This is a genomic window from Flavobacteriales bacterium (assembly GCA_021739695.1).
In the GTDB taxonomy this organism is placed as follows: domain Bacteria; phylum Bacteroidota; class Bacteroidia; order UBA10329; family UBA10329; genus UBA10329.
In genome coordinates, this window is the sequence record JAIPBM010000018.1 from 1 (window position 1) to 57,671 (window position 57,671).

Sequence of the window (57,671 nt, forward strand, 5' to 3'; positions counted from 1 at the left end):
GTGCGTATCCAAGGCCTCTTTTGCCCCTTTGATCACTTCCGGATGAGACGATAATCCCAGGTAATTATTAGCGCACATCACCACAACATCTTCGCCAGTGCTAACATGAACTTCAGCACCCTGAGGTGTTGTAATTACACGTTCTCTTTTGAAAAGGCCCGCTTCTTGAATTGAACTCAGTTCTTCGGCCAAAAACTGTTGATATTCTCCGTACATGTCGTTTGTTTTGGGATGCCAAAAGTAATGGATCGATGATACTCAAAACGAGGCTTGGGGAACAAGCCCGTCCTTCGATTGTTATATTTGCGGATCTAGAATTATTAACCTTCAAAAAACAAAATAGAATGGCTTTTGAATTACCGAGTCTTCCATATGCTTACGATGCTTTGGAACCGCATATTGATGCACGAACAATGGAAATCCATCACTCAAAGCATCACGCAGGCTACACGAATAATTTAAATAACGCAATTGCTGGTACTGAATTGGAAGGAAAATCCATTGAGGAAATCATGGTTGCTGGTTTCGATAATGCTGCCGTCAGAAACAATGGTGGTGGATTTTACAATCACAGTCTTTTTTGGCAAGTGATGTCGCCAAACGGTGGTGGACAACCTTCTGGTGCTTTGGCCGATGCCATCAATGCCGCTTACGGTTCATTTGATGGATTTAAAGATGCTTTTAGCAAAGCTGCTGCAACTCGTTTTGGTTCAGGTTGGGCTTGGCTTTGCGTAAAAGATGGTGGTGCTGTTGAAGTTTGCAGCAGCGCAAATCAAGATAATCCACTAATGCCAGGCATTGGCTGCACTGGAACCCCTATTCTTGGCCTCGATGTTTGGGAACATGCTTATTACTTGAACTACCAAAACAGAAGACCAGATTACATTGCCGCATTTTTCAATGTGATCAATTGGGATGAAGTTTCTAAACGATATGCGGCTGGAAAGTAATTTCCAGTAGTAATGAAGGAAGAAAAAAGGCCCCGATATCGGGGCCTTTTTTATGTTTATGAAGTAGTATAACTGCTTCTACCAACAACGCGAGAATAGCACTTTTTACTTGGAGCCTTTGGCCAATTGCTGTTCCATAAGCGCAATTCCTTCCTTGAAACTATGCGGATTGTATCCAAGTTCTCGTCTTGCCTTATCGAGGATGAAACCTGTAATTGGCGGACGTTTGGCCGGTTGATTCAAGGTTTTGGAAGAAACCGGTTGGATCAAGCTCTTGTCCAATCCATAATAATCGGCCACTTCGCGAACAAGTTCGATAATGGAAAATTGATCCTTGCCTGAGATATTATATATGCCAGTTGCGCTCTTATCAACAGCTAAAATACAGCCGTCAGCAAGATCTTCTGCAAGTGTTGGCGACCTGAATTGATCATCCACAACATTTATCGGATTCCCTTTTTCAAGTGCTCCTTTAGCCCAAAGCACAATATTTGAGCGGCTCATATTATCCACAATTCCGTAAACGAGAACGGTTCGTAAAATAGCCCATTTCAGTTTACTGTTCTGAACAATAAGTTCTCCTTTCCACTTGGCGGCACCGTAGTAACTAAGCGGATCAGCAACGCCTTCTTCATTATAAGGACCTTCTTTTCCGTTGAAAATGAAATCGGTTGATATGTGTACCAAATGGCAATTGTTCCGTTCAGCTGCATCAACTATATATTGCACCGCGTCAACATTTGCACGGTCGCAAGCGGCATGATCCAATTCGCAATCATCAACTTGGGTCATTGCCGCGGTGTGAATGATATGATCTGGCTTCACCAGATCAATCACCGAATCCACGCTTTCCCGATTTTCAATATCCAAAGGATAATAGGTATAACCCGTTTGGTCGAGCAATCGGTTGGCGCCTCTGGCCGTAGCAATGAGTTCAACATCATAACGGTCCTTGAGTTTATAGACAAGTTTCTGTCCCAACAATCCGTTAGAACCTGTTACGAGAATCTTTTTCACTCTTTTGAAATTTCCGTTTTCATCGCAAAAATCTGTTCCGAAGTACCCAAGACAAACAGTTTAGAATCTGCTTGCACGAGCGTGTCGGGCGCTGGATTGAACACGTATTCGCCCACTGAAGTCTTAAATCCTACGATGTTTACTCCCCAATTTTTGCGCACATTGAGGTCGTGAATCGTCAAGCCAATACACGACTTGGGCAAAATACTGCACTGAATTTCTTCGATGTGTGTATTAGCAGAAGATTGACCAATAAGAAGGTCAACAAATTCTACCACGTCTGGTTTCACAACCAGTTGCGCCATGTGCGCGCCTCCAACCCTATCAGGCATTATTACATTATCTACTCCTGCATGGCGCAATTTGGTGTCCGAATTATCTTCCGAAGCACGGCTAATGATCTTCAGTCCTGCATTATTAACTCGTGCTGTTAGCACAACAAATAGGTTGTCCGCATCATTCGGCAATGCCGAAATGAGCGCTCGTGCATCTTTTATCCCAGCGCGAATCAACACCTCATCGTGCGTTGCATCTCCTTCAACATAGAGGATTTTGTCGCTTTCCATCAATTCGGAAATGATGGCTTTGTCTTTTTCGACCACCACGCACTTCACACCATTTTCTGTTAGCGTCTGATAGGCTTGTTTGCCATTTCTGCCATACCCGCAAAGGATGGTGTGATTCTTTAATTTGTTTATGGTTCGATCCACGCGGAAGTGTAATAGAAGTCGTCTGAATTCACCATCGACCACGTATTTTGTAACCTCGGTGATGGTGTAGGCGAATGTACCAAAACTGCCCAGTATCAGAAACACGGTGAAAATCCGACCGTGGAATGACAGCGGCCTCACTTCATTGAAACCAACCGTTGTAACGGTAATAACCGTCATATAAATAGCATCCCAAACGTCATAGTTTTCAATAAACATATAGCCAGAGATGCCGATAAGCAGCAGCAGGCTAATGACAACGAACGGAAAATAGATCGAGCGGACGCGTTTGTTCACGGGTCTAAAGAAACGGAAAGCTTAGAGATCCCAAACGCTTCTGCGTTTTGGTTGCACAGTCGGTTTAAAATAATGTTTGTGCTCGAGAACAAACGAACTGATGAGGTACACGATAATTGGCGATCCGAAGGTGAAGAAAGACAGGTAAATGAAATACATCCGAATGCTCGTGGCTTTTATCCCGAGCTTTTCGCCCAGCCACGAACAGACCCCGAAAATTTGGAATTCGAACAGCGATACATACTTATCCTTTTCCTCTGAACTCATGAACCAGTTTTCAAAATATTGACCCCAATACTGCAAAATAAGCATTTTTTGTGGTCGCAGAAGTTGGATTTAAGTTCAATAAGCGCCTGAGACTCAGCAGCACTCTTCACTTCCAATCCTTGATCTGCAAACACGTTTACCTTGACGTTCTTCTCAGCAGGTAGTTGCTGCAGAATGGCCAATGCCTTGTCTTGCAACTCAGGTTTTGCTTCGCGATGAGCTGAGACAAATAGAAAAGGTGCAACCGCATTGATCAGAATATTCTGAGCCATCACGGTTCCAATCCGCTTTGATTTTGCAGCTGATTCCTTCCCGAAATTGTATCGGGTTTCCCAATAATTGGATGGGGAAACACAAATAGTTCTCGGATCAATCTGCTCATTATGATTTGAAAACCAGCGAAAGAACGCTCCCGTCTTTTGAAATAGTGCAGCCAACTGCGCTATTCTAACCGTTGGAAAATTGGCTGGCCGCAACCGAAGAAACTTCCACAGCTTATTATTCAATGGTTGCAATCCATATTTGTGTTGAAGAAAATCATATTCCTGTCGGAGGTGTTGCTGATAATCATCTTTAGGATGATTGAGAAACCCGGCATTTCCGAACAAGATGGCTTCGAGCTGAAAAAGGTCATCCTGATGTTTGGACAACACTTTCCATGATGTATTTCTTGCTAGCTGTTCAAACGGATCAGCGTTAACTTTCATTCCGAATGACCGGAATAAAACAACCATGAATGCCTGCTCCAGATCACCGTTGAATTCTTCAACCAGCGAATCCATCCACTCAGATTTACGTTGCAGACGACCTATTAGTAAGGAATCGAACCACGCCATGCGTACCAATTCCGAGACCTCCATAAACTGTTTTCCACAAGGTAGTGCATCTACCGAAGCGCTCAATTTCTCATAGCGTCTAAGCACCTGATCAGAAATGAGTTCCTTCAATTCTAAGGTTGGAAATGCGCCAAGCGATTCATTCAGGTCATCTTCAAAAACTACATGTAATATGATGTTTGAATAACTGGAATCGTGCTGATGATCATGTCGCAACCAATCTGAACTTCGAACATGAATTTCCACGTTTCCCGCCCATTCGGTGCCATCAACCTTGATACGCACATTCCGAAAATCAGGCCCAGCATCCTTATTCAATTCGCCTACACGAATGATCTGTAGATTTTGTCCATCCGAAGTTTTCAGACCTTGCTGATGGAACAGGCGATGTTGCCAAATGTGATGTAACAGTTCTTCCTTCGGATAAGGCATGAACTAAATATGGGAGATATTTTTAAAATATCCGATTACAATCCTGCTTCGTCTAGAATTTCTTCCATCTGCTGTTGCATGATCAGCGCTTCAGCACGCGCAGCTTCAGCAAAATCCTCTCCCTGACTAGCATATATTATTCCCCTAGAAGAGTTGACCAAAAGCCCACATTTATCATTCATTCCGTACTTGGCCACTTCCGTCAGGCTTCCTCCTTGTGCGCCAACACCAGGCACTAAAAGAAAATGATCGGGCACGATATTCCGCACCTTTTTCATTAGACTCGCTTTTGTTGCACCAATCACAAACATGGTATTGTCTATTGTTCCCCAATCTTTGGCCTGCAACAAAACCTCTTCGAACAATTGTCCGTTTTCTGTCTTCAAAAACTGAAAATCAGCAGCGCCTTCGTTGGATGTAAGCGCCAAAAGCACCACCCAACGCTCCTTGTATTGGAAATATGGAAGCACGCTATCTGAACCCATGTAAGGCGAAAGCGTGATGGCATCAAAATTCATCTGATCAAAAAATCCGCGAGCATACATGCGCGTTGTGTTTCCAATATCGCCTCGTTTCGCATCTGCCAATTTCAACACTTCATCAGGAATGTGCTGCACGGTTTTCTCTAATGAAAGCCAACCTTCAAAACCACGGGCTTCGTAGAAAGCTGTATTCGGTTTGTAGGCCACGCACAAGTCGTGCGTTGCATCAATGATCCGTTTGTTAAACTCATACATCGGATCCTGATAACCCAGCAGATGCGGGGGGATTTTTGCAAGGTCCGTGTCGAGTCCAATGCACAGGAAACTGCGCTTCTTTTGGATGTTTCTGAAAAGTTGAAGATGGTTCATGGCATGCCAAATCTAATGAACTGCTGAATCTGACCACTGTTAATAATAGGTAAACATTCACAGGTTTTTCAACCGACTGCCCTTAGGATTATTCGTAGTTTTGTTTCCCGTTCATCAACTACAGAACCAACGTAAAAGATGCCGGGAACTAAGTACATTTTTGTGACTGGAGGCGTAACCTCCTCACTAGGAAAAGGAATCATTTCGGCCTCGCTGGCCACGCTGCTTCAAGCACGCGGATTCCGAGTCACCATTCAAAAACTCGACCCATACATCAATGTCGACCCTGGCACACTCAATCCTTACGAACATGGCGAGTGCTATGTAACGGACGATGGAGCTGAGACCGACCTTGACCTTGGCCATTACGAGCGATTTCTGAACGTTCCAACAAGTCAGGACAATAACGTTACCACTGGAAGGATCTATCAAACGGTTATAAATAAAGAGCGCGAAGGCGCCTACTTGGGCAAGACTGTTCAGGTGATACCGCACATTACAGACGAGATAAAAAACCGCATTAAGCGCTTAGGCGAAACCGGCAATTACGACATCGTTATTACTGAGATAGGTGGAACGGTTGGCGACATTGAATCGCTACCTTATATAGAAGCTGTTCGTCAGTTCAATTGGGAAATAGGCGCTGGAAACCATTTGGTGATCCATTTGACCTTGTTGCCATATTTGGCCACATCGGGAGAATTGAAGACCAAACCAACGCAGCATTCGGTTAAAATGCTGCTCGAAAGCGGTCTTCAACCTGATATTCTTGTTTGTCGTGCAGACAGAAAAATTCCTGGTGATCAGAAAAGAAAGATCGCCTTGTTCTGCAACGTGACCTTGAACGCAGTAATTGAATCGTTAGATGCTGAGACAATCTACGATGTGCCGATTCTGATGTTGAAGGAAAAGCTGGATTCGGTGGTCATCAGCAAACTGAAATTGACTTCTAAGAACGAACCTGACCTTACTAACTGGAAACATTTTCTGGGTATTCTGAAGAACCCAACTTCGGAAGTAACGATCGGTCTGGTTGGTAAATATGTGGAGCTGAAGGATGCCTATAAATCCATTGCAGAAGCGTTGATCCATGCAGGAGTGGAAAACGAATGCAAAGTGGATGTGAAATGGATTCACAGTGAAGATCTGGTGGAAGATACGGTGGGTTCCAAGCTAAAAGGTCTGAAAGGAATTTTGGTTGCTCCGGGTTTTGGCGACCGAGGAATTGAAGGTAAAATCCTAGCCGTTAAGTATGCACGCGAGAATAATATTCCGTTCCTCGGAATTTGTTTGGGAATGCAATGTGCGGTGATTGAATTCGGCAGAAATGTGCTTGGATTGAAAGATGCCAACAGCACGGAAATGAATCCGAAGACCGGAAATCCTGTCATCGATATTATGGAAGAACAGAAAAAGGTGACTAAAAAAGGTGGCACGATGCGTTTAGGCGCATATCCATGCAAACTCACCAAAGGATCAAAAGCCTATTCTGTTTACGGCTCAGCCAACATCAGCGAACGACATCGACATCGTTTTGAATTCAATAACCGCTACCTGAAAGATTACGAAAAAGCAGGTATGATAGCCTCTGGAATCAATCCAGATTCGAACTTGGTGGAAATTGTTGAATTGACTGAACATCCGTGGTTTATCGGTGTTCAGTTTCATCCAGAATATAAGAGTACGGTGGCTGCACCTCACCCACTTTTTGCCAAGTTTATAGGTGCTGCTTTAAAGTCTTGAATCTTACTTTCTGAAGGGTTAGGCTTTATAGCCTCAAACTCTAACTTTGCGCCCCAAATTAAAAAGTCGGAATGGACAAGAATTCAGCCATTGGGCTAACGCTCATCCTCGTTATTTTCCTCGGGTTCAACTATATGAACATGCCCACGGAGGAGGAACGTGCAGAAGCGTTACGCATCCAAGACTCTATTGCTGCCGTTGAAATTCAGCAAACACAGCAACAGAACGAAGCCGCAATTCAAGAAGCGGTACGCGATACAACCACTGTTAGCGAACAGATAACACCAGAAACGCTGAGCAGAGATTCTGCTGCAATGGTCGAGTATAAGTCCCAATTTGGGGAATTCGGTGATGCTTCGATGGGCGAAGATGGAACCGTAATTATTGAGAACGAACTATTGGCCATTACGGTCAATAAACGAGGTGGTCATCCACTTTCTGTTCAACTAAAGAAATATCAAACATCAGACTCGCTGCCACTGTTACTTTTTGATGGGCAGCAGAACCGATTCTCGCTCGATTTCTTTGCGAAAAACAACCGCGTTTCTACACAAGAATTATACTTCGAACCATCTGTCGATGGTTTCTCCATTTCGGGTGAGGATAAGAAAAGCCTGACCATGCGTCTTAACGCTGGTCCAGAACAATACATCGAATACGTTTACACCATCACTGGCAACTCGTACATGGTTGATTTCGACATCAACCTTGTAGCAATGGACAAGGTGATTGAGCGTAATGTAACTGCCCTCGATCTACATTGGAAATCAGACCTTCCTCATCAGGAAAAAAGTCTGTCCAACGAGCGTCAGAACACCACTATCTATTATCGTCATAGCGATGAAGAGGTCGATTACCTTTCGGAGCGTTCTGACGAGAAAGAAAAATTCGCTACCGGTTTGCAATGGGTTGCTTTCAAACAGCAATTCTTTAGCACAGTTCTCATTGCGAAAGATGGTTGGGAAGCACCTACGGAAATTGAAACCATTCACGATGAAGCTTCCACTTCGGTTGTAAAAACCTGCGAGGCAAAATTCAGCATTCCGTTCGGACATCGTGAAATGGAACAAGTGGCATTGCAGTTCTATTTCGGACCAAATCAATACAATGCGCTAAAGGATTTCGACCTAGGTCTTGAGGAAATGATTCCTCTTGGATGGGGAATTTTTGCATGGGTCAATCGTCTTGCGGTAATCCCGGTCTTCAACCTGCTAAAAGACACAGGATTAGGTTACGGAATCATCATTTTGATTCTCACGCTAGTAATCAAACTGGTGTTGATGCCTTTTACCTATAAGGCCTATTTGAGCACCGCCAAAATGCGGGTGCTTAAACCTGAAATTGATGAAATAAACAAGAAGTTCGAAGGAAAAGACGACCCGATGGCCAAGCAACAGGCCACCATGGCGCTTTACAGCAAAGCAGGCGTAAACCCGTTGGGTGGATGTCTTCCAATGCTGTTCCAAATGCCAATTCTGATCGCTTTGTTCCGCTTTTTCCCAGCTTCTATCGAGCTTCGCCAGCAAAGCTTCCTTTGGGCCGATGACCTTAGTAGCTACGACAGCATTTACAACCTTCCATTTGAGATTCCATTCTATGGAGATCACGTGAGTCTGTTCACGCTTTTGATGACCATTTCCACCATCATCTACACAAAGTCTAACATGAGCATGCAGGCGGGAAATCCGCAGATGGAGCAAATGAAATGGATGATGTATCTGATGCCAGTTATGATGCTTGGTTGGTTCAATAATTACGCATCCGGGCTTAGCTACTACTATTTCTTGGCCAACATGATCACCTTTGGACAGAACTTCGCATTCAAAAAATTCGTGGACGATGACGCCTTGCATGCGAAACTCCAAGAGAACAAGAAGAATCCTAAAAAACAGTCTGGTTTCCAGAAACGATTGGAGGATATGGCCAAGCAACGAGGCTATCAACCACCAAAGAAAAAATGATCTGGTAGGGTTTTTGGCCTTACTGGCAGCAAAACATCCGACATGAAAAAGTTACTCTTCATTATTGGCTTCTGCTCCATTGGAGCGGTGGTTTTGAACAGCTGTAAAAGCAATAAACTCACCACAACTGCTGGTGCGCAAACCGCACCAAAAGAATCGATCATGCAAACTGAGCCTCAACTTTTGGCATCCATCGAACGTACCGCGTGCTACGGCCGATGCCCTATGTACAAGGCTACTTTTTTGGACAATGGCGAAGTGATCTACGTTGGAAAACGATTTGTGGATAAAGAAGGCACGTACAAAACGCTTATCTCGCAAGAAGAAGTGCTGGAGATCAAAAAGAAGATAACTGAACTCGACTATTTTGGTTTGGACAGCCTTTATCCTACGCCCATTTCTGATTTTCCTTCGTGCATAACAGAAGCCAGTTTGAATGGTAAGCGGAAAAAAGTGATTGACCGAAGGAGTCCTCCAGAAAACCTAATGGCCTTTGAAAGATTCCTGGACGGAATGTTGGAAGGAAAGGAACTCGAGAAAATTTCTGACGAAACGAATTACGAAGAACGATAAGTCAATCGCTTACTGACCGAGCACGTTATAATTGCTCAGATCGATCTTCATGATATCAAACTTTCCGTTGGCGCTTCCTTTGGTGCTGTAGTAAGCAGTCTTACCATCGGCAGTAAGCGTAAATCCAACTTCATCTCCAGGCGTGTTGATCGGGTAACCTAGATTAATCGGTTCGCTCCACGTTCCGTCTTCTTGTTTTACCGACTTGAAAATATCGTAGCCGCCCATGTTCTTGTGGCCTTTGCTGCTGAAGAAAAGGGTTTTGCCATCAGAATGGATGAACGCCCCTTTTTCGTCTTCGATGGTATTTACCGCTGCAAGATTTACCGCAGGCTCCCATTTGCCGGTAGAGATTTCCTTGCTCATCCAAATGTCTCCGTTTCCTTTTCCCTTTGGGCGCTCAGATGCAAAATAGATCATCGTTCCATCTCCAGTAAGTGATGCGTTGCTGTCGAAATAGCCGCTGTTTACATTTTTACCTAACGAATAAGCTTTGCTCCATCGATTCAAGCTCATTAAACGTGCAGCATCCGAAGAACCGTCTGCAATCGCATCGCTGGCATTCTTGTTCATTCTTGTCTTTGACACAAAAATGTCTCCTGCATTCTGATTCTTAAAGGTCAATAGTTGTCGGCCATCAGGCGAAATGCTCAAACACGCATCGTGTCCGTCTGTGTTGATAGCACCGGGAATAGGCACCGCTGGCGCCCATGCATTCAAACTATCGCTCCAATAAGAAATGTAAACGTCCTCGTACCAATCGTTGTCACCTTCGTAACGCTTACCTCCAAAGGTGTCTGGTCTTCGGGATGTGAATACCATGACTCTTCCATCAGCCGTAACAGATGGGCGGTATTCATGATTATCTGCTGTATTGATTCCTTCGCCAGCTGAAGTGATCTTCACATCAACAGGATTGGCCATCATGTCGATTGTTGCTTGACATTTTGCCTTCAGTTCATTCGCCTTTTCAACATCTGGCTTGGCCAGTTTATCGTTGGCCAAATACGCATCCAAGTATTTGATCGCTTCTTCCTGTTCTGCCAACATGCGGTGGGCGCTTGCCGTCAAATAATCGAGGTCTTTATCTATTGCAGGGTCAGCTTCGCGCGCCTTTTGCAAGTATGCCAACGCATCCTGTCCTTGATTCAAGGCAATGTAGCACTCTGCCATGCGCCAATTGAGCATGGCATCGGTTCCGTGTTCTGTGTATTCAGCCCTATAAATTCTGAGTGCGCCATTATAATCCTCCTCGGTCATGCTGGCCTTTGCCTGCATCATCTTTATCTTATCTGGACCACTGAGAATTTGTGCTTTTGCGGTAAAATCTGCTGAAAGCATACATGTGGCTACAGCGACAAGGGTGAAGAATGATCTCATTTGGAGTGCGTTTGCGTCTAAATTACTAATTCGAATGGGTCAAATTAAGTGTTGATCTTTTCGGTTTCAACAAACTATGATGGCTTACTTAGCCAGCTAAGAAAAAGTTTCAGCGCCTGACGCTTTTTATCATCAAGTTTATAACTGATCACCTCTTTCACATACCGTACCAACTCGGCCTGGTTGTTTCCTGCCATGGTTTCAATGGCTTTTGTTCGATTCTGAAGGCCAAGATCAAGTGCTTCCTGAAACGCTGAAATGAAATTTTCATCGAGCGGTCTGTTGCTTACCCAACAGGCAAAAACAAACGGAAGTTCCGTGAAGTTTTTCCACTCTTCGGCAAGGTCTTTCACCACTGGAAATTTATTGTGCAAGGGAAATGCCCTATCACCGATAACCACTCCAGCAGCTCGGCCTGTGATCTTTTCAATGAAATCAGCATCAGCCGCTTTCCATTTTGGCGAGATGTTCCAGTGCTTTTCGGCCAACAACTGCACCAACTGTACGGAAGTTCGAGACTGATAGTCGAGCAGTACTTCTTCTATTTCATCCAGCGGAACTTCACTGAATAGGCAAACGGTTTCTACCGCGCCATCGGCACCAATACAACAATCGGTAATGATGTGCGATTGGGCCAATTTTGGGATGATGGCCACCGGAACAAGACCAAGGTCCACTTCTCCGTTCAAGAGCTTTTTGGCACAATCGGCAGGTGTATCCAACTGCAGGTCGATGCTATCAATGACCGGATGATTTCTCAATCCAAAAATGAATGGATATGAGTTCGTGTAGGATACTGCCGATACCTTTATTCTGTCTGCCACAAGCTCCGAAGTTGAGCCCCAAAAATCGCTAATTTCGCGCCTTAACCGACAACACATGGAACTCAATGTTCTTTCGGCCGTTTCGCCAATTGATGGGCGTTACCGTAGACACACCGAAATCCTTTCTGAATACTTCTCTGAAGCTGCGCTTATCCGCTATCGCGTGCGGGTTGAAATGGAATATTTCATTCAACTATGCGAGTTGCCATTGCCGCAACTCAAAGGCTTTGACCATTCGCTTTTCCCAACGCTGAGAAAGATCTATTCAGAGATCTCTGATGCCGATACCCAGCGCGTAAAGGAGATTGAAAAGACGACCAATCACGATGTGAAAGCGGTGGAATATCTGATCAAAGAGAAGATGGAACAGCTTGGAATTGGCGGACAGATGGAGTTCGTTCATTTCGGATTGACCAGCCAAGACATCAACAACACGGCTACTCCGTTGATGATGAAGGAGGCCACCGAGCAGGTTTACCTTCCGTTGCTGGATGAATTGATGGCGAAGCTGAATTCGTTGGCAAACGATTGGAAGGATATTCCGCTGTTGGCCAGAACGCACGGACAACCTGCTTCTCCAACCCGCATGGGAAAGGAGATCTATGTTTTTGTGGAGCGATTGGAGGCGCAGAAAAAACAATTGTTGGCTGTTCCGTTCTCGGCCAAATTCGGTGGGGCAACCGGGAATTTCAATGCGCATCAGGTAGCTTATCCAAGCATTGACTGGGTGGCTTTCGGAAACAAGTTTGTGAACGAAACGCTCGGATTGAACCGATCGCAGACGACCACGCAGATTGAACATTATGACAACATTGCCGCTTGGTGCGATGCGCTGAGAAGGATCAATACGATCATTCTTGACCTTGACCGCGACATGTGGACCTACATTTCGAACGATCTTTTTAAGCAACGCATCAAAGAAGGCGAAGTAGGTTCTTCGGCCATGCCGCATAAAGTGAACCCGATCGATTTCGAGAATTCGGAAGGAAACATTGGCTTGGCCAATGCACTTTTCGGACATCTGGCAGAGAAGCTTCCCGTATCGAGATTGCAACGCGACCTGACAGACAGTACGGTTTTACGAAACATTGGCGTGCCGCTGGGTTATACGCTGATCGCCTTCCGTTCTACGCTTCGCGGATTGGATAAGCTGCTGATCAACGAGGTGAACATCCATCAAGAATTGGAAGACCATTGGGTGGTGGTGGCAGAGGCCATTCAGACCATTCTCCGGAGAGAAGCCTATCCGAAGCCTTATGAAGCCTTGAAAGCATTCAGCCGAACGAACGCCAAATTGGACGAAAAGGCCATGCTCGCATTCATTGACAGTTTGGCCATTTCGGAAGAAGTGAAGGCGGAAATGCGCGCCATCACGCCTTTCAATTATACGGGAGTTTAGTACTCGCTGCGTTTACGCTTGCGTAACCACACTTTTTTACCTACCACAGGCTCTTCGCCAGAGTTGAGTTCGTTGTACTTATAGAGGTTTTTCAGCTTGATTCCGTATTCCTGAGATATCCACCTCATGGTTTCGCCTTCTGCTACAAAATGGTAGCTGTGTTTCGGATTCTTACTTCGCTTGGGCTGCAGATAGATCAACTCGCCCGGTTCTAAATCCGAACCGCTTGGCTTATCGTTGTATTTCAATATCTGCCACTTGCGCACTTCCAGCATGCGCTCCAAATTCTCATAGGTGTCGCCTTCCTCCACAATGACGTAGCGGATGTCATTGCGCAGATACATCTGTTTCTGATAGACCGAAACCACCGCTTCATTGGCTCCGCTGCTATTGGGTCGTTGGCGATCGGTGCCTGACTTCTCACCTTTATCTCCTTTGGTTCCACCCTTGGGAGGCGTGGTCATCTTATCGTACTTGTGCAGCTCGTTCTCCTCAATTATTTTGATGAGCAGTGCCGGATATTTGGGATTGGTGGCATAACCGGCAGCTTTCAGCCCGTGTGCCCAACCCTTGAAATCGGTCCTTTTGAGTTTGAACAGCTCAGCATAACGGTCTCGGCTACTCAGAAACTCCGAATGATCGCGATAGCTGTCGAACACCGTTTCGTAAACACGGAAACATTCGCCCTTGGCGTCATCATCCATGTGGTATTTCTTGCCTTCCCACATGCCATGGCACTTGATGCCGAAATGATTGCGGGCCTCGCGTGCAAGCGTGCTATTGCCATCGCCACTTTCTAGAATACCCTGCGCCAAGGTGATGCTGGCCGGAACACCGCTGATCAGCATTTCCTTTACCGCAACCGGAGCGTACAATTCGATGTATTCGCTGCGCGTGAGTTTGTCTGTAGGTGGTTTAATGGTACTACTCTGCGCAGCAGCTACCAGCTGCAACATGATGAACATAAAGGAGAGTATACTGCGCATTTGGCCAAAGTTAGATGCCGCCATGTGCCTAACGTCTGATCTGTGCCTATGTTTTGCACACGGCTGTGTTGATCAGACCAAGCTTCTGTGCCTCATTCCCTCCCACCCTTGCAAACCGCCTGTGTGAATGGCCAGAACCCTTGTTCCATGCGCAAAATGTCCTTTTTTGGCCAGATCATAGATCCCGAACATCATCTTGCCTGTGTAGATGGGGTCGAGCGGAATGCCTGTTCGCTCGGTAAATCCGTGGATGAAATCCAGCAGCTCAGGCTTCACCTTGGCGTAGCCACCGAAATGGTAGTCGATGATGAGTTCAAGGTTCAAGATTCCATGTTCAAGGTTTGATTCTAGAATCAATCTTTCTACATCGTCCGAAAGGAAATCGCCTCCTTTCAAGGCGGGGAAACCCAGTAGGGGCGTACGGCCGTACGCCCTTACGGGCAAACTCAGTGCAAGCCCTGCCAGCGTTGTTGCCGTTCCAGCCGCGCAACAGACAATATCGAAGGGTTCCTCTACTTCTGGCAGAATCTCGGCACAGCCGCGCACGCCCAAACCGTTTGCTCCCCCTTCGGGGATGAGAAAAAAACGGCCGAAACGTTCTTGTAGGGGCGTATGGATAATCGCCTGGTCAACATCATCTTCGGGTGTATGTCCATGCGCCCCTTCGGATGTCATTTTCCGATAATCATCACGTGAAACGAAATGCAACTGCATGCCGTGCTCGCGGGCAAACTTCAGGGTCGGATTGGTGGGGTCGTTTTCCCCACGGATAATACCGATGCTTTCCAAACCTGCCTTTTTGCATGCGAAGGCCGTGGCGGCAATATGATTGCTGTAGGCTCCTCCAAAGGTGAGCATGGTGTGATGATTCTGCTGAACAGCTTCAGACAGATTGTACTTCAGCTTGCGCCACTTGTTGCCACTGATGTGCTGGTGGATCAGATCATCGCGTTTTATCAGCAACCGGATTCCCGATTCTTTCAGAATCAAATCATTCACCTCCTGAACAGGCGAACCAGTTGGTCGGTAGCTTTTGGCATAATCGATGGCGTCCATTATGGCAAAGGAAGAATAGAAAGAAGAAAAACGGGGAAATGATAAAGGAAAAACGTCAGTTTTTGATGAAACGTGCCGAAGACAATTCACTTTCGCTTTGTAAACGAAAAAGATAAACACCTGGCGGAATTTCACTTACATCCAACACGTTCTTTCCCGAAGCCGACTTTCCTGAAAGGATGGTTCTGCCCTGAACATCCAAAATGGAGAAAGAGCCACTTTTAGTTGATTGGAAATGAAGCAGATCGGATGTTGGGTTTGGCGAAACTTTGAGTGATTGACTGACCGCATCATCAACGCCCAAATAATAATATTCGAGCAGACCTGGCATTTGCGTTTGAATACAATTGAGCATTCTGGCCTTTTGGCCTTCGGTGAAAATGTTTGCGCAACCAGGATTGGTATATGACATGTAATTCATGTGCATGTTACCATAAGGTCCATTGTCGCATGTAATGGCAGTATCGGAGCATGCAACCACAAAGGTGTCTTTCCCTATCGGTGTGTCAGCCACCAGATCAGCATCATAGCATGAATCATGAGCCGTTGGGTGCAACAAGCAGGTAAAATGACCTAATTCATGAGTAATCGTTCTCCAACCATCATTTGCAGAAAATTGCCCTGTCCGAAGAACCAACCCTGATTCTTCTTCAGGCAGACTGCCTGGCAGTGTTGCAGCACCCAGCGTTATACCACCACCCTGACTGTTGACATCAATCTGCCTTACAATCCAAATGTTGAGGTAATGCTGTGTATCCCATGCCGATTTGCCACCGGTTGAATCGTACTTCATGTGCCCGAACTCATACATTGAAGAATCTGAGTACGTATGCGTTATTCCAGTTGTAGCTTGTCCATTAGGATCAACCTGGGCCAACCGAAGCTCGATCTCTGTATCGGCCGCATCAGTTAAAAAATAATCTGGCGTCAGGCTAGTGTCGGCATTCTGTCTTCGAAGATCTTTATTCACTAGGTCAAGATTAGCTTGAACCACAGAATCTGTCAGGTTGTCATTTGGATTGTTCCAAAGCACGTGAACCACCGTTTGTAAATAGGTAACGCTGCGCTGATGATCAAAATTTGCATCGGCCAGTTCCCGTTCTATTTCCTCAATCAATTCGGGAGAACGGGTATCTATTTGTTGGGTAACGCAAACCTGAGATCTGGCTCCTAATGTGAGACCTAAAGCGATAAAAAGGAAGAGAAACTGTTTCATGGAGTGAATGTATTCAGCCCGACCGCAGGAATCAAACAAAGTTCGGCCTATAAATTACAGTTCAGAGAATACTTTGACCACAACCCTTCACCCCTATTCTTGTTTACTTTGCAAACGTGAACGAGATGGACGATTATTTCGGGCGGCCGAAGCTTGACCCAGAGGATTTCTACTATTCCAAAGAGGGCTACATCGTCTTCACGGAAAAGTATCTGCTAAAGCGTGGGTATTGCTGCAAGAACAGCTGCAAGCATTGTCCGTATGGGTTTGACAAGAAAACAGGACGGATAAAACCCCAGCCCTAACCCTCCCCAAAAGGGAGAGGAATTCGGATGGCCTAGATTTGATTCTTAACTAAATGATAGATGGATTTTAAGAGCGCAGTTTCGGAAGGAATTCCAAGTCAACTTCCAGCTAAGAACGAACGTGACCCTCAACTAAGTCACGCGCCAAAGCGGAAAGACACTCTCAGTGCAGAAGAGAAAAAACTGGCCTTGCGAAATGCCTTGCGCTACTTCCCGCAGGAATGGCATGCTGAATTGGCAAAGGAATTTTCTGAGGAGCTGAACGCTTACGGCCGCATTTACATGTACCGTTTTATGCCAGCGTATGAAATGTATGCACGGCCGATCTCTGCATATCCAGCCCGATGTCAGCAAGCTGCGGCTATCATGCTCATGATCCAGAATAACTTAGATCCGGCTGTGGCACAGCATCCGCAGGAACTCATCACTTATGGAGGAAATGGAGCTGTTTTCCAGAACTGGGCGCAGTATCGTTTGACCATGAAATACCTCTCGGAAATGACCGAAGAGCAAACCTTGGCCATGTATAGCGGCCATCCCATGGGATTATTCCCAAGCCACAAGGATGCACCGCGTGTTGTGGTAACCAACGGCATGATGATTCCGAACTACAGCAAGCCTGACGATTGGGAGAAATTCAACGCCTTGGGCGTTACCCAATACGGACAAATGACCGCGGGTTCGTATATGTACATCGGTCCGCAGGGAATTGTGCATGGAACTACTATAACCGTGCTGAATGCGGTGAGGAAACTGACCTCCCCCAACCCCTCCAAAGGAGGGGAGTGGCAGTCCGATTTAACTTTATCTAAAACATCATATCAAGGCACCCCGAATTCCCCTTCCCTTCGGGGAGGGGTCAGGGGTGGGGTTGGCCTTCCTTTATTCGTAACCTCCGGCCTTGGTGGCATGAGCGGAGCGCAGCCAAAGGCTGGAAACATTGCTGGCGTGGTTACCATTTGTGCCGAGATCAATCCAGCAGCGGCCGAAAAACGCCACTCACAAGGTTGGGTAGATGAGCTCATTCATGATGTGGATCTGTGCATTGAAACAGCATTGGTATTTCAATCAGACAAAAAAGCCAGAAGCATTGCTTTCGTTGGCAACGTGGTTGACCTATGGGAACGCTTGGCAGAACGGAACATCAAGGTTGATCTGGGTTCGGACCAAACCTCCTTGCACAACCCTTGGGCCGGTGGTTATTATCCAGTTGGATTGAGTTATAAGGAAAGCAATGCACTGATGGCGAATGAGCCAGACGCGTTCAAGAAGCGTGTGCAGGAAACACTACGCAGACAGGTTTCAGCCATCAATAAATTGGCAGAAAACGGAATGTATTTCTTCGATTATGGAAATGCTTTTCTGTTGGAGGCAGGAAGAGCTGGGGCGGATATATTTACCCCTCCCCAACCCTCCCCAAAGGGGAGGGAGTTGCGCTCCGAGCCAAGTTCAGATAAACGTGCCAGCTCCCCTCCTTTGGAGGGGTCGGGGGAGGCTTCGAATTCCCCTTCCCTTCGGGGAGGGGTCAGGGGTGGGGCTGTTGGGGAGGCCGCTTTCCGCTACTCAAGTTACGTTCAAGACATCATGGGACCAATGTGCTTCGATTACGGTTTCGGCCCCTTCCGTTGGGTGTGTGCTTCTGGCAAAGAAGAAGACCTGCAAGCCACAGATGCGATTGCAGCACAGGTCATTGAAGAAATGCTTTTAAATGCTCCTGAAGAAATTCGAGGACAACTACAGGATAATCTTCTTTGGGTTCGCGAAGCGCAGCAGAACAAGTTAGTGGTCGGGTCGCAGGCGCGCATCCTTTATGCTGATGCGGAAGGACGAACTAAGATTGCGGCTGCCTTCAACAAGGCCATCAAAGATGGGAAGATCGGACCTGTGGTTCTCGGCCGCGACCATCATGATGTTTCTGGAACAGATTCGCCATATCGCGAGACTTCAAACATTTATGATGGCTCGCAATTCACTGCCGACATGGCTGTGCAGAATTTTGTGGGCGATGCCTTTCGCGGAGCAACATGGATCAGTCTTCACAACGGTGGTGGTGTTGGTTGGGGAGAAGTGATAAACGGTGGTTTCGGAATGCTGCTGGATGGCTCAGAAGATGCCGACCGCAGGCTGAAAATGATGCTTCATTGGGACGTGAACAATGGAATCTCAAGACGAAGCTGGGCAAGGAATGAAGGCGCTGTTTTCGCCATTAAACGCGCCATGGAAGCGGAACCAAACCTGAAGGTGACTTTGCCTAACTTCGTGGACGATGCGCTGCTGGATAATCTCGATATGTAGTAAAATTGGTGCGTCATTCCGAGGGAAGTATGACCGAAGGAATCTCATGCGTTTCGCTGGAGATTGCTTCGCTCCGCTCGCAATGACTGCTCTGCTTCTGTGTATTCAAACGGATGGCTTTGGCCAGGTTGCGGAAGAAGAAACCCCGTTCAATCAGCAACTAGAGCATCGCGTGGGACTTGGCTTTGCCATCACGGGTTTCAGTTCCAACTTCACCTATTTCGTTTCGCCTCATTACTCGTTCCGCTACCATCGGCATTGGTTCGGGTTCACTCCTTTTTACGGAAGATTGGATGCCAACGCCAAGCAACAGGACGTGGGAATTGGCATCGACTATAGGCTTTATCCTTTCAAAAACCTGAACTCGACCTTGCTGTATTTCCCGATCGGTGTCCACTACAATCATAAGTGGACAGGCAAGAGCGAAAAGACAGCCATGTTCTACAAAGCTGGATTCGGGGTAGAAGCCTTGCTTGGCAAACGCTTTGCCCTATCGTTGGATGCAAATTTTGCAGTCGGTCAAACGCTTAGTTCCAAAATCCGAACAGCCGAGCGTGGCAGCGTTGGCTCGGCAAACAATCTGAACTATTATTTTCTGCCTGTTATCCGTATATCCTACCGTCTGTGAGCAACAACATCTCCAAAAAGAAGCACTTCATTCCCATCATTCCTTCGCTCAGAAAGTATCTGAAAAAGGAAGGGCGAGAAATGAAACTCGGATTGGTGTATGATGATCTTTTGGAGCATCAATTGGCCACTCCGCTGCTCGACAAGAAGGGTCAGGATACGCTTTGGGAAACCGTTTTCTACGAACCCGCAAGAACCAAGAAACTCTACCAATCGCTTACCTATATATATGTAATGCTGAAAAATGAGGGCGATTTCAGCTCTCAGGAACATTTGGATGTGGAGCGTATAGATTACTGCTCATTCGGAAATTCGAACCCGTTCCGCATCCGTATCATCAACAAATTCAACGACAATTACGATTACTTCTACATCAAAACAGCCGATGCATCGCGGGTTTATGGCTTGGAGTTGGAGCATCTTCTCTCGCCAAATCGTATCAGCTATTATGTAGATGGCAACACCTTAATTGAGGAACACATTGCCGGAATTCCGGGCGACATGTTCATCAACACCATGATGCTGACCAAACAGACCAATAAGGTGCGATTGGCCAAAGAATTTGTAAAGTTCAATGAGCGTTGTTTTGTGCGCCTATTAGGTGATATGCGCAGCTACAATTATGTGCTCGACATTACGCCCGATTTTGATGACGTGCAGTATCGCATCCGCGCCATCGATTTTGATCAGCAGTGCTACGAAGGCCGCAAGAACCTTTACCTGCCGCAGTTCTTCAAAGAGAATTTTCCGTTAGTGGAATTGGGCATGCAGCTCATCAACGAAAAAACCGTTAAGCAATATCAGGCCGAAGAACGCTCGTTGATCGCGAGAAGGCTAATTGCATCGCGTTACCGCGTGAAAGACCTGATCGATTGCATGGAAGAGGACAACATATCCACCGAGGAGAAAGTGCAACAGCTACGCGAAGATCTGGCCAAGCATCACGCTCATGAAGCCTTCCTTTCGTGCGCCAATATGGGAAGCATCCTAAAACTGCACCTCAAGCAATCTCTAGGAAAGCATATTCGGAAGGTGAGGAATCTTTAGATCAGCTAAAAAGTTTCGCTAGCCAACTTTTATTACTGGAATTAGGAACAGCAACTGCTAGCTCCAACTCGTTTGTCTTTTTTATAACGTACGGTTGAAAACACCACTCTTTCGAAACTGGTTCATTGGTCAATCTTCTAAACACTCCGGTTTTCGCAGGAAGTGTCGCGTCATACTGCCAGTCTTCACTTTCCTTTAAAAACTCCTCAAGTACCCTTACCGACCACAACTGAGTATCATCTAACAACAGGATTCCACCAACTTTAAGTTTGGAAGCATAATAGTGAAAATCGATCATTGGAGTTGGAAAACCATGTCCTCCATCGATAAGGAGAAGATCAAACTCACCCGAGCAAGCTTGATCGAACACTGCCATGTCTGAAGTCTTGAGCACAAATTCCATTTTATCCAAAGACAACCCATTTTCTGTACAATACACGCTCAAACGTTGTTTTTCCGACTCTTCTGGGTTAATGCAAACATGGGCCGTACCTTTCATTGCGAACAAAGCAGTACTGATCCCCATGCCTGTTTCCAAGGTTCTCATGCTAGGCGTGAGAATCTTATCCAAATAAAGAAATGTTTGATTTGGAAGGCCAGAGGCAGTTATTTCTCCTTCCGTCCATTCATGGACCTTAGGCGGGCATTCTAACAATTGTTCAACTGTGGTTATCATTTGGCGATTAATCCTTTGTATAAAAATCGATTTGAAAAAACCAAAAATAATCAACCTCTCAAAACAGCACCGACCTCTTGCTCAAATCGTTGTTGAAGGCGGCCCATGGTTTTGTCGATGGTCTTGTCATTCAGCGTTGCCTTTTCATCTTGAAGGATGAAGCTGAGTGCGTAGGAACGCTTGCCCTCTGGAACACCTTTCCCTTCGTACACATCAAACAGGTCCACTTCTTTGAGAAGACTTCTTTCTGTCTGATAGGCAAGTTGCTCCAACTGCGCATACTTCACGGTCTTGTCTACAAAAAGCGCAAGGTCTCTCCTCACGGAAGGATACTTCGGCAGTTCTGTTACTTCAAACTCATTTAGGGCAGAAAGTTTCAGCACACGGTTCCAATCGAAATCAGCAAAGAATACTTCTTGATCAATGTCGAAAGCTTCGAGAATATTGGAATTGACACTTCCGAAGTTGGCGAGCAATTGCCCATCCTTTGTGCGGAATTCCATACCGTAGTTGAACGTACGGGCGTCAGACAGATCCTGCAACAGCGATTTAATTCCCATTCGATTCAGAATGGACCGGACAGCCCCATGAATGTGATGGAAATTGCCATTTCCTACTGGTGAGTTCCAGCGCTCTTTCTGCCATCTTCCAGTGATAAAAAGACCAAGTGCGGCATGTTCTTCATACGGCCATTTCTCTTTGCCCGAAAGACCATAGACATTCCCGAACTCATAGAATTTGCAGTTCGGGTTCTGATGGCGAATGTTGCGCGAAAGACTTTCCAATCCACCAAACAGCAAGGTCTGGCGCATGGCGTTGAGGTCCGTGCTCAAGGGGTTCAAAATATCAACTTTCGACTTTCCTGCTTCCGCAAAATGGGTGTCCATATAGGAAGCCTTGGTGAGCGAGTTATTCATGATCTCGTTAAAGCCCTGAGCCGTTAACGCATCGGAAACAAGATTTCGCAATTGCTCCGGGCTTTTCTTATCCGAAGCAATGAGTGGCACGCGCAATTGGCCGCTTCCAACGATGCGGTCGTAGCCGTAAACACGTAGTATTTCTTCAATGACATCCGCTTCTCGCGTCACATCATTCTTGAACGAAGGCACGGAAAGCTTCAACCCGTCTTCCGTTTTCTTCTCCACATAAATTCCCAGATCATCCAAGATGGAAAGCACCGTTTCTTTCGGGATTTCCTGACCGATCAATCGGTTGATGTTGTCAAACTTCACCTCCACTTTCTGGTGCGGAATCGGAATCGGATAGATATCGGTGATGACGGATAGCTTTCCACCTGCCACTTCTTGAATGAGCAAAGCAGCGCGCTTGGCTGCCAACACAACGGTTTCAGGATCAATGCCTCTTTCAAAACGGAAAGATGCGTCTGTGCTCAATCCATGTCGTTTGGCCGTTTTCCGGATGGAAACTGGATTGAAATAGGCACTTTCCAAGAACACGTTCTTCGTGTTCTCTGTCACACCTGAATTCAAACCACCGAAAACTCCGGCAATGCACATGCCATCACTGGCGTTGCAGATCATCAGATCACCATCATTCAGCTTTCGCTCCACTTCATCCAGCGTGGTGAATTCCTCAGCCGATTTTGCTGTTCGCACAATCACCTTCTGGTCTTTGATCTTGTCTGCATCAAAGGCGTGCAGCGGCTGGCCAAGTTCATGCAATACGAAATTGGTGACATCCACTACATTATTAATAGGTCGTGAACCGATGGCTTTCAATCTATTCTGTAACCAAGCAGGCGATGGTTTTACTTCAATTCCTTGGATATAAAGTCCTACGTAACGCGGACATGCTTCCAGATCTTGAACATCAATCGTTATCGGATTTTCCTTCAGATCGGCAGAATAGCCCATCACATCCGGCCACTCCAGTTTCAAGTTTTCATGTCCTCCTTTTATCTCGCGGATAACTGCCCGTAGGTCGCGTGCTACGCCAATGTGGCTCATGGCATCAGCACGATTCGGAGTGAGGCCGATTTCCAAAACGAAATCATTCTCCACATCAAAATATTCCGAAGCTGGCGTTCCAACCTTCACATCTGCAGGCAGAACCATGATGCCATCATGACCTTGACCCAAACCAATTTCATCTTCGGCACAGATCATTCCTTCAGAAACCTGCCCTCTGATCTTCGATTTCTTAATCTCGAAGGGTTCACCTTCCGAAGGGTAAAGTTTGGCGCCAACAATTGCAACCACCACTTTCTGCCCCACTTCCACGTTCGGGGCTCCACAAACGATGTCCAACAGTTCACCCGAACCGATATTCACCTTCGTACAGTTCAAACGGTCGGCATCCGGATGCTTTTCCTTGCTCACCACCTCGCCTAGTACCAATCCTTCCAAACCTCCATTGATGGACGTAAAAGGAATGACCTTTTCCACTTCCAGACCACTGCCAGTAAGCAGTGCTGCAGCTTCGTTCACATCAAGATCAACAGGCAAGTATTGGCGAAGCCAATTGTAAGAAATGTTCATTCTAATAAGTTTGGGTCGCGAATTTAAGCTTTGTGCCGTTCTAAAAGAGAAAGACTAGGCATCGCTCAGCAGACATGTATCTTATTTGGTTGGCAAACTGATGTGGCCAGAGCTGCTATCTCGTTCTGCTCCTGTTACACTTTTCAAGACATTGATTTCGCCATGGTATTTCAAAACGCCCAGAAATGCGAAGATCAGTGCTTCTTTAAAGTCAATTATTTCAGATTCAGGAATTACAACATTTGTATTTGAAAGTGCGCTGATCCGTTCCATCAGGAACGTGTTTTTTGCACCTCCGCCCGTCACCAAAACACTTCCACCAGCAGCATGTGCATTTATAACCGAACTGATCTGCTGAGCAGCGTGTTCCACAACGGTTCTCAACTTAGTCTCTATCGATTTTTCAGAACGCTGAATGATCGGTAAAAACGCTTGTTCCAACCACTCGCGCGATAAGGAAGGTCGGTTCATCTGAGAATAAACTGGGAGTTGATTCAGATCAGCCAACAGTTGTTCATCCTCATTCCCAGATCTCGCAAGTTCTCCAGCCAGGTCGTATGGTTTTCCTAATACATTGGCTAATGGATTCAAAGCAATGTTCACTGGGCAAATATCAAAAGCGCGCCTAGTGTCGCCCATCCTGTAACTGATATTTGAAAATCCACCCAAATTCAAACACATGTCAAATTCAGAAAATAAGAGCTCATCTCCCATCGGAACCAATGGAGCGCCTTGCCCACCCAACGAAACATCCAATGTTCGGAAATCCGAAATCGTTGTGTTTCCTGTACAATTGGCAATTTCATCTCCACTTCCAATCTGCAATGTGTACCTATTTGCAGGGTCATGGAAAACCGTGTGCCCATGCGAGCAAATAAGATCTGGATCAGCCAAATGGAACTTCGTCAAAAAGGCACAAACGTGTTGGCCGATGTACTTTCCGAAAACAATATTCAGTTCTGCGAGGTCGACAGGAGCAAGAGTGTGTGCGTTCCCGAGCTTAGCGCGCCATTCAGAATCATACTCGATACATTCGGTTGCGCTGATCTTGAAACTCCAATTTCCATCGAAATTGAACTCAACGAAACACAGATCAAGCCCATCGAGTGATGTGCCCGACATGATACCAACGGCCAATGTTCTGTGCGGAGTCAAAGTGTGGTGTAACGTTAATGAATTTTAGGATGAATAAAGTACATTTGCCGCTCACCAAAGCACCATTTTAAGATGAAAATCGAGCTGAACGAGGAACACCTGATGATACAGAAAGCGGCACGCGACTTTGCCCAAACTGAGTTATTACCCGGTGTGATAGAACGCGACAGTAAAATGGAGTTCCCTTACGAACAGGTTAAAAAAATGGGCGAACTGGGTTTTCTCGGTTTGATGGTTGACCCGAAGTATGGCGGAAGTGGAATGGATACCATTTCGTACGTCCTTGCCATGGAAGAGATTTCTAAAGTGGACAATTCGGCTTCTGTTTGCATGTCGGTAAACAACTCGTTGGTGTGCTGGGGATTGGAGAAATATGGAACCGAGGAACAAAAACAGAAATACCTGGTGCCATTGGCTACTGGAGAAGTAATAGGTGCATTCGCACTTTCGGAACCAGAAGCGGGTTCAGATGCTACTTCTCAGCAGACTACGGCTATCGACATGGGTGATCATTACCTGCTGAACGGAACCAAAAACTGGATCACCAATGGTGGAAACGCTTCAACGTATTTGGTAATTGCACAGACAGATGTTGAGAAAGGCCACCGCGGCATCAATGTCTTGATTGTTGAGAAAGGCATGGAAGGTTTCACCGTTGGAGCAAAAGAAGATAAACTCGGAATCCGTTCTTCAGACACGCATTCCTTGATGTTCCAAGATGTGAAAGTTCCGAAAGAGAACAGAATAGGTGAGGATGGATTTGGGTTCAAATTCGCGATGATGACGCTTTCTGGAGGAAGAATTGGTATTGCAGCACAAGCACTTGGAATTGCAAGTGGCGCGTATGAGTTGGCGTTGGCCTATTCTAAAGAGCGTAAAGCTTTCGGAAAAACAATCAATCAACATCAGATCATCCAATTCAAATTGGCCGACATGGCCACAGAGATTGAGGCTGCTCGTTTGTTGATCTACAAATCTGCTTGGCACAAAGACCAAGGAATGAACTATGATGTTTCAAGTTCAATGGCCAAGTTATTTGCCTCGAAAGTTGCGATGGACACCACGGTTGAAGCCGTTCAGATTCATGGCGGATACGGTTATGTAAAGGAATATCACGTAGAACGTTTGATGCGTGATGCGAAGATCACTCAGATCTACGAAGGCACTTCTGAAGTTCAGAAGATCGTTATCTCCAGAGCTGTTACGAAGGATTAAGAAAGAAGCAGTTCAGCAGCTTTCTCCAATTTGTTTCCACGCGAACCTTTGATAAGTACCGTTTCATTTTCGAATGGATGGGTGCTCAACCAAACATTCAATTCTGAGACGTTCGTAAAGAAATTGAATGGAAAATCATCCTTGAACTGAAGAAATTCAGCTCCAACCAAACAAACCGTTTTCAGCTTTAGCGACAACAATCTAGAGCAGATGAATCGATGCTCTTCAGAACTTGTTGGCCCTAACTCAAGCATCTCTCCCAATATCACGGAATGGTTCGTACCATCAGAGCCAAGCAGATTGCTAATAGCCACATCCATGCTGCTCGGATTGGCATTATAGGCATCAAGAATGAACGTGTTCGAATCCCTTTTTCTGATTTCAGAACGGTTATTTGTAGGCTGATATCCAGAAATTCCTCGAGCTATTTCATCGTCCGAGAGGCCGAAAACGATTCCAGTTGCAACAGCTGCCATGATGTTTGGCAGATTATATGTGCCAGTAAGATTTGTCTTTACAACGGGCGCATCATCCAACCTTGCTGAATCTGCTTTACGTGTCCACTGTACGGAAACAAAATTTCCTTCACGCACGATTCTTGCTTGAACATCATCTGTTGGCAAAGTACCATAATAGAATGCTTTGCTTCCTTCGGCATTATCCATCAATGGCTTGTCGCAACTATGCACTAGAAGTTTTCCACCGTACTTTCGAATGTGATCAAACAACTCTGTTTTCGTTTTAAGCACACCTTCCAGTCCACCCATTGTCTCCAAATGTGCTTTGCCAATGTTTGTTATCAGCGCATAATTAGGGTCAGCAATATCACACAGCTCCTTAATATCTCCCTGCTTGCTAGCTCCCATTTCAATAATGGCAATCTCATGGTCTGCATTCAACTGGAACAAGGTCAGCGGAACGCCTATCTGATTATTGAAGTTGCCTGTTGTTGCCAGCACGCTGAACTTCTGACTAAGCACGGCATTCATCAGTTCCTTTGTGGTCGTTTTTCCATTGGAACCAGTAATTCCAATTATCGGAATATCAAATTGATGCCTATGATAACTTGCCAGATCTTGTAGTGTCTTCAAGCCATCTACAACTTTAATAAGGCCTTTTGTTTCTGCTAAGGAAGCATCGTCTGCTATGGAATATGCCGCTCCTTTTTCAAGCGCTTCCAACGCAAATGAGTTTCCGTCAAACGTTTCGCCTTTAAGTGAAACGTAAATGCAATCTTTTGTGATCTTCCGGCTATCCGTGCAAATTACAGGATGCATTTGAAAAAGCATGTAGAGTTCAGAGATTTCCATTGGCGAAAAATAAAAAACCCCAAGCCAAAAAGGCTTGGGGTTTCAAATCAGTTATAAGATTTATTAATCCATCGTTTGTGTTCCCACGCGGGTCATCGCACATCGGAAACCAATATCATCTGTAGATTGCTCAGCATCCAAGAATCTTCTTGTGCCAGGAACTAGGAAGTAAGCACGGTCTTTCCAAGAACCTCCCTTGTAAACGTGAGCTTCATCGTTGATCAAAGATGTAGCGCCCCATTCGTACATTCTCTTCTTGGCCTTATCTCCTCCAGTATTATATTCATCATTGCTGTAGAAAATGGATGAAGAATAATCTCCATCCAAGAAGTTGATGTTGTCGGCTTTCTTGTAATTCCTACGCTGAGTATTTTCTTCCTCCGTTACATCTCTCCAGATAATTTTACCCAAGCTGTCTTTCTCGGCAATTTCACCTTCTTCTTCTCTTAGCTGAGTTTTGAAAACGTTACCTCTGAATGCTCGGAAATCATCATCATCCTCCATGCTCAATGGACGATAAACGTCTTTCACCCACTCATTCACGTTACCAGCCATGCAATAAAGACCGTAATCGTTTGGCCAGTACGAAGAAACATCTGTTGGAATATCGGCACGGTCATTCAAATAACCTGCAGCACCCATGTTATCTCCTTTACCTCGCTTAAAGTTGGCCATCATTTCACCTTTGAATTGATCATCGGCATTCCTCATGTAAGCACCATTCCAAGGGTACAGTCTTCTTTCAGTAACACGCTCAAAAACCGTGTTTCCAATCAATCCCAGTGCCGCGAATTCCCACTCCGCTTCTGTTGGGAGTCGGTAGCGTGGCAACAGAATTCCATCCTCAATTCTCACTTTACGCGTATCCTTATTCGGGTCAAGGTCAATCAGATCTGAACGAACCAATCCTTCATACTGTCCTGCCAAATAAGCATCAGTATTGAAGTTATCTTCATCAACCTGATTTGGATTTGTTCTAAGTATACCTTCTCTTACAAGAATCATTTCGTTAACCCTATCAGTTCTCCAAGCACAGTAATCCGTTGCTTGCAACCAGTTAACGCCAACTACTGGATAATAATTGTAGGCCGGATGGCGCAGGTACAATTCCACATACGGTTCGTTAAAGCCCAATTTACTTCTCCACACCAAGGTATCTGGAAGCGCTTTTCTGTAAACCTCTGGGTAACTCGCGTAAAAAACGCGTGTTATCCAGTACAGATATTCGCGATAATCAACATTGGTTACTTCGGTCTCATCCATGTAAAATGATGACACGGTAGCTCTTCTAGGAATGTTATCCCAGTCATGACGAACGTCTTGCTCAACACGACCCATGGTAAATGTACCACCTTCAACAAAAACCAATCCTGGGCCTGTTTCCTGACCTTCCCACGGAGTTACTTCAAAACCACCATTTTTAGGGTCATTATTATTCCAACCTGTTGTATTTGACCTATCCTTTTGGCAGGAAACCAAACCAAACGTGGCAACCAAGAACAGACTGAATATTTTTATGATATTGATGCTTGTGGACTTCATGACTATGTTGTTTCTAAACATGCGTTGAACGGAAAAACGACTCAATTGTTACGATATTGTATCAGAACGATGGACAATCGATGGCTCTGAACTTTTTCTTAGGCTTTCTACATCCGAATTGGAGACCCAACGAGAACTCGTGAGAACCAGCAGTATTATTGGTCAGAGAAGAGATGGTAACGTCATAACTATATCCGAATTTGAATGCTCCTTGCTGAAAGCCAATAAGGACGATGAATGCATCCGGATTATTGAAACTCTGACGGAACCATAGACCACCTACGATAAATCCTTTTGACAAGTAAAAACCGTAATTCAACTGCTGAAAATCTTGTTGGTGTTGGTAAAGGATATTTGGAGAAAGGTTCCATTTCTTATCCTGCTCTCTTCTGTTCCCGAAGTAAATGTTAACTCCAGCATGTCCGGTGAATTTCACTGGTAGCTTACTGAAACCAGCAAAACCTTCATCAGGTTGAGTCATATGATGCGCTGCGAATCCAACGTAAAACTTTTCAGTGTAACCGATGATTCCAGCAGAGAAATCAGCGAAGATTCTACTAGTATTAGGTTTAACTTCATTAGTTGGATAAACGAACCCATATCTAGGATCAATCATATCTCCAAAGGTCAGTTTATTCCAGTCAATACTTCTTTGTACAACAGTCGCTTGCGCGCCAATTCTCAAAGAGAATTTTCTGGTAACATTCATTCGGTAAGCATAAATAAGGCTTCCCTCGAAACTATTCAACGTTCCTTCTCCAGCCCTGTCTGCCATAAAATATCCGCCCAAGCCTCCATGAAGAGCATTAACATCCATATCAAAGGACGCAGCATAGGTAACGAACGTACCAGAAATGGCTGGCCACTGATTTCGATAGTTCATCACAACCCTCGGACACCTCTTCGAACCAGCAAACGCAGGGTTCAAATAGAGTGGATTAGCATAGAATTGAGTGAACTGCGGATCCTGAGCAAATGCTTCATTGGCCGTCCAAGTCCCCACAAATACCAACACAAAGGCAACGAAAAACCGCTTCAGCATTCTGGCTTTTTGAAATTTAAAGGACAATAATACGAATTAATTTAGTTTGGAATCTTGGCAACAAAGTAGAATAAAATGATTGTTTTTGTACAATATTTCGGAACACTAGTCGTTATGCGGCTGTTTCCTGATTCGAACGGGTCAAATTTAAGTTGAAACGAAACACAACCGACAGATATTATACCGTAAAATTAATTGTACTACAATTGCCTTTGAAAAATCGTTTTTCGACCAATGAATAGCTTCTTAAAATTTTCCCTCAGCATTTTTTTTGTCATTCTCGTTGTCAGTGACGTAAATGCGCAGCAAAATTCATCCCTAATAACCAAGGTCCAGCGCCTAAATGGTCTTGACCCCGTCAATTGGAAAGCTCCAATCAAGGAAGTGACCTTTGATGGTTCCGAAAAGACCCATCTCTTTTTTGAAGGTGCAGTCTATTTGAACGAAAGTTCGCTTCCGTCTTACATCAGAAATATTCGCACATCATCAGGAAATTCACTTCAGGCAAGTTTTGCAGACATACAATTTGAGCCTCTTACCTTAAGTGAAAGAGAAGCAATTCAAGGAATTGCTATTGAATCTTCAGTACGCATCGAAGTTGATAATTACACGGAACGGAAACAGAATTACACACGAGTTTCGTTCGTTCCGATCAGAAAAAACCCAACATCAGGTCAACTGGAAAAAGTAGTTGGCTTCAGATTGCAAACACAATCAATTCCAATCTCTGAAACCAAAGCCGCTGCTGCTACCGGATTTGCTACCAGTTCTGTACTTGCATCTGGCAATTGGTATAAAGTTGCCGTTACGCAAGACGGAATGTTTCGACTAACGTACAGCGACCTCCAGAATTTAGGATTAGACGTGGCATCGATAGACCCTAGACGAATCAATATATATGGTAATGGTGGCGGAATGCTGCCAGAAGCAAATAATGCTTTTAGACATGACGACCTTGAGCAGAATGCGATTGAAGTAGTCGGAGAAGCGGATGGAAGTTTTGACCAAGGCGATTACATCATATTCTACGCAAAAGGGCCTAATAGCTGGATCCAAGACAGTTCGAGTTGTGGCTTATTTCGCCATCAATTGAACCTATATAGTGATAAAGCCTACTATTTCCTCACGATTGATCGCGGAATGGGAAGAAGGGTTGCGACCGAGAACGATCCTGCATCGTCATCTACGCATACAGTTACATCATTTGTTGACTATCAATTTCATGAATCGGACCAGGTAAACTTGGTGAAGTCAGGACGACAGTGGTTTGGAGAAGAATTCGATATTCAAACTTCCTATGGTTTCGACTTTGGTTTTTCAAACGTCAGATCATCTGAGCCAGCATACGTTGCTGTCAATTTCTTAGGCAAATATTCGTCCGCGACTTCCTATTCTGTCAAGGTGAATGGAACATCAGTGGTCAGCTCCCTAACAATCAACGGAACTTCTGGAGCTTACGCACCACAGGCGGTTGCCAAGAGTTCTTGCACGGAAGTTCAACTTTCGTCTGGCAATACCAATGTGACAGTAACTTATAATAAGAGTGGAATTCCCAGTGCTGTGGGTTGGCTCGATTATATTGAGGTCATTTTAAAACGGAATCTTTCAATGTCGGGAGGACAAATGGCATTCCGAGACCTAGAATCTGTCGGACTTGGAAATGTTGGAGAATTCCAGATTGCAAATGCGAATGGGTCTTTACGAATTTGGGAAACTACTGACCCTACGAATGTGATCCAGCGCAATCTCACACTATCTGGTTCAACGGGTCGATTTAAAATAGAGACTGATTCGTTGCGCCAATTCATGGCCTTTAATGGTAGCAGCTACTATACTCCAGAACTTATCGGACAAGTGGACAACCAAAATCTCCATGGGCTTTCACAAAAAAACATGGTTATCGTTGCTCATCCAAACTTCATGAGCGAAGCCGAACGTTTGGCCAATTTCCATGAACAAAATCAGACAAATGCTCTTTCGGTTCATATCGTAACGCCACAGCAGATATATAATGAGTTCTCTTCGGGTGCACAGGATGTATCTGCTATTCGTGACTTTGTGCGCATGTTCTATCAGCGAAGCACAGGTTGGCAAGATATGCCGCGCTATCTCCTGCTTTTTGGAGATGCTTCTTACGACTACAAAGACCGCTTGCCAGACAACACCAATTACGTTCCAACTTACGAGTCGGTTGAATCTTTAACACCAACAACAAGTTATGCCTCTGACGACTTCTACGGACTTTTAGATCCTCAGGAAGGAAATTGGACCACATCTTCGAACGCTGCTTTGGATATTGGAATAGGAAGATTCGTAGCAAGAACATTGGATGACGCCCGTGTATTCGTAGATAAGATCTATCGATACGAGGAATTGAACATCGCAAGTCTTGTCACTACAGAAGCGTGTAGCACAGGTGTTTCAACAACCACGTCACCAGATTGGCGAAACAGGATCTGTTTTGTTGCAGATGACGAAGACAATAACATGCACCTCAATCAGGCAGATCAGTTAGCCACGATGGTTGACACGATGTATCCAGAGTACAACATCAGCAAGATTTATTTGGACTCCTACATTCAAGAGTCTACACCTGGCGGACAACGTTATCCAGAAGTGACAATTGACATCAACAATACGGTACAGCGTGGCTCACTCATAATAAATTACACAGGGCACGGTGGAGAATTGGGTTGGGCGCATGAGCGTGTTCTTGGCGTGACAGATATAGATAGCTGGACCAACCTATCTGACCTTGCCGTTTTCGTTACTGCAACTTGCGAATTTACACGGTATGACGACCCGAGTCGGATTTCTGCTGGAGAGCTGGTTCACCTGAATCCGAACGGAGGCGGGATTGCGCTCTTTACAACTTCAAGATTGGTTTATTCTGCTCCTAACTTCACCTTGAACAAAAACTTCTACCTCAACTTGCTGGTTGAGCAACCTTGGGGGCCGCCAACAATGGGAGACGTTATTCGGATGACCAAAGTGGCAAGTGGCGGTTCTGTGAATAATCGGAATTTCAGTCTGATAGGAGATCCAGCACAACGTTTGGCTTTCCCGCTTCATGATGTGGAAACACTCACCATCAATTCTGAAAATGTAAATTCTCTCACCGACACAATAAATGCCTTAGAACTCGTTACGGTAACCGGTAGAATGAAGAACAGGAACGGTCAATTAATGCCAGATTTTACTGGAACAGTATATCCAACTGTATTTGATAAGAATACCGTGGTAAGCACATTGGCCAACGACCCAGGATCTTCCGTAACGCAATTCAGTGTTCAGAAGAACCTTATATATAAGGGTAAGGCCAGCGTGATCGATGGCAATTTCTCGTTCTCTTTTGTTGTACCTAAAGACATTGCTTACAATTACGGCAAAGGCAGGATAAGCTATTACGCGGAAGGAGATGGCACGAATGCCAACGGCTACTTTGAAGAGTTCATTATTGGAGGCTCGAACAATCAAGCAGCAGCTGACGAAACAGGTCCTTCTGTTCGATTGTATATGAATGACGAGAATTTCGCCTATGGAGGGACAACAGACGAAAACCCATCGATGTTTGCCATTGTGGCTGACAGCAATGGGGTAAATACAGTGGGTAATGGAATTGGGCATGACATCACTGCCGTGCTAGACGACAACACGAATAACACTATCAATCTCAACGATTTCTATCAAGCGGACCTGAACAGTTATCAAAGCGGGAAAGTGGTGTATCCGTTCAGCAAACTGAGTGAAGGAACACACAATCTCAAACTCAAAATATGGGATGTTTACAACAACAGTTCTGAAGCGTACACGGAATTTGTTGTGGCAGAATCTGCTCAATTAGCGCTGCAGCATGTGCTCAACTATCCAAATCCGTTTACAACAAGAACATCCTTCATGTTTGAACATAATCAACCTTGCAACAGTTTAGATGTGCAGGTTCAGGTATTCACAGTATCAGGCAAGTTGGTGAAAACGATAAATGAAACTGTTCTGACCGCTGGATTTAGAAACGACCCAATAGAATGGGACGGATTGGATGATTACGGACAGAAAATTGGACGAGGAGTTTACCTCTATAACTTAAAGGTGAAAACACCTGACGGACAGACTGCCGAACAGATAGAACGACTGGTCATTCTCAATTGATAGTAAAAACCGCAACATGGCTATATTTGCAGCCCTCAAAAAAGAAATGATGTTCAATTTCAGGCATTTTTCAGCCATCTTAGTACTAGTGTTATTGTCTCTGGCCTTGAATGCTCAGAACATTCAGACAAAAGATGGTGGTGATGGTTCATTACAGCTTAATACCATAACCACAGCTGTTCCCTTTCTTATGATTACGCCAGATGCACGCGCTGGTGGCATGGGAGATGTGGGTGTCGCTACCGATCCTGATGGAGCTTCCATTCACTGGAACCCGGCCAAGATGGCCTACATTCAGAGTAAGATGGGATTTGCCGTGTCTTACACTCCATGGTTGCGAGCATTGGTTCCAGATATCAACCTGGCTTACATCTCAGGTTATGGTAAAATCGGAAAAAAAGGAATGCAGACGCTTTCAGGCTCATTGCGCTACTTCTCGCTTGGAAGCATCACATTTACAGATAATCAAGGCCAAACGATAGGAACCTTCAATCCGAATGAATTTGCAATTGACCTTAGTTATGCACGAAAACTTTCGAAAGAATTCTCTGGTGGTATCGCTCTGCGTTATGTATACTCAAATCTTACGGGAGGACTTAACGTTGGTGGAGCGAACACAAAACCCGGCCAAGCTGCTGCGGCCGATGTTTCTTTCTATTACCAGACAGACCGAGTGGAAATCGGCAAAAAGAAAACCTTGATTTCCGCTGGTTTGAACATCTCGAACATCGGTTCAAAGATGTCTTATACTCAGACTAATCAAGAAGATTTCCTTCCGATCAATATGAGGTTAGGTGTTGGTTTCAAATATTTCATCGATGACAGGAACAGTATTGCTGCCTACTTCGATGTCAACAAATTGATGGTACCGACTCCTCCGAAATACGATACCGATCCATACATAGACAATTCCTTGCCCCCTGGAGACACGTTAGGCGCCATTGGAAATCCTGCAAATGCCAATCCTAACTACGGAACAATCATTGCGGGAAAAGACCCGAACAGAAGTGTTCCAAACGGAATGTTCACATCGTTTGGCGATGCACCAGGAGGTAGCGCAGAAGAACTACGAGAGGTTAATTACTCAGTAGGAATTGAGTATTGGTACAATAAGCTTTTTGCTGTTAGAGCTGGTTATTTCCATGAAAATTGGACAAAAGGTAATCGCCAATTTTTCACTGTTGGAGCAGGAATCCGTTACAATGTATTCGGGCTGGATTTTGCTTATCTGATTCCAACGAAGCAGCAGAATCCACTTCAAAATACACTTCGATTTACGCTCACTTTCGATTTCGAGGCTTTCAAAAAGCAGAATAAAGAGAGTAAAGAAAGTAAACCAGAAGATTGATGCAGATCCGAGTCGGATTCGGATATGATGTGCACCAATTAGCTCAAGGCGAAGAACTTTGGCTGGGAGGCAAACTGATTCCTTCTGAACTTGGGGCTGTTGGTCATTCCGATGCAGATGTTCTCATTCATGTGATCTGTGATGCGCTGCTCGGTGCGGCAAACCTTAGAGACATCGGCTTTCATTTTCCAGATACTTCTGCCGATTTCAAAGGAATAGACAGCAAGATCCTTCTTAAAGATGTGGTGAAATTGCTGGAAGAAAAAGGTTATTCCATTGGAAATGTGGACAGTACAGTGGCTCTTGAAAAACCAAAAGTCAATCCACATATTGACGATATGAAAGCGATTCTTGCGAAGATTTTGAAGGTTGACGAAGATGCCGTTTCAATAAAAGCGACCACGTCAGAAAAAATCGGCTTCGTAGGACGACAAGAAGGAGTTGCTGCTTTCGCAACAGTTCTCATTCAGAAAAACTAATCTCCAATTTGTAATGGGCGAGTTTTCACTTACGATAAAAGGACTTTCTGTTTCGCGGTCAGAACTTGCCATTCCAGACTTGCAATTGCTGGAAAAGGCGGAAGATGTTTCCAAGAATGCTTACGCGCCTTATTCTCAGTTTTTTGTGGGAGCTGCCCTTAGGTTAGATAACGGAACAATTGTTCTTGGCACCAATCAGGAGAATGTTGCTTACCCATCTGGCCTATGTGCTGAACGCGTTGCACTTTTCTCTGCATCTACCAATCACCCCAATATTCCTGTCGCTGCCATGGCCATCACAGTAAACACTGCGAAAAGTGTCATTACAGTACCGCTTTCTCCTTGCGGAAATTGTCGTCAGGTTATTATGGAATATCAACATAAACAGAACCAGCCAATCCGACTTATTCTTGGCGGACAAGGCGACACGGTGTGGATTTTTGAAGATTCAGCTGCACTTCTTCCGTTCGGGTTCGAGGCTGATTATCTCAAGAATTCCTGAACAAGCATTACATCTTGCTGTTTCAGATTGGAATGTAGGCAAAGCCCGCTTACCTTTAACTCCGACTTCTATTTTTGCACAAAACCAAGGTCATGGCCAAAAAGAAATTTGGAAAAGAAACTTATCTGAACTGGTACGAAGAAATGCTGCTTTGGCGCAAGTTCGAGGAGAAAGCAGGTCAGCTATACATTCAGCAGAAAATCCGTGGATTCTGTCACTTGTATATTGGTCAAGAAGCGGTGTTAGCCGGAAGTGTGGAAGCGACCGAAGAAGGCGATAAGTTTATCACTGCGTATCGCGATCACGTACATCCAATTGCTCTGGGCGTGCCGGCCAAGAACATCATGGCCGAACTTTTCGGCAAGAAAACCGGCATCGTAAAAGGCAAAGGTGGATCGATGCACATGTTCTCAAAAGAGAAGCATTTCTTTGGCGGTCATGGTATTGTTGGTGGTCAGATTCCATTGGGAGCTGGAATTGCTTTTGCTGATAAATACCGTGGTGAAAAGCACGTAACACTTACTTACATGGGCGATGGTGCCGTGCGTCAAGGTGCGTTCCACGAAGCCTTGAACATGGCAATGACCTGGAAACTTCCGGTCATTTTCATTATTGAAAACAACAATTACGCAATGGGAACCTCCGTAGAACGGACTTCGAACGTAAGCGACCTTTACAAATTGGGCCATGCCTACGAAATGCCCAGCGAAGCCGTGGATGGAATGAGCGTTGAAGCGGTTTACGAAGCGGTAAAAAAAGCTGCCGACCGTGCTCGTAAGGGCGATGGACCTACATTGCTAGAGATGAAAACCTATCGGTATAAAGGTCATTCGATGTCTGATCCGGCCAAGTATAGAACCAAAGAAGAGGTTGAGAATTACAAGAAACAAGATCCGATTCAGCAAGTTCTGGATGTGATTATCAAAAACAAATTTGCATCAGACGAAGAGTTGGAAGCAATCAATGAACGTGTGAAAGACGAAGTGGAAGAATGCGTAAAATTCAGTGAAGAATCTGCATTTCCGGAAGCATCAGAGTTGTACGAGGATGTTTATACGCAGGCAGATTATCCGTTCATTAGAGAGTAATTAAGTCGTAAGGCATAAGTGATAAGTAGTAAGAAATGGCCATCCAGAAGTTCGAGGACATTATTGCTTGGCAAAAAGCACAGGATTTAGCTGTTGATGTCTATGAAACCTTTCGAGACATTAAGGATTTCAGTTTTAGAGACCAGATTTGTCGTGCGGCAGTTTCAATATCCAATAATGTTGCTGAAGGCTTTGATAGAAGTTCAGATGCAGACTTCTCGCGCTTTCTGTACTTTTCAATCGCTTCATGCAGTGAAGTTCGGTCGATGACCTACTTAGCAGAAAAACTTGGATACATATCTGAAGAAAAACAAACACAGCTACTAAAACAATCTCAAGAAATATCGAAAATCCTTCGAGGATTGATAAAATCGATCAATAAGCATTAATGTCAATAATCATGACAAAATTGAATTCAACGTTGCGTTTTATGGCTTACGCCTTATTCCTTAAACCTAACGACTAAAAAATGGCAGAAGTGATAAGAATGCCCAAATTGAGCGACACCATGACTGAAGGCGTGGTGGCTGAATGGCATAAGAAAGTAGGCGATCAGGTTTCTTCGGGCGAGTTATTGGCCGAGATTGAATCGGACAAAGCCACAATGGAGTTCGAATCGTTCTTTGATGGTGTGCTTCTGTACATAGGGGTTCAAAAAGGAAAAGCGGCTGTGGTCGATTCCATCTTAGCCATTTTGGGCGAGAAGGGAGAAGATATTTCGGAGTTACTCAATACAGAATCGAAACCAAAACCCGCAGCTGAGGATAAAAAAGAGGAAAAGAAAAGCGAAGAGCCGAAACAGCTGACAGAGGAGAAACCTCAGCAAAAAGCAGCACCAATCGCTGCTCAAAAACCTTCCACAGTTACTCAATTCTCTTCGAACGGACGTGTAATTGCATCGCCATTGGCCAAAAGGCTAGCTACAGACAAGGGAATTGACATCAATTTAGTACCAGGTTCTGGAGATGGCGGAAGAGTTGTCAGGAGAGATATTGAAGCCTTTCAACTTCACGGTCCTTCTGCTGTCAATGCTGTCGAAAGCTTTCATGATGAAGAAGTTTCGCAGATGCGAAAAACCATTGCGCGAAGATTGGCTGAGAGTAAGTTCACTGCTCCGCATTTCTACTTGACAATGAAAATTGATATGGACTCGATGATGGATGCCCGCGATTCCATTAATAGCGTTTCCAAAGTCAAAATTTCATTTAACGACCTCGTCATCAAGGCATGTGCAGTGGCACTGAAACAACATCCTCAGGTGAATGCTGCTTGGATGGGTGATTACATCCGTTATAATCAACACGTTCATATTGGGGTTGCGGTTGCAATTCCAGATGGATTACTTGTTCCAGTGGTGCGATTTGCTGATACAAAACGACTTAGCGAAATCTCCAGTGAAGTGAAGGATTTTGTGCTTCGCGCCAACGATAAGAAACTTCAGCCTGCCGATTGGCAAGGAAATACCTTCACCGTTTCCAATCTTGGTATGTTCGGAATTGACGAGTTCACAGCCATCATCAATCCACCAGATAGTTGCATCATGGCAGTTGGCGGCATCGAAGAAGTTCCTGTGGTCAAAAACGGCCAAATCGTTCCAGGGAATGTGATGAAAGTGACACTTTCGTGCGATCATCGAGTAGTTGATGGTGCTTCTGGTGCCAAATTCCTGCAAGCCTTCAAAAAATTGATGGAAAATCCGGTGTTGCTGCTGGGTTCATATTCGATTTAAATACGTTGATCTACGGATGATTGTTGATGTTTTAGTGCATTGATTTGTGTGCTAAACTCAATCGACATGAAGCATTATTCTCTGATTCTAATCGCCCTAGCTGCTTTTTCATTAACCAGCTGTACAAAAGACTTTGAAGACGCGAAGTACCGCTGCAAAATGAACGGTGAAGATTTCGTACCTGAAGATGGTCTGATCGATTTCAGTTACACCGAGCAAAGTGGCGATGACAGGGTTCGAATTCGCGGTACGCGATTGGCCACAAGCAAACTCAGTGGCGATCCATATGGAGAATTAGAAATAAAATTCTCTGTGGATACAGCCAATATCGGCACAGTTGAACTCGGGTATGATGCAGTATACTATGGCAATAATGAGTGGGACAAAGCATTCAGAAGCACAGCAGCACACCCTGGAACGGTTACAGTTACCAGCTTAGACCTTATCAACAAGCGTATTACCTGCAATTTTGAAGTTACTATCTATGCTGACGACAGCTCCTCTTTGACACTTACTGAAGGATTCTTCGATCAAAGTTGGTGATTGGATCATCGATCTGGTTCTGAAAAAGAATCTGCATGTGTTCGATTTAAGAACAAATGACCACTGCATGAGGAAGTTTGGCTTTCGGTTGTTCCTAGCAGCAATCGGATTGATTACGTGTCTAAGTTCTTGCAAAAAGAGTCATTTCGAGAACGCAGCTTTTCATTGTAAGATCAACGGAACGGCCTATTGGCTTGATCAAGAGCAAATTGCGGTTTCGGTTACTGGAAATCAAAACATCTATATCAAGGTCTCAGCCCTCAATACATCTTCAGGTAAAAGCGACCAACAGATCATTTTGGATTTTCAGGGTAATTCAGGAGAAATTACTCCGCTCAACTCGTCCAATACATTTCAGTGGTTCAACAATGCATCGGAGTTTCGTTCTATTTCAACTGATGCAGGTATTCTTCGTATCGAACAGCTGGACACAATTGAACATCGAATTTCCGGAACGTTCAATCTCACAGCATACGGACGAGAAACAAACTCTACTGCAACTATCTCTGACGGCTCTTTCAACCTTCAATGGTAGTTAAGAGAATTTAGATCAAATTGGCATTTGGCTGTAGCCAAAGGCGCTACTTTCGACACACGCTTTCGGGACCACGGTTCTGGCGGTGTATTTTCATTTGGTTTGGCTGCGGCTCTGCGAAAGTGGGGCCGCAGTATTTTTTAGGTGTTTGCTTTCAGGTCACTTAGCGTATGCCCTTACTTTTAAGCCGTGAAACCATTTCTCGAAACATCCATCGAATTTCTAGCTGGCGTTGGTTCAGAGCGCGCAAAATTGCTACGGGAAGAATTTCACATCAAAACCTATGGCGATCTGCTTCAGCATTTCCCATTCCGTTATGTCGATAAAACCCAGTTTCATCAGATAAATACCATAGAAAGCGATGAAACGGACATTCAGCTCCGTGGAAGAATCACTTCCGTTAGGCTTGTCGGGCAGGGTCGTGCCATGCGATTGGTGGCTGAATTCACCGATGGTACGGGCGCGATTGAGCTGGTTTGGTTCAAAGGCATAAAATGGGTGCAGCCAAACCTTAAACAAGGAGTTGATTACGTGGTTTTCGGAAAACCTAGCAATTTCAAGGGTAAGTACAATGTGGTTCATCCGGAGTTGGAAACGGTGGAATCACAGCAGAAAAAAGTGGCCACCGCGTTACAACCTGTTTACCCATCTACAGAAAAGGCGAAAGCCAAAAATCTCGATAGCAAAGGATTGTCGAGGTTGCTCAACACATTGGTGCCGCTACTGAAAGGCCAAGGTCACATTGCCGAAATGTATGGAGCAGAATTCCGCCAGCAACAGCATCTCATTCCGCGCGAAGAAGCATTTATAAATGTCCATTTCCCGAAGGATAATGACACGCTACGCAAGGCACTTTTTCGATTAAAATTTGATGAACTGTTCTTCATTCAACTTCGATTACTGAAGCTGAAACTCATCAATCAGAATAAATTCCAAGGAGCGGTTTTCAGCGAAGTAGGCGAAATGGTCAATCGGTTCTATGCCGAATGTCTGCCGTTTGATCTAACTGATGCACAGAAACGCGTGATCAGAGAAATTCGCCACGACCTTGGTTCTGGCAAACAGATGAGTCGATTGCTACAAGGAGATGTTGGAAGTGGAAAAACCATTGTGGCCTTAATGTCGATGCTATTGGCGGTTGACAACGGATATCAGGCTGCGCTGATGGCGCCAACTGAAATATTGGCCGAACAGCATTTCGCTACCATTTCGGCTTTCCTGAAAAAGCTGAATCTGCGGATTGCCTTGCTTACTGGTTCTACCAAAACAGCAGAACGAAGAATTCTTCACGAACAGCTCAAAACGGGAGAAATCCATGTGCTGATAGGAACACATGCCTTGATTGAAGATGTGGTTCAATTCCAAAAGCTAGGTCTTGTAATTGTAGATGAGCAGCACCGTTTCGGTGTTCAGCAACGGGCAAAATTGTGGCTGAAAGGAAGTAATGGCGAAGTCCCGCACATGCTTATCATGACGGCTACGCCTATTCCGCGCACCTTGGCCATGACCGTTTATGGTGATCTGGACACTTCCGTCATCGATCAACTCCCGCCTGGCCGAAAACCCATTAAAACCTTACACCGGTTTGATTCTTCGCGGCAGAAGATCTTCGATTTCATGCGTCAGGAAATTGCCCTCGGAAGACAGATCTACGTGGTTTATCCGCTGATCAGCGAAAGCGAAAAACTGGATTTTAAACACTTGGAGGACGGCTACGAAAGCATTGTCCGCGATTTTCCACAACCACAATATCAGGTCAGTATTCTGCACGGAAAAATGAAAGCCGACCAGAAGGAATTTGAAATGCAACGTTTTAAAGAAGGTAAAACGCATATCATGGTTTCCACCACGGTGATTGAGGTTGGTGTGGATGTTCCGAATGCATCCGTAATGGTGATTGAGAGTGCCGAGCGCTTTGGGTTATCGCAGTTGCATCAGCTTCGTGGTAGAGTTGGCCGAGGTGCCGAACAGAGTTATTGCATCCTGATGACAGGTTATGCATTAGGACAGGAAGCACGAACACGAATGGAAACCATGGTTAGAACAAACGATGGTTTTGAGATTGCGGAAGTTGACATGAAACTTCGTGGCCCGGGCGATATTCAGGGCACACAGCAAAGCGGACAGCCTGTGTTCAGAATTTCGAATTTGAGCAAAGACGGACAAATACTACAAGCGGCCAGAACAGCGGCCATTGATCTGCTGACAGACGACCCAAAACTGGAAAAGCGCGAAAATGCGTTGACCAAACATTATCTGGTTCAGGAGATGAAAGACAAGCCGAATTGGGCGCGGGTGTCCTAGACGTTCACTGCCGCCCTTCTCAATCGGTCGTTGATTGCTCTTCCCAATCCGATCTCCGGAAGCGGTTCTGCTAGAATCAGGTCTACAGGAAACTTATCGAACTGCCGCATGAAGGCAAAAAGATTAACGGCCGCTTCGTGCAGGTCGCTATTAGGCGAAAGCAGCAGCTGCCGATCTGGTGGTAGAAACTCCAATCGGGTTTTGAATCCTAAGAAGCCAATGCGTTTCCCTTCAAATTGAGTGAACATTTGATCAGGATTTCCGAAGTAAAGCGGCTTTCCGGGTGCATAATGGCTTTTGAGCATGCCTGGTGCTTTCGGGTCGGACGATTGATTGAGCGCCACTTCTACTGGACCGATTGATTCTTCAATGACATCAATACTCAATCCGCCCAAGCGATAAACTATTGGTTTTCCCTCTTCAAAACCAATGATGGTGCTCTCCAGACCAACAGTGGTTGGACCGCCATCCAAGATGTACTCGATCTTGTCGCCCAATTGATCGTTCACGTGTTGTGCTGTGGTCGGACTCACATATCCAAAAGGATTGGCACTTGGTGCCGCCAATGGGAAATTGAGCATTTCCAACAATTGTTTGGTCATTGGATGCATGGGCACGCGAACTGCCACGTTATCTAAACCTGAGGTCACAAGATCTGGAATGATCGGCTTTTTGGGCAAGACCAATGTGAGCGGACCGGGCCAAAATTCGTTCATGAGCCTTTCGGCTAGTGGTGGAATTTCGGACACGTGCTCTTTTACCCATCTCATTCCTGAACTGTGCACAATAAGCGGATCGAAATGTGGTCTGTCTTTGGTGTCGAAAATGCTAAGAACAGCTTGTTCGTTAAACGCATTTCCAGCCAGGCCATAAACGGTTTCGGTAGGAATGGCAACGAGCTTTCCGCTTCGTAGAAGCTGAGCTGCTTTGTGTATGTCGGTTCCTATTTCGGCCATAACGCAAATGTAAAGGCTAGGGAAGTGTTATGATCAACTTTTCGATGAGCGTAGGTGTTACGCATCTGAGGCTTTTAAACCAACTGCTGAAAATCGGTTTTGAGGGTGGCGAGAAGTTCTAGGGTCATTGACTGCGCGCGTGAAGGATGGAAGCGGCATCCTTTTCTTTTCCATGGCTTGCGCTTCGAGAGCCTCAGCGACTGCTGGGAAAAGAAAAGATATAGCGGACAGCCTGACCCGAATGTGGGTGGAATGGTGCGTGGCGAGGGACACGCCCAACTCTTTTAGGCTAATGTGGAAAGGAAAAATGCGGGCTTTGGGATATGACTTTGGTGTGCTAAACGCAGCTTTGAATTTGTTTTACATTTGCGCGGAATTTTTGAGCGAATCCGCGCCTTGAAAGACCTGCTGAAGAAATACGAGGAGAAAAGTCCTGAGATTGTTTTTGAATGGAACGATCGGGAAACTGAAGCGCGTGGTTGGGTGGTTATCAACTCATTGCGTGGCGGTGCTGCGGGAGGTGGAACACGGATGCGCGTTGGACTTGACAAGGACGAGGTGGTTTCGTTGGCCAAGACGATGGAGATCAAATTCACGGTGAGTGGACCTGCCATTGGCGGTGCCAAATCTGGGATTGATTTTGACCCGAAAGACCCGCGCAAAAAAGGCGTTTTGGAGCGCTGGTACAAAGCGGTTGCACCTCTTTTGAAAAACTACTACGGAACGGGTGGCGATATGAATGTGGATGAGATCCACGAGGTGATTCCGATTACGGAAAGCTTCGGGATCTGGCATCCGCAAGAAGGTATTGTGAACGGGCATTTTGACCCGACCGATGCTGAAAAGATCCGTAAGATCGGACAATTGAGAAACGGTGTTTCGAAGGTTTTGGAAGACCCGAATTATTGTCCTGACGGACCAACCAAATACCGCGTGGCGGATATGGTGACCGGATTTGGCGTGAGCGAATCGGTGAAGCATTTCTACTCCATTTTCAAGAAAGAAACGCTGGAAGGCAAGCGCATTATTGTGCAAGGTTGGGGAAATGTGGCTTCTGCAGCTGCTATGGAATTGGCACATGCTGGTGCTAAGATTGTGGGCATTATTGACAGAAACGGTGGATTGATAAACGAAGCCGGATACGGTCTGGAAGAAGTGAAAGACCTTTTCATCAATCACAAGATCGGAAACACGCTTTCGATTGATGGAATGCTCCCTTTTGATGAGGTGAATGCGAAGATCTGGGATGTGAATGCTGATGTTTTCATTCCTGCTGCTGCATCACGACTGGTTTCGGCCGATCAGTTGCAACGTTTGGTGAATGCTGGTTTGAAAACCATTGCCAGTGGCGCTAATGTTCCGTTTGCCGACAAGGAGATATTCTACGGTCCAATTATGAGTCAGGCTGATGATCAGTTGAGTCTGATTCCAGATTTTATTGCCAACTGCGGAATGGCACGTGTATTCGCCTTCCTGATGAGCCACGAGGATAAAGACCTGACGGACGAAGCCATCTTCAGCGATACATCCAGAACGATCTATAACGCCCTTAAAAAGGTTCACGATAAAAACCCATCATTAACAAACGTAAGTAACACGGCTTTTCAACTGGCGTTGGAAGAGCTGATGGAACACCCACAACTTCAAACCACCAACTAACAATGGAAGCACTATTACTCATAATTTTTGTTCTCGGCTATCTATCAATTACCCTTGAGCACTCGCTGAAAGTAGATAAACTCATTCCCGCATTGGCCATGATGGCTTTTCTGTGGACGGTGATCGCGGTGGCGCATGTTCCGGTCTTCGAAATTGAAGACGGTCTGGTTCCTACTCACATGGATGAAATGCTCTTGCATCACCTTGCAAAAACAGCCGAGATCCTTGTATTCCTACTAGGCGCCATGACCATTGTAGAAATAACCGATCATTTCAATGGTTTCGGAGCTATCAAGAAATTCGTAAAGACCAAAGAGAAGAAAGTCCTTCTGTGGATCATGGGTATTCTTGCCTTCATCCTTTCTGCCGTTATCGATAACCTTACAGCTACCATCGTACTCATCACCATCCTCAAAAAACTGGTCGACAAACAGGAAGACCGTATGTGGTTTGCAGGTCTCATCATCATTGGAGCAAATGCTGGTGGCGCATGGTCGCCAATTGGAGATGTTACCACAACCATGCTTTGGATCGGAAATAAAGTATCTGCCGCCAAATTGGCCGAGCACCTTTTCCTGCCTTCACTTTTGTGCATGGCTGTACCAACATTCATCGCCACATTACTTCCTGCATTCAAAGGAAAACTTACCGTTCCGGCAGAGGATGCTGACGAAAAACCAGCAAGTCTTTCCATGCTGCTTTTGGGCTTGGGAATGATCGTGTTCGTTCCAATATTCAAAACCTTCACGCACCTGCCTCCTTACATCGGAATGATGTTGTCGCTGGCCGTAGTTGCTGCTGTGGCCGAGATCAAAAGTCACCGTGCATTCACCATGTCAGATGCAGTGTCGCACCACAGCCCACTGCACACTTCGCTTACCCGCATCGAAATGCCAAGCATCCTCTTCTTCCTCGGAATTCTGATGGCCGTGGCAGCACTAGAAAGCGTTGGAATGATCTTCGAAGCAGGCGAAGCCGTACGTTCTGTCATTCCAGATGACGTGTTCGTACTACTTCTTGGTGTTGGCTCAGCCATCATCGATAACGTTCCGTTGGTAGCCGCCAGCATGGGCATGTTCCAACTTCCACTCGATCACCACATCTGGCATTTCATCGCATTCTCTGCCGGAACAGGCGGTAGCATGCTCATCATCGGTTCAGCCGCAGGAGTTGTGGCCATGGGAATGGAAAAGATCGACTTCATGTGGTACGTTAAGAACATCACATGGCTTGCAACCATCGGTTTCCTTGCCGGTTCAGGCGTGTTCATGCTGATGGTGAAATTCATATTCGGAATCTGATCCTTTAGGGCGTTCCCCTCTCCTACTCTCAGCCCAACCCACATTCGGGTCGGGCTGTGCGCTATATCTTTTTCTCTCTACCCTTCGAGAACCTCAGGGTACGAGAAAAAGGATGCCGCTTCCATCCCTAACGCAATGCGGCCTAAAACCTTTAGTGCGTAACTCGAAGTTGTCCTTCGGTTTATTCTCCAAGAAAAGCTCAATTGTATCAAGCAGTCATAAAATATGTTTCAATTTCGAAACTGACTGCTTCTTAAAACACCATTTTCCCTACATCCGAACATACTAAAGCTAACATATCGGTGTTTATAAAAGGAACACGGCCCAACCAAGCAGGCCTTCATCTATAGATACTTTCGATACGGAGTACAAATACCTGAACCTTTAAGAAAACCACAAGATGAAACTCATGTTCATTACATCGGCCATGGCCCAACAGACCACCATGGTGCCCGAGGAGATAGGCGAAGAAAAGACGATTTCGATCATTGAACTGATGACCTCCGGAGGCCTCGGTGGGCAGATCATCATGCTTTCACTGCTGGTTCTTTCTTTCATCGCCATCTACATTTTTGTAGAGCGTTTTCTCACTATCCGCAAAGCCGGAGAAGAAGATGCTGCATTCATGAGCGCTATAAAAGACAGCATCCAACGAAGCGACCTTGCCGCAGCAAAAGCACTTTGCCTCAGAACTGATAGTCCGGTAGCGCGCATGCTCGAAAAAGGTATCTCCAGAATTGGTCGTCCGCTCGGAGATATTTCTGCAGCAGTTGAGAATGTGGGCAAGTTGGAAACCTACAAACTAGAGAAGAATTTGGCTTCGCTGGCAACCATTTCGGGTGCTGCGCCAATGATCGGATTCCTTGGTACCGTTATCGGAATGATCCTGGCCTTTCACGAAATGGCCATGGCCGGAGGACAGGTCAATGTGGAAATGCTTGCTGGCGGAATTTATACTGCTATGACCACAACAGTTGCGGGTCTCGTGGTTGGTATCATGGCTTATTTGGGCTACAACGTATTGGTGGCCAAAGTAGAAAGCGTGGTTTTCAAAATGGAAGCACGCTCTACCGAATTCATCGACCTACTTCACGAACCGGCTTAGGTAATTATTAATTGAGAATGACGAATTAATAATTAGAAAACATGGGTCTTAAAACAAGAAATAAGGTCAGTCCGAACTTCAACATGTCGTCTATGACAGACATCGTATTCCTGTTGTTGATCTTCTTCATGCTTACGTCCACGTTGGTCACAACCAATGCATTGGATCTTGTGCTTCCAAGCAGCAAATCCAAGTCGGTAAAAAAGCAGACTGTTTCTGTTTCCATCGATAAAGACCTTATCCATTATGTTGATCAAGATAAAGTTGACCCTGCATTTATGGAATCGATGATCAATCAGCGTCTAGCAACTGCCGAAGACAAAGTGATTGTTCTTCGAGTAGAAAAAGGTGTGCCGATAGAGTATGCGGTGAAGGTGATGGACATTGCCTATCAGAATCAATACAAGATCGTGCTGGCCACAAAGCCTGAGTAATGGATACTGCATTCGAAAAGAAAAATAAGCGTACTGGAATGATCACATCGTTGATCATTCACGGGCTACTATTGCTCCTATTTCTCTTTTTAGGATTGACCACCATTCAGCCTAAACCCGAAGAAGGCATGATGATCAACTTCGGCAACACAGAAACCGGTCTTGGCGATTCAGAGATGGACCCTGCCCAATCTGAGGAAGTTGTGGAAGACGTAACGGAAGAAGCCGTGACACAGACCGAAACGGTTGTAAACGAAGTTTCTGAACCCGTGGTGGAAGAACAAGTGGTAACGCAGGAAATGTTGGATGCCATTGCGCTTCAAAAAGAAAAGAAGAAAAAACAACAGGAAGAGGCCGAGAAAAAAGCGGAGGAAGAAAGACGAAAGGCTGAAGAAGCGCGCGTTCAGGCAGAGAAGAAAGCAGCAAGCGATGCGCTTTTTGCCAAAGCAAAGCAGGGTCAAGGTAAAGGCGAAGGGAACAATCAGCCAGGTGGCAATCAAGGCTCACCGAACGGAACTCCTGGTGCACCACATGGTTTGGGTGGCAGTGGAGATGGTTTCTCGTTCGACCTTGGTGGTCGTTCAATGGTCAGTGCTCCCAAGATCGTTGACACGTCTCAAAAGGAAGGAAAAGTGGTAGTAGAGATCATTGTAGATAAATACGGCAAAGTGGTGAAAGCTACTCCTGGTGCCCGAGGATCGACAACCACAGACCGACATCTTGAAAAATTGGCCACCGAAGCGGCCTACAATACAAAATTCAACGCCAAGCCAGATGCTGCCATTCAGCAAAAAGGCAGTATGACCTTCGTTTTCATTCTGGAATAATGAACTACGCGGAGACGCTGGATTATCTGTTCAGCCAATTGCCCATGTATCAGCGGCAAGGCGCTGCAGCTTTCAAAAAAGACCTTACCAATACACTTGCGCTCTGCGAATTGCTGGATGATCCTCAGCACAAATTCAAAAGTGTTCATATCGCTGGAACCAATGGAAAAGGCTCGGTCAGTCACATGCTGGCATCCGTTTTTCAAACTGCTGGTTACAAAGTTGGGTTGTACACTTCCCCTCATCTGAAGGACTTCCGCGAACGCATCAAAATCAATGGCGAGATGATCGCTGAGGAATCGGTAGTAGAATTTGTGGCAGAACATCAATCTGATTTCGAACGGATAAAACCTTCTTTCTTCGAAATGACCGTTGCACTGGCGTTCCATCATTTCGCCAACAATGAAGTTGATATCGCCATTGTTGAAACGGGTTTGGGCGGAAGATTGGACAGCACGAACGTCATCACTCCAGAACTTTCTATCATTACCAATATCGGTTACGACCACCAGCAATTCTTAGGCGAAACACTACCAGAGATTGCAGGAGAGAAAGCAGGAATCATCAAACCCAAGGTTCCAGTTGTAGTTGGCGAGTTTCAGCAAGAAGTGGCTGAGGTTTTTCAGAACAAAGCGAGAGAAACCAATAGCCGTTTACGTTTCGCCAACCGCGAATGGGAGATCCGCAATGCAGAATTACTCTCGAATGCTGTGGACGATTATTCACTGAAGTTGAGCGTTCGGCACTACGATGGCTTGGAGCTGGAAGTTGAAGGCCAATTGACAGGGCCGCATCAACGCAAGAACCTACTCACTGTTTTGGAATCGGTAAGAACCCTCAGCGAAATAGGCTGGAACGTGACCCGTGAGCACTTTAAAGATGGCGTAAAGACCGTGATTGACCGAACAGGCCTTCTGGGACGCTGGCAGATACTTCAACGCGATCCATTGGTCATCTGCGACACTGGCCACAACACCGAAGGATTGCTTCCGAATTTGGAAAGATTGCTTTCCAACCGCTTACCAGAACAAATTCATTTCGTTTGGGGAATGGTAAATGACAAGGACGTATCTAAAACACTCCAAATGCTTCCTTCAAAAGCAAACTACTATTTCTGTAAACCAGATGTTCCAAGAGGATTGGATGTTTCGATTCTCACAGAAAAAGCCAAAGAACTTGGATTTCATTTTAGTTCATTCCTATCCGTTTCACAAGCACTTGAAGCTGCAAAACGTGTCGCCAAGTCAGACGAAATCGTCTATGTTGGAGGCAGCACATTTGTGGTTGCAGAAGTTGTTTGAATTTTCTGCTTGCAAATACCAAATGCTTATTTACATTTGCAGCCCCAATTCGGGAAATTAGCTCAGTTGGTTCAGAGCACCTCGTTTACACCGAGGGGGTCGGGGGTTCGAATCCCTCATTTCCCACCAAATGAAAAGCCTTCTCAATTGAGAAGGCTTTTTTTGTTTCTACCCGCTCGTCTTGCTGTAGCTACGCATAGCCGACACGATGTAGAAAATCGCGAAGCCTGTCATAACCAAGAAGTGATAGCTGATATCGGCAAACGTGCTGCCCTTCAGCATCACCATTCGCATCACTTCCACGAAGTATTTGATTGGGTTGAAGTGATTGATGAACTTGGCCCATTCGGGAATGCTGTCAACGGGAGTAAAGAGGCCGCTCAGAAGTAGAAAGATCACTAAGAAGAACCACGTGATGAACATGGCCTGTTGCTGCGTTTCGGTGACCGTGCTGATGAGAATTCCGATACCCAAGACCGCAATGAGGTAAATGGCGAGAAAAGCGTAAAGCGTAAGCAGACTTCCGGCCGTGGTAATGTCGAACAAAAGATAGGCAATCACCAGCCCGAAGGTCATCACCAACATGCCGATGATCCAGAACGGAATGATCTTGCCGAGAATGAATTCGAATTTGGTGATAGGCGTAACGTTAAGCTGTTCGATGGTGCCCATTTCGCGTTCGCGGATGATGTTGATGCTGCTGAGAAAAGCCGTAAGCATCGTGACCAGAATGGCCAAAATGCCAGGCACCATGAAGGTCTTGTAGTTCAACTCGCTGTTGTACCAGTATTCCGATCGGATATCGACTGAAAGTGGCGTGACGCCTTGCGGCAACGACATGTTCTTTAAACGGTCGGCATTGAAAGCGTTGATGACCTGCATGCTATAGTTGCTGGCAATTCCGGCCTTTTGGTTGTTCACCGCATTCAACAACAATTGAACTTTGACAGGCTGCAATGAATTCAGATCGGCATCAAGGTCTTTAGGAATGCAGAGGATCATGTCGGTGTTCTCCTTTTCGAGTTCGAGCATCGCTTCTTTGACATTGGTAAAACTGCCCACTTGCGTGAAATATCCCGAAGAAGTGAACTTGCTCACCAGTCGTTGCGAGGTGACGGTTTTGTCGAGATCAACAATGGCCATGTTCACATTCTTCACCTCAAAATCGGCCGCATAGCTTAGTATGATTAACTGCACGATCGGCATGAGGAACAGCAGCGGCAGCATCACCCTATTACGGCTTATCTGTCGGAATTCCTTGCGGACGATATGTGGCAGCGCTCTCATTCTCCCAATCGAGGTTTCACATTCTTGACGGCTGCCACGCCCAAAACCAAAGTGATCAACACGAGCACTGCCACCGGCTTCCAGATCACATTCATTCCCGAACCTTTTATCATCAGTCCTGTGATGATCATGATGAACCATTTGGCCGGGATGATATTCGACACGATTTGTAATGGAAGTGGCATGTTCTCAATAGGGAAGATGAAACCGCTCAAAAGGATGGTGGGCAGCAGCAATCCCATCATGGAAACGAACATGGCGGTCATTTGCGAATTGGCTTTGGAGGAGATGAAAATTCCCAGCGCCAATGCGGTGAGGCTGAACAATAGACAACTCCCGATCAACAACACCACCGAGCCGTTCATCGGCATATCAAAAACGAGTATTCCAAGAGAGACGATGACCATCGCATTGAAAAAACTGAGCAGCCAATAAGGCGTCACTTTCCCGAAGATGATGTGCCACGAATAAAGTGGCGAAACCAGCAAAAGTTCCATTGTTCCGAGTTCTTTTTCTCTGGCGATGGTGAGGGAGGTCATCATGGCACCAACGAGCAACAAGATCAGCCCCATCACACCCGGAACGAACATGTAAACGGCTTTCAATTCAGGGTTGAAGATCATCCGCGGAATGGCCGAAACAATGGGTACATCTTGAACAACGGTAGCGCGACCTTTTACGTGCGTGAGAATAATGGCCGTAGCATAAGAAGTCAGTACTTGTGCTTGGTTCGGATCACTGGCATCACTCACAATTTTGATGGCGGGTTTTGCTCCGTTCAGCAGGTCTGAACCGAAATTCTGTGGGAGAATGATGCCTAATCGCGCTTTGCTTTGTCGGAATGCTTCCTCGATGCATTCGGTGGTCTGGCATTCGCGTTCGATGTAAAACTGTTCCGAATTCTCCAATCGGGTTTGAAGCAGCACACTCTCGTAATCGCCCGACATATCGTAAATCGCTACGCCCGCATTCTCCACCTCATTGTTCAGCGCAAAACCAAAAATGAGGATCTGTGCAACTGGCATGCCGAACAAGATCAGCAGCGTGCGTTTGTCGCGCAGAATGTGCCGAAACTCTTTTTTAACGAAGGCGAAATACTGTTTCATTTCGTTGAAGTTCCTCGTGCCAGTTCTTGGAAGACCGCATCTATACTATCTGCGTTAAAGCTTTTGCGCAGGTTTTCAGGACTGTCGAGCGCTTTAATTTTCCCGTCCACCATGATGCTGACGCGGTCGCAATATTCCGCCTCATCCATGTAGTGTGTGGTCACGAAAATGGTGACGCCATCGTGTGCCGCTTCATAGATCAGATCCCAGAATTGCCTTCGTGTGATCGGGTCAACACCACCTGTCGGCTCATCCAAAAAGATGATGCCCGGTTGATGGAGCGTTGCCAGCGAAAAACTCAGTTTTTGTTTCCAACCAAGCGGCAGCGAATCGACCAGCGAATTGGTCGCCTCGCGTAGCTGAAGCAAGCCAAGCATCATATCCAATCGCTCCAAAACAACCTTGCGTTTCAGACCATAAACGCCTCCGTAGAACAGGAAATTCTCCTTCACCGTGAGGTCTCCGAACATGCTGAATTTCTGACTCATGTAGCCGATGCTTTTCTTCACCTTTTCGGTTTGAGAAGCGATGTCAAAACGAGCTACCGTGGCTTCGCCAGATGTCGGAGCAAGCAATCCGCAGAGCATGCGCATGGCGGTGGTTTTTCCTGCGCCATTCGCACCAAGGAAACCAAAGATCTCGCCTTTGCTCACTTCAAACGAGACGGCATCAACCGCAACGAAATCACCGAATTTTCGGGTGAGGTCTTTCGCTATGATCACTTTCTCGCTCATGCCTCGGCTGTCCTTAACAGTTGCATGAAAACGTTCTCAATTCCGACCGTTGCATCGTGCGCCACAAGGTCATCGAAGCCTTGATCGCGCATGTCTTTTTCGATGGGTTTCCAATCCGTTTCACCTTCAATCAATGTGGCATTCAAGTACTCGCCAAAGGCATAGCAACTCTCCACTTTCGGGTGATTGCGAAGTGCGGTCAGCAGCTCATACATGCGGTGGCTTTTCATGGCCACGAGCGTACCTTTGAATTCCTCATTGATGCTCTCGGGCGATGCAATACTGAGGATCTCGCCTTTCTGAATGAGCGCGATACGGTCGCAAAGCGCAGCCTCGTCCATGTAAGGCGTGCTCACGAGAATGGCGATGCCTTCCAGCTTCAAGCGTTTCAGCATTTGCCAGAATTCCTTGCGACTTACGGGGTCAACGCCTGTTGTCGGCTCATCCAAAAAGAGTACTTCAGGTTTGTGGATGAGCGCGCAGCACAACGCCAATTTCTGCTTCATTCCACCGCTCAATTTTCCAGCAGGACGATCCTTGAATGGCTCCAATTGAACGTAAATATCCTTCACCAATTCGTAATTGGCTTCGATGGTCGTCCCGAAAATGGTGGCGAAAAACTCGAGATTTTCCTCAACGGTCAAATCCTGATAAAGGGAAAACCTACCTGGCATGTAACCGATGCGATTGCGGATGTCGCGGAAGTCGTTTACCGTATCCAAACCCATCACTTCGGCCTTTCCGTCATCTGCCAGAAGAAGTGTGGTCAGAATTCGAAACAGCGTGCTTTTCCCCGAACCATCTGGACCGATAAGTCCGAACAGTTCGCCTTGCTGCACGTCAAAGCTGATGCCTTTCAGTGCCTGCACGTTCCCGTACGACTTGCTCAGGTTTTGTATGGAAATGGCGGGGCTCAAGATTTTTTGTTTTGAATTGAAATCAATCCCCCGTCCCATATCGTTCCGCAAGCTGCACTCATGGGCCACCCCCTTTGAAAGGGGGATTGAGCTCCTTCCCCCTTCAAAAGGGGGTGCCGAGGAACGGGACGGGGGATTTCTCTATTCATAACCTCCAAATTCAACTTCCGCAGGCATTCCGATCTTCAGGCTGCCATCATTTGGAACATCGATTTTCATCGCGTAAACCTGCGTGGCGCGCTCGTCTTTCGTCTGGATCATTTTTGGTGTGAATTCCGCTTCGCTGCTGATCCACGTAACTGTTCCTTCCGCAGCTTTCATTGTGCCATCAGGATTATCTGTATTCACCGTCACTTTGTCTCCGATTTTCACCTCGCCTAGCATGTCTTCGCTCACGTAGGCTTTCAACACCAACGGATCGAGCGAAGCGATCTTGTACAACGCTTTTCCCATCATGGTCAGTTCACCACTTTTCGCCAGCGTTGTCAGAACCGAACCGTTAATTGGATTGTAGATGTACGATTTGCGAAGCTGACCCTCAATCTGCATCAATTGAAATCGCATGGGGTCGATCTCGGCCAACATGCCTTGCGTTTGCGTTCCAAGCGTGGAAGCTGTGGCAGCCCGTTGCTTCATCGTTCCATCCAGTTCGGCTTTCAGGTCATCCAACTGCTTAGAAGGAGCTGCGTTGGCCGCGACCAGTTTGCTGATTCGGGTAATTTCCGTGTTGATCTTGTCCATGCGTTGATCGAAAATGGCAAGCTGAGCCGCTTCGTTCGGAAGCTTTTTTCGCACGGCAGCAATCGTGGCTTTCACCTGTTCCTTTTTCAGGTACAGTTGCGTGGTGTCGATCACCGCAACCAAATCTCCTGCCTTCAAATTTTGGCCTTCTTCAGCATTAAAAACAAGAAGTTTTCCGCTTGCTTCCGAACTGACGGTCAGTTCGTCCGTTTCGAAATTTCCATAAGCATCGGCTTTCTCATCTCCTCCATTGCAGGCGGAAAGTGAGGCTAAAAAGGTCACTATTAGAATTGCGTTTTTCATCGGAATTGTGGTTTTGTGATTCATTAAATCCCCCGCCCTTCGGGCACCCCCTTTTGAAGGGGGGACTGCGCTCATCCCCCTTTCAAAGGGGGTAGCTTGGAATTGGAGCTTGCGAAAATTCCAAGACGGGGGATTGATCTGTATATTCATTTTCATTTCAATACGCCAGTTTCAAACTGCAACATCACTTGATTTTGATACAAGCTTATTTGGTCAACGCTGCGTGTGAGTTCAGTTAGTTGCTCGGCCAGCACTTCTTCCAAATAGGCGGTGGATGTAATGACGCCTTGCTCTACTTGCACTTCCGCATTCTTGCGTATCTGCGAACGCAGTTCAAGCATTTTTTCGTCCCACTCGAGCGCTTTGACGAGTTTGGCGTTTTCCACTCGCATCTGTGAGATCGTACTTTCAATCTCCACCGTCTTTTGGAGTTGTTGAACATCCATCATCTTGCTATTCAATCGGAGGTTTTTTCGTTCCAATGAAGTCTTTCCCCAATCCCAAATATTCCAAGTAGCCTTCAGACCGACCATGCCATACCCACTGATATCTGCTTTGAAGAAATTGTAAGGATTTGGTGCGCCCAAGCCTGCTTGCCCGAAAAGATTGATGCGCGGCAATCGTTTCGTTTTCAGCAGTTTTTCGGTCGCCATTAGGCCTTTTTGTTGCGTATTGATGAGTTTCAACTCGAGGTTTTCTGCGTAGGCGAATTCGGATTCCGTTTCAATCACTGGAGTTTCCAGCTTGGCGTTCTGCAAATCTATTCCAGTAAGTAGCGAGAGCACGTCCAATCCGCTTTCCTTGGCGCTCCTCAACTCATTCTGCTTCTTTTCTTGCTGAAGAATTTCGCTTTGAAGTTTTAGTAGATCGTTCTGCTGCGCCACGCCATTTTCAAGTGCAGTCTTGACCGTCTTTTCGCGCTCCGCCATTAGCTCCAAGGTTTTGGAAATGATGTCCAATTGGTCATCAACCAACAACATTTGGAAATACAGTTTCGCCACTTGCTTCTTGTATTCTGACAAGCCAACTTCGAGCGCCATCAACGACACTTCATTCTTGGCTTTTTCGGCCGTTTTCTGTGCGCCAGAAACACCCGCATCGAACACAGGCTGGTACAATTCGAAGTACGCTCGATATTGGAATTTCGGAATATCCAAGCTGGGAACGCCTGGAAACGAAAACGGTAATTCAGGAACATTCGATTGATAGGTTGCCTGTCCGTTGGCCGTAACCATCGGGAGATAGGACCGATTGTAGGTCTTCAGTTTATTCTGAAGCATCTCGGCCAGAATAGGTTCTTGCTTCAGAATGGGCATGTTCTTCTCAGCACTATCTAGACACGCATAAAGCGTTTGCGCCTGCGTTTGCTTAGAAAAACTGAGGGCAACGAGCCCGATGATCAGGAGAATGTGCGTTTTCATCATTCCTATTCTTGAGGTTTAAGCATGGACAAAAACCATTGTGGTATCAGTGCTCTGCGCTGTTCCATCATCATCATAAAAACCTCATCATTCATTCCTGTTGCCGAAGTGATCACCGGTTTTCCGATGAACGGAAAAACGGTCATGGATAAGAGGTTCATGAACAGATGAATGGGATGAACGCCATCTGGGCAGCGTTGCGCTAACTCTTGAAAGAATTTCACCTCGTGCATGAGTTTGTCTATTCCGAGTTTCGCAGCCATTTCCTGCGGATGGTTTCTGATCTCACTCAGCATGAAAATGGGCAGGTCGGGACGCTTTTTAAGAAGTTCGATGTAATTACCGACCACCAATTCCACCTTCTCCTCGAAAGTCTTTTCATCATTCAGTAGCACCCGCAATTGTCCGATAAAACCTTGGACTGTCTCTAGCATGATGGTTTTAAACAATTCGTCCTTGCTTCGGAAATAGTAATTGACCAATGCCAAGTTCACTCCTGCTTCGGTGGCAATGTCTCGCGTGGTCGTTCTGCCAAACCCTTTTTCGGTGAAAAGGCGGCTGGCCGCTTCTTTGATCTTACTGGCAGTATTTAGGTCTTTCTCGCTCATAATGGCACAAAGGTGTGTTGATCATTTGATTTAAACAAATGTTTAATTCATGGCTTTCGTTTTTAGTTCCTTTGCAAGCGAATC

51 protein-coding genes and 1 tRNA gene are annotated in these 57,671 nt (G+C 45.7%); 27 read left to right on the forward strand and 25 right to left on the reverse strand.

From position 1 onward, the window contains the following. On the reverse strand, positions 1-216 hold a 216-nt coding region (locus K9J17_11775), incomplete at its 3' end, for a glycine C-acetyltransferase (protein MCF8277402.1). 128 nt (positions 217-344) lie between these two features. Here K9J17_11775 and K9J17_11780 point away from each other — a divergent pair. Continuing rightward, entirely contained in the window at positions 345-950 is a 606-nt protein-coding gene (locus K9J17_11780; protein ID MCF8277403.1) for a superoxide dismutase, read from the forward strand. A gap of 105 nt (positions 951-1,055) precedes the next feature. On the opposite strand, the gene K9J17_11785 is transcribed toward K9J17_11780, so the two are convergent. The 5 genes from K9J17_11785 to pyrF are packed head-to-tail and all read right to left on the reverse strand — an operon-like array spanning position 1,056 to position 5,360. Beyond that, complete coding sequence (locus K9J17_11785; GenBank protein ID MCF8277404.1) at positions 1,056-1,967, reverse strand: SDR family oxidoreductase; 912 nt, start codon at positions 1,965-1,967, stop codon at positions 1,056-1,058. Then, entirely contained in the window at positions 1,964-2,974 is a 1,011-nt protein-coding gene (locus tag K9J17_11790) for an NAD-binding protein (GenBank protein MCF8277405.1), read from the reverse strand. The genes K9J17_11785 and K9J17_11790 overlap by 4 nt, the downstream gene beginning before the upstream one ends. 21 nt (positions 2,975-2,995) lie before the next feature. Next, complete coding sequence (locus tag K9J17_11795; GenBank protein MCF8277406.1) at positions 2,996-3,241, reverse strand: PspC domain-containing protein; 246 nt, start codon at positions 3,239-3,241, stop codon at positions 2,996-2,998. Further along, the gene (locus tag K9J17_11800; GenBank protein MCF8277407.1) at positions 3,238-4,509 is read right to left on the reverse strand and encodes a DUF2851 family protein; all 1,272 of its coding nucleotides are present in this window, start codon (positions 4,507-4,509) and stop codon (positions 3,238-3,240) included. The genes K9J17_11795 and K9J17_11800 overlap by 4 nt, the downstream gene beginning before the upstream one ends. Before the next feature lie 35 nt (positions 4,510-4,544). Continuing rightward, entirely contained in the window at positions 4,545-5,360 is an 816-nt protein-coding gene (gene pyrF / locus K9J17_11805; GenBank protein MCF8277408.1) for an orotidine-5'-phosphate decarboxylase, read from the reverse strand. A 138-nt stretch (positions 5,361-5,498) separates the two neighbouring features. Between pyrF and K9J17_11810 the strand changes: the two genes are divergently transcribed. The 3 genes from K9J17_11810 (at position 5,499) to K9J17_11820 (ending at position 9,637) form a co-directional block, all read left to right on the forward strand. After that, entirely contained in the window at positions 5,499-7,103 is a 1,605-nt protein-coding gene (locus K9J17_11810; protein MCF8277409.1) for a CTP synthase, read from the forward strand. A gap of 71 nt (positions 7,104-7,174) precedes the next feature. Next, positions 7,175-9,064 (forward strand): membrane protein insertase YidC, encoded by a 1,890-nt coding sequence (gene yidC, locus K9J17_11815; GenBank protein ID MCF8277410.1) that lies wholly within the window; start codon positions 7,175-7,177, stop codon positions 9,062-9,064. 42 nt (positions 9,065-9,106) lie between these two features. Continuing rightward, entirely contained in the window at positions 9,107-9,637 is a 531-nt protein-coding gene (locus K9J17_11820) for a DUF6438 domain-containing protein (GenBank protein MCF8277411.1), read from the forward strand. A 9-nt stretch (positions 9,638-9,646) separates the two neighbouring features. Here K9J17_11820 and K9J17_11825 read toward each other — a convergent pair whose 3' ends face one another. Beyond that, a complete protein-coding gene (locus tag K9J17_11825) occupies positions 9,647-11,017 on the reverse strand; it encodes a tetratricopeptide repeat protein (protein ID MCF8277412.1) in 1,371 nt (456 codons plus the stop codon). Positions 11,018-11,091: 74 nt separating this feature from the next. Further along, entirely contained in the window at positions 11,092-11,841 is a 750-nt protein-coding gene (locus tag K9J17_11830; GenBank protein MCF8277413.1) for a menaquinone biosynthesis protein, read from the reverse strand. Between the two features lie 55 nt (positions 11,842-11,896). On the opposite strand from K9J17_11830, the gene purB reads away from it, so the two are divergent. Next, on the forward strand, positions 11,897-13,240 hold the full coding sequence (purB, locus tag K9J17_11835; GenBank protein MCF8277414.1) for an adenylosuccinate lyase: 1,344 nt from the start codon (positions 11,897-11,899) through the stop codon (positions 13,238-13,240). On the opposite strand, the gene K9J17_11840 is transcribed toward purB, so the two are convergent. The 3 genes from K9J17_11840 to K9J17_11850 are packed head-to-tail and all read right to left on the reverse strand — an operon-like array spanning position 13,237 to position 16,498. Then, positions 13,237-14,250 carry a glucosaminidase domain-containing protein gene (locus tag K9J17_11840; GenBank protein MCF8277415.1) on the reverse strand — a complete coding sequence of 338 codons (1,014 nt, stop codon included), beginning with the start codon at positions 14,248-14,250 and terminating at the stop codon, positions 13,237-13,239. The two genes, purB and K9J17_11840, sit on opposite strands and share 4 nt — an antisense overlap. Before the next feature lie 48 nt (positions 14,251-14,298). Continuing rightward, complete coding sequence (locus K9J17_11845; protein ID MCF8277416.1) at positions 14,299-15,282, reverse strand: pyridoxal-phosphate dependent enzyme; 984 nt, start codon at positions 15,280-15,282, stop codon at positions 14,299-14,301. A gap of 55 nt (positions 15,283-15,337) precedes the next feature. Then, a complete protein-coding gene (locus tag K9J17_11850) occupies positions 15,338-16,498 on the reverse strand; it encodes a zinc-dependent metalloprotease (protein MCF8277417.1) in 1,161 nt (386 codons plus the stop codon). A gap of 125 nt (positions 16,499-16,623) precedes the next feature. On the opposite strand from K9J17_11850, the gene K9J17_11855 reads away from it, so the two are divergent. The 4 genes from K9J17_11855 to K9J17_11870 all read left to right on the forward strand — a co-directional run bounded on the left by K9J17_11855 (position 16,624) and on the right by K9J17_11870 (position 20,772). Continuing rightward, positions 16,624-16,803 (forward strand): hypothetical protein, encoded by a 180-nt coding sequence (locus K9J17_11855; protein MCF8277418.1) that lies wholly within the window; start codon positions 16,624-16,626, stop codon positions 16,801-16,803. Between the two features lie 60 nt (positions 16,804-16,863). Further along, positions 16,864-19,098, forward strand: a complete 2,235-nt coding sequence (locus K9J17_11860; protein ID MCF8277419.1) for a urocanate hydratase — start codon at positions 16,864-16,866, stop codon at positions 19,096-19,098. Positions 19,099-19,180: 82 nt separating this feature from the next. Continuing rightward, the gene (locus K9J17_11865) at positions 19,181-19,726 is read left to right on the forward strand and encodes a hypothetical protein (protein MCF8277420.1); all 546 of its coding nucleotides are present in this window, start codon (positions 19,181-19,183) and stop codon (positions 19,724-19,726) included. After that, positions 19,723-20,772 (forward strand): hypothetical protein, encoded by a 1,050-nt coding sequence (locus K9J17_11870; GenBank protein MCF8277421.1) that lies wholly within the window; start codon positions 19,723-19,725, stop codon positions 20,770-20,772. Before K9J17_11865 ends, K9J17_11870 begins: the two co-directional genes overlap by 4 nt. Before the next feature lies 1 nt (position 20,773). Here the strand turns inward: K9J17_11870 and K9J17_11875 are convergent, their stop codons facing one another. The 3 genes from K9J17_11875 to K9J17_11885 form a co-directional block, all read right to left on the reverse strand. Further along, positions 20,774-21,502 (reverse strand): class I SAM-dependent methyltransferase, encoded by a 729-nt coding sequence (locus K9J17_11875; GenBank protein MCF8277422.1) that lies wholly within the window; start codon positions 21,500-21,502, stop codon positions 20,774-20,776. Beyond that, positions 21,499-23,946 (reverse strand): phenylalanine--tRNA ligase subunit beta, encoded by a 2,448-nt coding sequence (gene pheT / locus K9J17_11880; GenBank protein MCF8277423.1) that lies wholly within the window; start codon positions 23,944-23,946, stop codon positions 21,499-21,501. The genes K9J17_11875 and pheT overlap by 4 nt, the downstream gene beginning before the upstream one ends. A gap of 81 nt (positions 23,947-24,027) precedes the next feature. Then, positions 24,028-25,068: an anhydro-N-acetylmuramic acid kinase gene (locus K9J17_11885; GenBank protein MCF8277424.1), complete on the reverse strand. Its 1,041-nt coding sequence runs from the start codon at positions 25,066-25,068 to the stop codon at positions 24,028-24,030. Positions 25,069-25,173: 105 nt separating this feature from the next. Here K9J17_11885 and K9J17_11890 point away from each other — a divergent pair, with 105 nt between their 5' ends. Beyond that, on the forward strand, positions 25,174-26,316 hold the full coding sequence (locus tag K9J17_11890; protein MCF8277425.1) for an acyl-CoA dehydrogenase: 1,143 nt from the start codon (positions 25,174-25,176) through the stop codon (positions 26,314-26,316). On the opposite strand, the gene murF is transcribed toward K9J17_11890, so the two are convergent. The 3 genes from murF to K9J17_11905 form a co-directional block, all read right to left on the reverse strand. Further along, positions 26,313-27,626 carry a UDP-N-acetylmuramoyl-tripeptide--D-alanyl-D-alanine ligase gene (gene murF, locus K9J17_11895; GenBank protein MCF8277426.1) on the reverse strand — a complete coding sequence of 438 codons (1,314 nt, stop codon included), beginning with the start codon at positions 27,624-27,626 and terminating at the stop codon, positions 26,313-26,315. The two genes, K9J17_11890 and murF, sit on opposite strands and share 4 nt — an antisense overlap. A gap of 63 nt (positions 27,627-27,689) precedes the next feature. Continuing rightward, positions 27,690-29,168 carry an SUMF1/EgtB/PvdO family nonheme iron enzyme gene (locus tag K9J17_11900; GenBank protein ID MCF8277427.1) on the reverse strand — a complete coding sequence of 493 codons (1,479 nt, stop codon included), beginning with the start codon at positions 29,166-29,168 and terminating at the stop codon, positions 27,690-27,692. Positions 29,169-29,229: 61 nt separating this feature from the next. Further along, positions 29,230-30,210 (reverse strand): type IX secretion system membrane protein PorP/SprF, encoded by a 981-nt coding sequence (locus tag K9J17_11905; protein MCF8277428.1) that lies wholly within the window; start codon positions 30,208-30,210, stop codon positions 29,230-29,232. 234 nt (positions 30,211-30,444) lie between these two features. Here K9J17_11905 and porU point away from each other — a divergent pair, with 234 nt between their 5' ends. From porU to recG, 10 genes are all read left to right on the forward strand, one after another. Then, entirely contained in the window at positions 30,445-34,359 is a 3,915-nt protein-coding gene (gene porU, locus K9J17_11910; GenBank protein MCF8277429.1) for a type IX secretion system sortase PorU, read from the forward strand. A 16-nt stretch (positions 34,360-34,375) separates the two neighbouring features. Beyond that, positions 34,376-35,707 (forward strand): type IX secretion system outer membrane channel protein PorV, encoded by a 1,332-nt coding sequence (gene porV, locus K9J17_11915; GenBank protein MCF8277430.1) that lies wholly within the window; start codon positions 34,376-34,378, stop codon positions 35,705-35,707. Beyond that, positions 35,707-36,186: a 2-C-methyl-D-erythritol 2,4-cyclodiphosphate synthase gene (gene ispF / locus K9J17_11920; protein MCF8277431.1), complete on the forward strand. Its 480-nt coding sequence runs from the start codon at positions 35,707-35,709 to the stop codon at positions 36,184-36,186. The genes porV and ispF overlap by 1 nt, the downstream gene beginning before the upstream one ends. Positions 36,187-36,199: 13 nt before the next feature. After that, entirely contained in the window at positions 36,200-36,688 is a 489-nt protein-coding gene (locus tag K9J17_11925) for a cytidine deaminase (protein ID MCF8277432.1), read from the forward strand. Between the two features lie 92 nt (positions 36,689-36,780). Beyond that, positions 36,781-37,776 (forward strand): pyruvate dehydrogenase (acetyl-transferring) E1 component subunit alpha, encoded by a 996-nt coding sequence (gene pdhA / locus K9J17_11930; protein ID MCF8277433.1) that lies wholly within the window; start codon positions 36,781-36,783, stop codon positions 37,774-37,776. Between the two features lie 35 nt (positions 37,777-37,811). Next, positions 37,812-38,165, forward strand: coding sequence for a four helix bundle protein (locus K9J17_11935; protein ID MCF8277434.1), 354 nt, complete (start codon positions 37,812-37,814; stop codon positions 38,163-38,165). An 80-nt stretch (positions 38,166-38,245) separates the two neighbouring features. Beyond that, complete coding sequence (locus K9J17_11940) at positions 38,246-39,505, forward strand: pyruvate dehydrogenase complex dihydrolipoamide acetyltransferase (GenBank protein MCF8277435.1); 1,260 nt, start codon at positions 38,246-38,248, stop codon at positions 39,503-39,505. Between the two features lie 66 nt (positions 39,506-39,571). Next, positions 39,572-40,048 carry a hypothetical protein gene (locus tag K9J17_11945; protein MCF8277436.1) on the forward strand — a complete coding sequence of 159 codons (477 nt, stop codon included), beginning with the start codon at positions 39,572-39,574 and terminating at the stop codon, positions 40,046-40,048. Between the two features lie 67 nt (positions 40,049-40,115). Further along, positions 40,116-40,583 carry a hypothetical protein gene (locus K9J17_11950; protein MCF8277437.1) on the forward strand — a complete coding sequence of 156 codons (468 nt, stop codon included), beginning with the start codon at positions 40,116-40,118 and terminating at the stop codon, positions 40,581-40,583. A gap of 189 nt (positions 40,584-40,772) precedes the next feature. Continuing rightward, entirely contained in the window at positions 40,773-42,887 is a 2,115-nt protein-coding gene (gene recG / locus K9J17_11955; GenBank protein MCF8277438.1) for an ATP-dependent DNA helicase RecG, read from the forward strand. Here the strand turns inward: recG and K9J17_11960 are convergent. Then, positions 42,884-43,843, reverse strand: a complete 960-nt coding sequence (locus tag K9J17_11960) for a threonylcarbamoyl-AMP synthase (GenBank protein ID MCF8277439.1) — start codon at positions 43,841-43,843, stop codon at positions 42,884-42,886. The genes recG and K9J17_11960 overlap by 4 nt on opposite strands. A gap of 396 nt (positions 43,844-44,239) precedes the next feature. Between K9J17_11960 and K9J17_11965 the strand changes: the two genes are divergently transcribed. The 7 genes from K9J17_11965 (at position 44,240) to K9J17_11995 (ending at position 50,599) form a co-directional block, all read left to right on the forward strand. Next, positions 44,240-45,502, forward strand: coding sequence for an amino acid dehydrogenase (locus K9J17_11965; GenBank protein ID MCF8277440.1), 1,263 nt, complete (start codon positions 44,240-44,242; stop codon positions 45,500-45,502). Between the two features lie 2 nt (positions 45,503-45,504). Beyond that, on the forward strand, positions 45,505-46,803 hold the full coding sequence (gene nhaD / locus K9J17_11970; protein MCF8277441.1) for a sodium:proton antiporter NhaD: 1,299 nt from the start codon (positions 45,505-45,507) through the stop codon (positions 46,801-46,803). A 409-nt stretch (positions 46,804-47,212) separates the two neighbouring features. Then, positions 47,213-47,908, forward strand: coding sequence for a MotA/TolQ/ExbB proton channel family protein (locus tag K9J17_11975; GenBank protein ID MCF8277442.1), 696 nt, complete (start codon positions 47,213-47,215; stop codon positions 47,906-47,908). Between the two features lie 41 nt (positions 47,909-47,949). Then, entirely contained in the window at positions 47,950-48,342 is a 393-nt protein-coding gene (locus tag K9J17_11980; protein MCF8277443.1) for a biopolymer transporter ExbD, read from the forward strand. After that, positions 48,342-49,169, forward strand: coding sequence for a hypothetical protein (locus tag K9J17_11985; GenBank protein MCF8277444.1), 828 nt, complete (start codon positions 48,342-48,344; stop codon positions 49,167-49,169). Before K9J17_11980 ends, K9J17_11985 begins: the two co-directional genes overlap by 1 nt. After that, entirely contained in the window at positions 49,169-50,470 is a 1,302-nt protein-coding gene (locus tag K9J17_11990) for a bifunctional folylpolyglutamate synthase/dihydrofolate synthase (protein ID MCF8277445.1), read from the forward strand. The genes K9J17_11985 and K9J17_11990 overlap by 1 nt, the downstream gene beginning before the upstream one ends. A 51-nt stretch (positions 50,471-50,521) precedes the next feature. Continuing rightward, positions 50,522-50,599: transfer RNA gene (locus tag K9J17_11995), tRNA-Val, on the forward strand. 39 nt (positions 50,600-50,638) lie between these two features. On the opposite strand, the gene K9J17_12000 is transcribed toward K9J17_11995, so the two are convergent. The 7 genes from K9J17_12000 to K9J17_12030 all read right to left on the reverse strand — a co-directional run bounded on the left by K9J17_12000 (position 50,639) and on the right by K9J17_12030 (position 57,587). Then, positions 50,639-51,757 (reverse strand): ABC transporter permease, encoded by a 1,119-nt coding sequence (locus K9J17_12000; GenBank protein MCF8277446.1) that lies wholly within the window; start codon positions 51,755-51,757, stop codon positions 50,639-50,641. Next, entirely contained in the window at positions 51,754-52,863 is a 1,110-nt protein-coding gene (locus tag K9J17_12005) for an ABC transporter permease (GenBank protein ID MCF8277447.1), read from the reverse strand. The genes K9J17_12000 and K9J17_12005 overlap by 4 nt, the downstream gene beginning before the upstream one ends. Then, entirely contained in the window at positions 52,860-53,597 is a 738-nt protein-coding gene (locus tag K9J17_12010; GenBank protein MCF8277448.1) for an ATP-binding cassette domain-containing protein, read from the reverse strand. The genes K9J17_12005 and K9J17_12010 overlap by 4 nt, the downstream gene beginning before the upstream one ends. Then, on the reverse strand, positions 53,594-54,553 hold the full coding sequence (locus K9J17_12015) for an ABC transporter ATP-binding protein (GenBank protein MCF8277449.1): 960 nt from the start codon (positions 54,551-54,553) through the stop codon (positions 53,594-53,596). The genes K9J17_12010 and K9J17_12015 overlap by 4 nt, the downstream gene beginning before the upstream one ends. 102 nt (positions 54,554-54,655) lie before the next feature. Further along, entirely contained in the window at positions 54,656-55,558 is a 903-nt protein-coding gene (locus K9J17_12020; protein ID MCF8277450.1) for an HlyD family efflux transporter periplasmic adaptor subunit, read from the reverse strand. Between the two features lie 152 nt (positions 55,559-55,710). Beyond that, positions 55,711-56,979 carry a TolC family protein gene (locus K9J17_12025; GenBank protein MCF8277451.1) on the reverse strand — a complete coding sequence of 423 codons (1,269 nt, stop codon included), beginning with the start codon at positions 56,977-56,979 and terminating at the stop codon, positions 55,711-55,713. Positions 56,980-56,984: 5 nt separating this feature from the next. Then, positions 56,985-57,587 (reverse strand): TetR family transcriptional regulator, encoded by a 603-nt coding sequence (locus K9J17_12030; protein MCF8277452.1) that lies wholly within the window; start codon positions 57,585-57,587, stop codon positions 56,985-56,987. Positions 57,588-57,671: the final 84 nt, after the last annotated feature.

Coding starts and splice junctions, on each gene's coding strand:
- K9J17_11780 (MCF8277403.1), top strand. CDS start 345: ATGGCTTTTGAATTACCGAGTCTTCCATATGCTTACGATGCTTTGGAA.
- K9J17_11795 (MCF8277406.1), bottom strand. CDS start 3,241: ATGAGTTCAGAGGAAAAGGATAAGTATGTATCGCTGTTCGAATTCCAA.
- K9J17_11800 (MCF8277407.1), bottom strand. CDS start 4,509: ATGCCTTATCCGAAGGAAGAACTGTTACATCACATTTGGCAACATCGC.
- pyrF (MCF8277408.1), bottom strand. CDS start 5,360: ATGAACCATCTTCAACTTTTCAGAAACATCCAAAAGAAGCGCAGTTTC.
- K9J17_11810 (MCF8277409.1), top strand. CDS start 5,499: ATGCCGGGAACTAAGTACATTTTTGTGACTGGAGGCGTAACCTCCTCA.
- yidC (MCF8277410.1), top strand. CDS start 7,175: ATGGACAAGAATTCAGCCATTGGGCTAACGCTCATCCTCGTTATTTTC.
- K9J17_11820 (MCF8277411.1), top strand. CDS start 9,107: ATGAAAAAGTTACTCTTCATTATTGGCTTCTGCTCCATTGGAGCGGTG.
- K9J17_11825 (MCF8277412.1), bottom strand. CDS start 11,017: ATGAGATCATTCTTCACCCTTGTCGCTGTAGCCACATGTATGCTTTCA.
- purB (MCF8277414.1), top strand. CDS start 11,897: ATGGAACTCAATGTTCTTTCGGCCGTTTCGCCAATTGATGGGCGTTAC.
- K9J17_11840 (MCF8277415.1), bottom strand. CDS start 14,250: ATGGCGGCATCTAACTTTGGCCAAATGCGCAGTATACTCTCCTTTATG.
- K9J17_11845 (MCF8277416.1), bottom strand. CDS start 15,282: ATGGACGCCATCGATTATGCCAAAAGCTACCGACCAACTGGTTCGCCT.
- K9J17_11850 (MCF8277417.1), bottom strand. CDS start 16,498: ATGAAACAGTTTCTCTTCCTTTTTATCGCTTTAGGTCTCACATTAGGA.
- K9J17_11855 (MCF8277418.1), top strand. CDS start 16,624: ATGGACGATTATTTCGGGCGGCCGAAGCTTGACCCAGAGGATTTCTAC.
- K9J17_11860 (MCF8277419.1), top strand. CDS start 16,864: ATGGATTTTAAGAGCGCAGTTTCGGAAGGAATTCCAAGTCAACTTCCA.
- K9J17_11865 (MCF8277420.1), top strand. CDS start 19,181: ATGACTGCTCTGCTTCTGTGTATTCAAACGGATGGCTTTGGCCAGGTT.
- pheT (MCF8277423.1), bottom strand. CDS start 23,946: ATGAACATTTCTTACAATTGGCTTCGCCAATACTTGCCTGTTGATCTT.
- K9J17_11885 (MCF8277424.1), bottom strand. CDS start 25,068: ATGTCGGGCACATCACTCGATGGGCTTGATCTGTGTTTCGTTGAGTTC.
- K9J17_11890 (MCF8277425.1), top strand. CDS start 25,174: ATGAAAATCGAGCTGAACGAGGAACACCTGATGATACAGAAAGCGGCA.
- murF (MCF8277426.1), bottom strand. CDS start 27,626: ATGGAAATCTCTGAACTCTACATGCTTTTTCAAATGCATCCTGTAATT.
- K9J17_11900 (MCF8277427.1), bottom strand. CDS start 29,168: ATGAAGTCCACAAGCATCAATATCATAAAAATATTCAGTCTGTTCTTG.
- K9J17_11905 (MCF8277428.1), bottom strand. CDS start 30,210: ATGCTGAAGCGGTTTTTCGTTGCCTTTGTGTTGGTATTTGTGGGGACT.
- porU (MCF8277429.1), top strand. CDS start 30,445: ATGAATAGCTTCTTAAAATTTTCCCTCAGCATTTTTTTTGTCATTCTC.
- porV (MCF8277430.1), top strand. CDS start 34,376: ATGGCTATATTTGCAGCCCTCAAAAAAGAAATGATGTTCAATTTCAGG.
- ispF (MCF8277431.1), top strand. CDS start 35,707: ATGCAGATCCGAGTCGGATTCGGATATGATGTGCACCAATTAGCTCAA.
- K9J17_11925 (MCF8277432.1), top strand. CDS start 36,200: ATGGGCGAGTTTTCACTTACGATAAAAGGACTTTCTGTTTCGCGGTCA.
- pdhA (MCF8277433.1), top strand. CDS start 36,781: ATGGCCAAAAAGAAATTTGGAAAAGAAACTTATCTGAACTGGTACGAA.
- K9J17_11935 (MCF8277434.1), top strand. CDS start 37,812: ATGGCCATCCAGAAGTTCGAGGACATTATTGCTTGGCAAAAAGCACAG.
- K9J17_11940 (MCF8277435.1), top strand. CDS start 38,246: ATGGCAGAAGTGATAAGAATGCCCAAATTGAGCGACACCATGACTGAA.
- K9J17_11945 (MCF8277436.1), top strand. CDS start 39,572: ATGAAGCATTATTCTCTGATTCTAATCGCCCTAGCTGCTTTTTCATTA.
- K9J17_11950 (MCF8277437.1), top strand. CDS start 40,116: ATGAGGAAGTTTGGCTTTCGGTTGTTCCTAGCAGCAATCGGATTGATT.
- K9J17_11960 (MCF8277439.1), bottom strand. CDS start 43,843: ATGGCCGAAATAGGAACCGACATACACAAAGCAGCTCAGCTTCTACGA.
- nhaD (MCF8277441.1), top strand. CDS start 45,505: ATGGAAGCACTATTACTCATAATTTTTGTTCTCGGCTATCTATCAATT.
- K9J17_11975 (MCF8277442.1), top strand. CDS start 47,213: ATGTTCATTACATCGGCCATGGCCCAACAGACCACCATGGTGCCCGAG.
- K9J17_11980 (MCF8277443.1), top strand. CDS start 47,950: ATGGGTCTTAAAACAAGAAATAAGGTCAGTCCGAACTTCAACATGTCG.
- K9J17_11985 (MCF8277444.1), top strand. CDS start 48,342: ATGGATACTGCATTCGAAAAGAAAAATAAGCGTACTGGAATGATCACA.
- K9J17_11990 (MCF8277445.1), top strand. CDS start 49,169: ATGAACTACGCGGAGACGCTGGATTATCTGTTCAGCCAATTGCCCATG.
- K9J17_12000 (MCF8277446.1), bottom strand. CDS start 51,757: ATGAGAGCGCTGCCACATATCGTCCGCAAGGAATTCCGACAGATAAGC.
- K9J17_12005 (MCF8277447.1), bottom strand. CDS start 52,863: ATGAAACAGTATTTCGCCTTCGTTAAAAAAGAGTTTCGGCACATTCTG.
- K9J17_12010 (MCF8277448.1), bottom strand. CDS start 53,597: ATGAGCGAGAAAGTGATCATAGCGAAAGACCTCACCCGAAAATTCGGT.
- K9J17_12015 (MCF8277449.1), bottom strand. CDS start 54,553: ATGGGACGGGGGATTGATTTCAATTCAAAACAAAAAATCTTGAGCCCC.
- K9J17_12020 (MCF8277450.1), bottom strand. CDS start 55,558: ATGAAAAACGCAATTCTAATAGTGACCTTTTTAGCCTCACTTTCCGCC.
- K9J17_12025 (MCF8277451.1), bottom strand. CDS start 56,979: ATGAAAACGCACATTCTCCTGATCATCGGGCTCGTTGCCCTCAGTTTT.
- K9J17_12030 (MCF8277452.1), bottom strand. CDS start 57,587: ATGAGCGAGAAAGACCTAAATACTGCCAGTAAGATCAAAGAAGCGGCC.